The sequence below is a fragment of the Pseudomonas sp. BYT-1 genome, assembly GCF_023611805.1.
Classification (GTDB): domain Bacteria; phylum Pseudomonadota; class Gammaproteobacteria; order Pseudomonadales; family Pseudomonadaceae; genus Aquipseudomonas; species Aquipseudomonas guariconensis.
The window spans coordinates 3148478-3204118 of record NZ_CP072559.1 but is presented as its reverse complement, the minus strand read 5'-3'; the positions used below and the strand labels follow the sequence as shown (position 1 = coordinate 3204118).

At 62.9% G+C, this 55641-nt stretch carries 54 protein-coding genes and 1 riboswitch (2 of these 55 only partly in view); of the genes, 20 read left to right on the top strand and 34 right to left on the bottom strand.

From position 1 onward, the window contains the following. From J5X93_RS14910 to lpxO, 5 genes are all read right to left on the bottom strand, one after another. Positions 1 to 497: the beginning of a glycosyltransferase gene (locus J5X93_RS14910; protein WP_043211663.1), read on the bottom strand. 724 nt of this gene lie to the left of the window's left edge; the window shows 497 of its 1221 coding nt (coding positions 1–497); the start codon lies at positions 495 to 497; its stop codon lies off the left edge, out of view. An 81-nt stretch (positions 498 to 578) separates the two neighbouring features. Then, positions 579 to 2705, bottom strand: coding sequence for a TonB-dependent receptor (locus tag J5X93_RS14905; protein WP_182943082.1), 2127 nt, complete (start codon positions 2703 to 2705; stop codon positions 579 to 581). Between the two features lie 115 nt (positions 2706 to 2820). Then, positions 2821 to 3025: riboswitch (cobalamin riboswitch) on the bottom strand. A 47-nt stretch (positions 3026 to 3072) separates the two neighbouring features. Then, entirely contained in the window at positions 3073 to 3642 is a 570-nt protein-coding gene (locus tag J5X93_RS14900; RefSeq protein ID WP_182943084.1) for a GNAT family N-acetyltransferase, read from the bottom strand. 76 nt (positions 3643 to 3718) lie between these two features. Next, entirely contained in the window at positions 3719 to 4063 is a 345-nt protein-coding gene (locus J5X93_RS14895; protein WP_043211617.1) for a carboxymuconolactone decarboxylase family protein, read from the bottom strand. Between the two features lie 107 nt (positions 4064 to 4170). Further along, positions 4171 to 5070 carry a lipid A hydroxylase LpxO gene (gene lpxO, locus J5X93_RS14890; RefSeq protein WP_043211619.1) on the bottom strand — a complete coding sequence of 300 codons (900 nt, stop codon included), beginning with the start codon at positions 5068 to 5070 and terminating at the stop codon, positions 4171 to 4173. A 170-nt stretch (positions 5071 to 5240) separates the two neighbouring features. Here lpxO and thpR point away from each other — a divergent pair, with 170 nt between their 5' ends. Together thpR and J5X93_RS14880 are read left to right on the top strand one after the other, a co-directional pair. Then, complete coding sequence (gene thpR, locus J5X93_RS14885; RefSeq protein ID WP_182815279.1) at positions 5241 to 5786, top strand: RNA 2',3'-cyclic phosphodiesterase; 546 nt, start codon at positions 5241 to 5243, stop codon at positions 5784 to 5786. 148 nt (positions 5787 to 5934) lie between these two features. Beyond that, on the top strand, positions 5935 to 7134 hold the full coding sequence (locus tag J5X93_RS14880) for a sugar transporter (protein ID WP_070571403.1): 1200 nt from the start codon (positions 5935 to 5937) through the stop codon (positions 7132 to 7134). Between the two features lie 57 nt (positions 7135 to 7191). Here the strand turns inward: J5X93_RS14880 and J5X93_RS14875 are convergent, their stop codons facing one another. Next, positions 7192 to 8088, bottom strand: coding sequence for a LysR family transcriptional regulator (locus J5X93_RS14875; protein WP_043211624.1), 897 nt, complete (start codon positions 8086 to 8088; stop codon positions 7192 to 7194). Positions 8089 to 8191: 103 nt separating this feature from the next. On the opposite strand from J5X93_RS14875, the gene nfsB reads away from it, so the two are divergent. Continuing rightward, on the top strand, positions 8192 to 8845 hold the full coding sequence (gene nfsB / locus J5X93_RS14870; protein WP_043211626.1) for an oxygen-insensitive NAD(P)H nitroreductase: 654 nt from the start codon (positions 8192 to 8194) through the stop codon (positions 8843 to 8845). Positions 8846 to 8854: 9 nt separating this feature from the next. Here nfsB and J5X93_RS14865 read toward each other — a convergent pair whose 3' ends face one another. The 3 genes from J5X93_RS14865 to J5X93_RS14855 all read right to left on the bottom strand — a co-directional run bounded on the left by J5X93_RS14865 (position 8855) and on the right by J5X93_RS14855 (position 12729). Then, the gene (locus tag J5X93_RS14865) at positions 8855 to 10315 is read right to left on the bottom strand and encodes an MFS transporter (RefSeq protein WP_182943086.1); all 1461 of its coding nucleotides are present in this window, start codon (positions 10313 to 10315) and stop codon (positions 8855 to 8857) included. A gap of 147 nt (positions 10316 to 10462) precedes the next feature. Further along, a complete protein-coding gene (locus J5X93_RS14860; protein WP_250033600.1) occupies positions 10463 to 11617 on the bottom strand; it encodes a cysteine desulfurase family protein in 1155 nt (384 codons plus the stop codon). A gap of 185 nt (positions 11618 to 11802) precedes the next feature. Continuing rightward, positions 11803 to 12729, bottom strand: coding sequence for a LysR family transcriptional regulator (locus tag J5X93_RS14855; protein WP_043211632.1), 927 nt, complete (start codon positions 12727 to 12729; stop codon positions 11803 to 11805). A 139-nt stretch (positions 12730 to 12868) separates the two neighbouring features. Between J5X93_RS14855 and J5X93_RS14850 the strand changes: the two genes are divergently transcribed. Further along, positions 12869 to 14098: an acyl-CoA dehydrogenase gene (locus tag J5X93_RS14850; protein ID WP_043211633.1), complete on the top strand. Its 1230-nt coding sequence runs from the start codon at positions 12869 to 12871 to the stop codon at positions 14096 to 14098. 31 nt (positions 14099 to 14129) lie between these two features. Here the strand turns inward: J5X93_RS14850 and J5X93_RS14845 are convergent, their stop codons facing one another. The 4 genes from J5X93_RS14845 to J5X93_RS14830 all read right to left on the bottom strand — a co-directional run bounded on the left by J5X93_RS14845 (position 14130) and on the right by J5X93_RS14830 (position 19341). Next, on the bottom strand, positions 14130 to 15179 hold the full coding sequence (locus tag J5X93_RS14845) for a TerC family protein (RefSeq protein WP_232092090.1): 1050 nt from the start codon (positions 15177 to 15179) through the stop codon (positions 14130 to 14132). Positions 15180 to 15342: 163 nt separating this feature from the next. Further along, complete coding sequence (locus tag J5X93_RS14840; protein ID WP_182943090.1) at positions 15343 to 16650, bottom strand: phosphate ABC transporter substrate-binding/OmpA family protein; 1308 nt, start codon at positions 16648 to 16650, stop codon at positions 15343 to 15345. Between the two features lie 92 nt (positions 16651 to 16742). Continuing rightward, the gene (locus J5X93_RS14835; RefSeq protein ID WP_070571348.1) at positions 16743 to 17348 is read right to left on the bottom strand and encodes a helix-turn-helix domain-containing protein; all 606 of its coding nucleotides are present in this window, start codon (positions 17346 to 17348) and stop codon (positions 16743 to 16745) included. Positions 17349 to 17388: 40 nt separating this feature from the next. Further along, positions 17389 to 19341 (bottom strand): oxidoreductase, encoded by a 1953-nt coding sequence (locus J5X93_RS14830; RefSeq protein WP_102081881.1) that lies wholly within the window; start codon positions 19339 to 19341, stop codon positions 17389 to 17391. Between the two features lie 189 nt (positions 19342 to 19530). Between J5X93_RS14830 and J5X93_RS14825 the strand changes: the two genes are divergently transcribed. Together J5X93_RS14825 and J5X93_RS14820 are read left to right on the top strand one after the other, a co-directional pair. Next, a complete protein-coding gene (locus J5X93_RS14825) occupies positions 19531 to 20574 on the top strand; it encodes an ABC transporter substrate-binding protein (RefSeq protein ID WP_102081882.1) in 1044 nt (347 codons plus the stop codon). 36 nt (positions 20575 to 20610) lie between these two features. Continuing rightward, positions 20611 to 21429 carry a class II aldolase/adducin family protein gene (locus tag J5X93_RS14820; protein ID WP_269475539.1) on the top strand — a complete coding sequence of 273 codons (819 nt, stop codon included), beginning with the start codon at positions 20611 to 20613 and terminating at the stop codon, positions 21427 to 21429. A 92-nt stretch (positions 21430 to 21521) separates the two neighbouring features. On the opposite strand, the gene J5X93_RS14815 is transcribed toward J5X93_RS14820, so the two are convergent. Continuing rightward, positions 21522 to 22919: a purine-cytosine permease family protein gene (locus tag J5X93_RS14815; protein ID WP_182943092.1), complete on the bottom strand. Its 1398-nt coding sequence runs from the start codon at positions 22917 to 22919 to the stop codon at positions 21522 to 21524. A 258-nt stretch (positions 22920 to 23177) separates the two neighbouring features. Between J5X93_RS14815 and J5X93_RS14810 the strand changes: the two genes are divergently transcribed. After that, positions 23178 to 24065: an EamA family transporter gene (locus tag J5X93_RS14810; protein ID WP_043211640.1), complete on the top strand. Its 888-nt coding sequence runs from the start codon at positions 23178 to 23180 to the stop codon at positions 24063 to 24065. A gap of 170 nt (positions 24066 to 24235) precedes the next feature. After that, positions 24236 to 25120: a pirin family protein gene (locus tag J5X93_RS14805; RefSeq protein WP_090346486.1), complete on the top strand. Its 885-nt coding sequence runs from the start codon at positions 24236 to 24238 to the stop codon at positions 25118 to 25120. Positions 25121 to 25147: 27 nt separating this feature from the next. Here the strand turns inward: J5X93_RS14805 and J5X93_RS14800 are convergent, their stop codons facing one another. Then, positions 25148 to 25375, bottom strand: coding sequence for a DUF6555 family protein (locus J5X93_RS14800; protein ID WP_043211645.1), 228 nt, complete (start codon positions 25373 to 25375; stop codon positions 25148 to 25150). Between the two features lie 334 nt (positions 25376 to 25709). Between J5X93_RS14800 and J5X93_RS14795 the strand changes: the two genes are divergently transcribed. Beyond that, complete coding sequence (locus tag J5X93_RS14795) at positions 25710 to 25973, top strand: DUF1652 domain-containing protein (protein WP_043211647.1); 264 nt, start codon at positions 25710 to 25712, stop codon at positions 25971 to 25973. Positions 25974 to 25991: 18 nt separating this feature from the next. Here the strand turns inward: J5X93_RS14795 and J5X93_RS14790 are convergent, their stop codons facing one another. From J5X93_RS14790 to J5X93_RS14765, 6 genes are all read right to left on the bottom strand, one after another. Then, a complete protein-coding gene (locus tag J5X93_RS14790) occupies positions 25992 to 26606 on the bottom strand; it encodes a Yip1 family protein (protein ID WP_043211649.1) in 615 nt (204 codons plus the stop codon). A gap of 88 nt (positions 26607 to 26694) precedes the next feature. Further along, positions 26695 to 26982, bottom strand: a complete 288-nt coding sequence (locus J5X93_RS14785; protein WP_043211651.1) for a hypothetical protein — start codon at positions 26980 to 26982, stop codon at positions 26695 to 26697. 213 nt (positions 26983 to 27195) lie between these two features. Further along, positions 27196 to 27795, bottom strand: a complete 600-nt coding sequence (locus tag J5X93_RS14780; RefSeq protein WP_411268918.1) for an START domain-containing protein — start codon at positions 27793 to 27795, stop codon at positions 27196 to 27198. Between the two features lie 101 nt (positions 27796 to 27896). Then, positions 27897 to 28733, bottom strand: a complete 837-nt coding sequence (locus J5X93_RS14775; protein ID WP_043211653.1) for a bifunctional allantoicase/(S)-ureidoglycine aminohydrolase — start codon at positions 28731 to 28733, stop codon at positions 27897 to 27899. Positions 28734 to 28867: 134 nt separating this feature from the next. Beyond that, complete coding sequence (locus J5X93_RS14770; protein ID WP_043211655.1) at positions 28868 to 30232, bottom strand: LLM class flavin-dependent oxidoreductase; 1365 nt, start codon at positions 30230 to 30232, stop codon at positions 28868 to 28870. A gap of 16 nt (positions 30233 to 30248) precedes the next feature. Further along, positions 30249 to 31229 carry an aliphatic sulfonate ABC transporter substrate-binding protein gene (locus J5X93_RS14765; RefSeq protein WP_043211657.1) on the bottom strand — a complete coding sequence of 327 codons (981 nt, stop codon included), beginning with the start codon at positions 31227 to 31229 and terminating at the stop codon, positions 30249 to 30251. A 206-nt stretch (positions 31230 to 31435) separates the two neighbouring features. On the opposite strand from J5X93_RS14765, the gene J5X93_RS14760 reads away from it, so the two are divergent. Next, a complete protein-coding gene (locus J5X93_RS14760; RefSeq protein ID WP_090346494.1) occupies positions 31436 to 32347 on the top strand; it encodes an NHL repeat-containing protein in 912 nt (303 codons plus the stop codon). On the opposite strand, the gene J5X93_RS14755 is transcribed toward J5X93_RS14760, so the two are convergent. Both J5X93_RS14755 and J5X93_RS14750 read right to left on the bottom strand, forming a co-directional pair. After that, on the bottom strand, positions 32348 to 33232 hold the full coding sequence (locus J5X93_RS14755; RefSeq protein ID WP_182943096.1) for a DMT family transporter: 885 nt from the start codon (positions 33230 to 33232) through the stop codon (positions 32348 to 32350). It lies immediately after the preceding gene. Between the two features lie 169 nt (positions 33233 to 33401). Further along, complete coding sequence (locus J5X93_RS14750; protein WP_043214216.1) at positions 33402 to 34076, bottom strand: class I SAM-dependent methyltransferase; 675 nt, start codon at positions 34074 to 34076, stop codon at positions 33402 to 33404. A gap of 114 nt (positions 34077 to 34190) precedes the next feature. Between J5X93_RS14750 and J5X93_RS14745 the strand changes: the two genes are divergently transcribed. Continuing rightward, entirely contained in the window at positions 34191 to 35078 is an 888-nt protein-coding gene (locus tag J5X93_RS14745; RefSeq protein WP_043214218.1) for a LysR substrate-binding domain-containing protein, read from the top strand. 18 nt (positions 35079 to 35096) lie between these two features. Here the strand turns inward: J5X93_RS14745 and J5X93_RS14740 are convergent, their stop codons facing one another. Then, positions 35097 to 36314 (bottom strand): amidohydrolase family protein, encoded by a 1218-nt coding sequence (locus tag J5X93_RS14740; protein WP_043214220.1) that lies wholly within the window; start codon positions 36312 to 36314, stop codon positions 35097 to 35099. 389 nt (positions 36315 to 36703) lie between these two features. On the opposite strand from J5X93_RS14740, the gene J5X93_RS14735 reads away from it, so the two are divergent. Further along, the gene (locus tag J5X93_RS14735; RefSeq protein ID WP_090346513.1) at positions 36704 to 37864 is read left to right on the top strand and encodes an MFS transporter; all 1161 of its coding nucleotides are present in this window, start codon (positions 36704 to 36706) and stop codon (positions 37862 to 37864) included. 103 nt (positions 37865 to 37967) lie between these two features. Here J5X93_RS14735 and J5X93_RS14730 read toward each other — a convergent pair whose 3' ends face one another. Both J5X93_RS14730 and J5X93_RS14725 read right to left on the bottom strand, forming a co-directional pair. Further along, positions 37968 to 38297, bottom strand: a complete 330-nt coding sequence (locus J5X93_RS14730; RefSeq protein ID WP_043214223.1) for a hypothetical protein — start codon at positions 38295 to 38297, stop codon at positions 37968 to 37970. 74 nt (positions 38298 to 38371) lie between these two features. Further along, the gene (locus J5X93_RS14725; protein ID WP_090346516.1) at positions 38372 to 39187 is read right to left on the bottom strand and encodes a sulfite exporter TauE/SafE family protein; all 816 of its coding nucleotides are present in this window, start codon (positions 39185 to 39187) and stop codon (positions 38372 to 38374) included. A 106-nt stretch (positions 39188 to 39293) separates the two neighbouring features. On the opposite strand from J5X93_RS14725, the gene J5X93_RS14720 reads away from it, so the two are divergent. Further along, positions 39294 to 40064, top strand: a complete 771-nt coding sequence (locus J5X93_RS14720) for an AraC family transcriptional regulator (RefSeq protein ID WP_182943098.1) — start codon at positions 39294 to 39296, stop codon at positions 40062 to 40064. A gap of 135 nt (positions 40065 to 40199) precedes the next feature. Here the strand turns inward: J5X93_RS14720 and J5X93_RS14715 are convergent, their stop codons facing one another. The 7 genes from J5X93_RS14715 to J5X93_RS14685 all read right to left on the bottom strand — a co-directional run bounded on the left by J5X93_RS14715 (position 40200) and on the right by J5X93_RS14685 (position 46793). Beyond that, the gene (locus J5X93_RS14715; protein ID WP_043214227.1) at positions 40200 to 41009 is read right to left on the bottom strand and encodes a gamma-glutamyl-gamma-aminobutyrate hydrolase family protein; all 810 of its coding nucleotides are present in this window, start codon (positions 41007 to 41009) and stop codon (positions 40200 to 40202) included. Between the two features lie 506 nt (positions 41010 to 41515). After that, complete coding sequence (locus J5X93_RS14710; RefSeq protein WP_043214230.1) at positions 41516 to 42301, bottom strand: amino acid ABC transporter ATP-binding protein; 786 nt, start codon at positions 42299 to 42301, stop codon at positions 41516 to 41518. Positions 42302 to 42325: 24 nt separating this feature from the next. Further along, positions 42326 to 43570, bottom strand: a complete 1245-nt coding sequence (locus J5X93_RS14705; RefSeq protein WP_043214232.1) for an NAD(P)/FAD-dependent oxidoreductase — start codon at positions 43568 to 43570, stop codon at positions 42326 to 42328. 16 nt (positions 43571 to 43586) lie between these two features. Then, positions 43587 to 44297, bottom strand: a complete 711-nt coding sequence (locus J5X93_RS14700) for an ABC transporter permease (RefSeq protein ID WP_070571366.1) — start codon at positions 44295 to 44297, stop codon at positions 43587 to 43589. After that, the gene (locus J5X93_RS14695; RefSeq protein WP_043214234.1) at positions 44294 to 45013 is read right to left on the bottom strand and encodes an ABC transporter permease; all 720 of its coding nucleotides are present in this window, start codon (positions 45011 to 45013) and stop codon (positions 44294 to 44296) included. The genes J5X93_RS14700 and J5X93_RS14695 overlap by 4 nt, the downstream gene beginning before the upstream one ends. Positions 45014 to 45141: 128 nt before the next feature. After that, positions 45142 to 45894, bottom strand: coding sequence for a transporter substrate-binding domain-containing protein (locus J5X93_RS14690; protein ID WP_043214235.1), 753 nt, complete (start codon positions 45892 to 45894; stop codon positions 45142 to 45144). Between the two features lie 26 nt (positions 45895 to 45920). Further along, positions 45921 to 46793, bottom strand: a complete 873-nt coding sequence (locus J5X93_RS14685; RefSeq protein WP_182943101.1) for a MurR/RpiR family transcriptional regulator — start codon at positions 46791 to 46793, stop codon at positions 45921 to 45923. 157 nt (positions 46794 to 46950) lie between these two features. Here J5X93_RS14685 and J5X93_RS14680 point away from each other — a divergent pair, with 157 nt between their 5' ends. Further along, complete coding sequence (locus J5X93_RS14680; protein ID WP_102081890.1) at positions 46951 to 47976, top strand: Ldh family oxidoreductase; 1026 nt, start codon at positions 46951 to 46953, stop codon at positions 47974 to 47976. 240 nt (positions 47977 to 48216) lie between these two features. Next, entirely contained in the window at positions 48217 to 49416 is a 1200-nt protein-coding gene (locus tag J5X93_RS14675; RefSeq protein WP_182943103.1) for an amino acid aminotransferase, read from the top strand. Positions 49417 to 49583: 167 nt separating this feature from the next. Here J5X93_RS14675 and J5X93_RS28585 read toward each other — a convergent pair whose 3' ends face one another. Continuing rightward, positions 49584 to 49673: a hypothetical protein gene (locus J5X93_RS28585; protein ID WP_372240754.1), complete on the bottom strand. Its 90-nt coding sequence runs from the start codon at positions 49671 to 49673 to the stop codon at positions 49584 to 49586. 406 nt (positions 49674 to 50079) lie between these two features. Here J5X93_RS28585 and J5X93_RS14665 point away from each other — a divergent pair, with 406 nt between their 5' ends. The 5 genes from J5X93_RS14665 to pabB form a co-directional block, all read left to right on the top strand. Then, complete coding sequence (locus J5X93_RS14665; RefSeq protein WP_182943105.1) at positions 50080 to 51513, top strand: NAD(P)/FAD-dependent oxidoreductase; 1434 nt, start codon at positions 50080 to 50082, stop codon at positions 51511 to 51513. Continuing rightward, positions 51510 to 52364, top strand: coding sequence for a HemK/PrmC family methyltransferase (locus J5X93_RS14660; RefSeq protein ID WP_182943107.1), 855 nt, complete (start codon positions 51510 to 51512; stop codon positions 52362 to 52364). The genes J5X93_RS14665 and J5X93_RS14660 overlap by 4 nt, the downstream gene beginning before the upstream one ends. Before the next feature lie 18 nt (positions 52365 to 52382). After that, positions 52383 to 53636: an aminotransferase class I/II-fold pyridoxal phosphate-dependent enzyme gene (locus tag J5X93_RS14655; RefSeq protein ID WP_182943109.1), complete on the top strand. Its 1254-nt coding sequence runs from the start codon at positions 52383 to 52385 to the stop codon at positions 53634 to 53636. A gap of 66 nt (positions 53637 to 53702) precedes the next feature. After that, positions 53703 to 54032: a chorismate mutase gene (locus J5X93_RS14650; RefSeq protein ID WP_182943111.1), complete on the top strand. Its 330-nt coding sequence runs from the start codon at positions 53703 to 53705 to the stop codon at positions 54030 to 54032. A 2-nt stretch (positions 54033 to 54034) separates the two neighbouring features. Further along, positions 54035 to 55641, top strand: partial view of an aminodeoxychorismate synthase component I gene (gene pabB, locus J5X93_RS14645; RefSeq protein WP_250033597.1) — the 5' portion only. It continues 463 nt past the right edge of the window; only the first 1607 of its 2070 coding nucleotides appear in the window; the start codon lies at positions 54035 to 54037; the stop codon falls past the right edge of the window.

Below are 55641 nucleotides of genomic sequence, written 5' to 3'. Positions count from 1 at the left end.
CGGTAGATCGCGGCCAGCTCACGCTGGGCCAGCGCGCTCGGCGCCATTTGGCGGAACAGCTCGGGGCCGCTGGTGTTGAACAGGCCGCGGAAGTCGTTGGGGTCCAAGCCTTCGATCAGTCGCCGGCGCAGCAATTGGTGGCGGGCCTCGCGCAGGCTTTGCAGGTCTGAGGTTTCCAGCACGCGCAGGGCGTTGGGGCAGTGCCGGGCAACGATGGCGCCGAATTGCTCTTCCATTTCGAATCGGTCGAACAGCACCAGGTCGGGCGCCTGTTCGGTGAGGAGGTGGGCAATGCTTGCGTGGTCGCCGGCGAGGGCCAGCTCGGTGATGCCCAGGGCGCGGAGGTCGGCCTTGTGCTCGGCAGGCTCGGTGGTGCTGGCAAAGGTGATGCGCCAGTTGCGGGCGAGAAAACTCTCGAGGATCTGCATCATGTGACCGCCGACGGCGGAAGAGCGCGGTTCGGGCCAGGCTTGGCCGATGACCAGGACGTGGAGCATGGAGGAGGGCCTTGGGCTGGAAAAGGCGCTATTTAATCATGTCCGGGGGCAGGGGGCCGCAGCGCAGCCCCATGCCAGCCTTCAGAACGTGTAATCCAGCGTCGCAAAATACGAACGCGGTGCCCCCAGCAGCCACTGGTCGCTGGTATAGACGTAGGACGCCGCGTACTCACGGTCGAACAGGTTGTTCACTTGCAAGCCCAGGCGCACATCCGGCAACACCTGCCAGCCCAGATTGGCATCGACCACCGTATAGCCAGGTACGCTGTTCTCATTGGCCGCGCTGTCGTAGCGCTGGTCCACGTAACGCACACCCAGGCCGGCATCGACCTGTTGGCCAAACCCCTTGCTCAGCCACAGGTTGGCCGTGCGACTTGGCACGTTGCCCGGTCTGTTGCCAGCGCGATCCACCACGCCGCTTCCGGTGTTCTCGAGATAGTCATCGAACTTGGCGCGCACCACTGCAGCATTGGCCGAGACCTGCCACTGGTTGGCCAAGGCCAGTTCCACCGTCGCCTCCAGGCCATCGGAGGTCTGTTGGCCCGCTTGCTGTACGCCGTGATTCACGGGGTCGGCAACCAGCAGTTTCTTCTTGACGATGTGGTAGGCCGCCAGCGTCCACTCGCCACGGCCCTCCCAGAACCGTTGCTTGAGGCCCAGCTCGGTCTGCTTGGCTTCGGTCAGGTCGTAGCGTTGCTCCGGGCGCAGGGTCAACAAATCGCCTACGCCATCCTCGCTGGTCGAGTATTGCCCGTACAGAGACAAGTCGTCGTTGACGGCGAACACCAGCCCGGCGCGCCAGTTTCCGCCTGGCAGGCTGCGCTCGCTGCGGGTGTCGTTGACCAGATCGTTACGCTCGATGTGATTCTGGTCACGGCGGATACCAGTCACCAACGACAGGCGCTCGGTCAGCTCGGTGCGGTTCTCGGCGAACAGGGCAAAGGTGTGAGTGGTGGACAATGTCTGTGGGCGTGTCGGCGACAGGCTATGGAACCTGCCAGGGGCGGGATGCCAAGGGTCGAGCGGGTCTGTGATGCCATCGTCGTAGGGCGCGTTGCTGTCGACATTGAAGCGGATCTTGTTGTATTCGGCGCCGACCAGCGTCGTGCTGGCCAGGCCAAACAGATCATGGACGAAGGTCAAGCTCTGGCGGTCGCCGATCTGCTCTTGGTTGTGCTTGATCTCAAGGAAACTGCCGCGCTCCAGCCGGTCTTGATCACCATTCCAGGCATAGGTTTCGGCATTGCGCCAATGCCGGCGGCTTTTGATGTAGTACAGCTGGTTGCTGGCCGATACGCTGTCGCTGAGGGTCCAGTCGGTGTTCAGCCGGGTCCATTCGTCGTGGTAGCGCTGGACGTCGTTTTGGATGTTGTAGTTCTTCTTGCGCAGACTGCTGCGGTAATGCCCCTCGATCAGCGGCGTGCCGTAGTAGTTGGCAGGTTCTGCATCGCCGCGCTCGTGGGCCAGGGTGAAGCTCAGGTCATCGGTGGCGTCGAAACGCAGCGCGGCGCTCAAAGCCAGGCTGCGCGAGTCGGTACGATCGACCCAGCCGTTGCCGGCCTGCTGGTTGACCGTCATCCGGTAGCTCAGACGCTCGCTCAGGCTGCCGCCGCTGTCCAGGCCGAGCTGTTGACGGTCCCAGGAGCCGTAGCCCAAGCGCAGCCGGTTGTGGACGTCGCCGGCGAAAGGTTTTTTCGGAATCACGTTCACCACCGCCCCGGTGGCGCCTTCGCCATACAGGACCGAGGCTGGCCCGCGGAGGATGTCGATGCGCTCGACCATCCACGGATCGACCGGGAAGGTCAGCGTACCGGCGCCGCTGTACAGGCGCGAGCCGTCGAACAGGGTCATCACCGAGCTATGGCCTTCGAAGCCCCGGGCCGAGAGGCCGGTGCCGCCATCGCCGGGGCTGCCGGTGAAGCTGATGCCTGGCGAGCGGGTCACGGCGTCCTGGACGGTGAGGTTGTTACGCCGCTCGATCTGTTCGGCGCTGAGGGTGCTGGTGCTGGCCGGGGTTTGCAGGGCGCTCAGGTTCAGGCGCGATCCGGCATCGGTCGGGGTGGCCAGATCGATGGCCAGCGTGTCGTGGGTGTCGGTGATGGTCGTCGAAGGCAGGGCCAGCACGGGATTGTGCTGTTCATCGGCCACTGCCGGAAGGGCAACGGCCAGGCAGGCCGCCAAGGTATGAAGCGTGTAGGTACGGGACATGTCGTTCCACTGCTGCAGGAATGAATGGATCCCGGTGGAAACAACGCAAAGACAAGCGAACGCGCACGCAAGGGGCGTGCGCGAAGACCGGCCTGCGCCCGCCCACCGCGGGTTTGCCAATGTGAAGTTCCAGGCCGGTCTCCGGGCTTGCGAGGGTCATGAAGCCTTCACCTTCCCATGCAGGCGCACAGTGGTCTGTCGAAGGATTCGCTCGCTTACCGTTGCGGGGGCAGCGCCGGACTTGTCGTAGGGACGACGCACCGGCTTCCCGTTTCACCCTGCGCGCGGCGGCGCAGGACACCTGAAACTGGCACGCATCTGACCATCGATCGGGTGGGCAGTCAATGCGCGGGGGAAAGGCGAGGGCTCAGCGCCCGCGTCGGCGCGAGACCCGCGCCTCGATATTCTTGCGCCCGATCAGCAGCGCGGGCTTTTCCACCACCGGCTCGTCCGCCAGCCATTTGTACATCACCAGGCAGTCCACCAACCCCAGTTGGGCATGGCGGTACGCCTTGGGCAGCCGGCCGACGGTCTCGAAGCCGAGCTTGTGCCACAGCGCCACCGCCACTTCGTTGGTAGCCACCACCGAGTTGAACTGCAGCGCCAGGAAACCTTCCTGGCGGGCCAGCTTCTGTGAGTGTTCGCACATCAATCGGGCCACGCCACGGCCACGAGCGGCCTCGCTGACCATGTAGCCGCAGTTGCCCACATGGCTGCCAGGGCCGGCGGCGTTGGCCTTGAGGTAGTAAGACCCCAGCAACTCGCCGTCCTGCTCGGCCACCAGGGTGTGCAGGGGTAGATCCAGCCACAGCTGGCGGGCCTGCTCGAAGGTCAGTGCGGGGTCGAAGGCGTAGGTCTGGCGGGCCTGGACGATGGCCTGGAAGGTCGGCCAGAAACGGTCGAAGTCTTCCGGGGTCATGGGGCGGATCTGGATCATGGCGGCTCCTGCGGGCTGGACCGCCAAGTCTGGGTGGCTTGGCGCCGCCGCGCAAGGGCGACGACGCCGGTCGGGTTCAACTGCCGGCTTTGCCCACGGCGTCCATGGCGCGGGCCGAATAGACCAGCGCGGCGCCGGCGTTCATCGCCACGGCCACGCCGAGTGCCTCGGCGATCTCTTCACGGGTGGCGCCTTGCTTGACCGCCTGTTGGGAGTGCACGGCGATGCAGCCGTCGCAACGGGTGGTCACGGCGACGGCGAGGGAGATCAGCTCGCGGGTCTTGGCATCGAGGTGGTTGGTCTTGGCACCGGCGCCGCTGGCGGTCATGTAGCCGGCCACGGTGTCCGGAGACAACTGCTTGAGATCGCCGATGCCGGCCATCAACTGCTTACGGTAGGCGTCCCAGTCCATCATGCTCATCGTCTTCACCTTGGGAAGGTTGCGGAGTGGAGCTTTCAGGCTAGTCGAAGTTTTCGGCAAGGGACGGGCTTGTGTCGCGATGGGCCGCGAAGCGGCCCATTGGCATTTCAGATGTAGATGAAGAACAGCACCAAGGCTGCGACCACCGCCCACTTTTCCAGGTAGTAGCGGGTGCGGTTGCGCTTTTTCAGCGCTTTGCCGCGCTCGCGGATCTTGTAGATACGGGTGAACAGGCGGTTGATGCCGCCGGTCTTGTCATTGGCGTCGTTGGGCGCGGCGGCGGCGGCCATGACGTTGCGGCTGAACCAGCGGTTGAAGGCGGTCGCCCAGCGGTACTTGAGCGGGCGCTCGACGTCGCAGAACAGAATGATGCGATTGTGCTCGGTGGTGTTGGCGGCGTAGTGGATGTAAGTCTCGTCGAACACCACCGCTTCGCCGTCGCGCCAAGCGTACTTTTCGCCATCCACATCGATGTAACAGCCGTCGTCGTTCGGCGTGTCCAGGCCCAGGTGGTAGCGATAGGAGCCGGCATACGGATCGCGGTGACGCACGAGCTTGGCGCCTGGCGGCAGGGTGGCGAACATGGCGGCCTTGACCGTGCCGATACCCTGCAGCAGCTCGGTGGTGCGGGGGCACAGCTTCATCGCAGAAGGATGGCTCTCGCCGTACCACTTCAGGTAGAAGCGCTTCCAGCCGGTCTTGAAGAACGAGTTGAAACCGACATCGTCATAGTTGTCGGATTTCTTGATCTCGCCGACGTGCAGTAACTGCTGGGCTTCTTCGCGGATTTCCTGCCAGTGGTCCTTGAGCGGTTGCAGCTCAGGGAAGGCCTCCACCGGCAAGTAGGGCTTGGCCGGGTGTTTGGAGAACAGGTACAGGAAGGCGTTGACCGGCGCCAGGAAACTGGAGTGATCGCCCAGCTGGCGGGTCAACTTGTGGCGAACCCGACCGCGCAGGTGGACATAGGCGATCGAGAGGACGAATAGAAGTACTAATGCAATTTTCATGGACGGCTGCTTGTCAAGATGGCCATGCTTCGTGGCTTGAGCCCGCCAGCATAAACAATCATGCGTCGGCTTTATAGAATTAATCTCACATTGCCAGGCAGACATTCGTACGATAAGCCCCGTTCGTGCCGTGTGCCCCGGCCTAGACCTTTTCCAGGAGGGAATGACCAATGGCATTCGTCGAACGCGACAAGGGCCAGCCCTTCAAGCGCCTGTTCTTCGCTCTGACGGTCAGCGATGCCCAGCGCCGCGCCATTGCCCAATGGCGGCGCGCGCTGGCGCTGCGCAGTGGCAAGCCGGTGCCGGCGCAGAACTTTCACCTGACATTGTTGTTTCTAGGCGATGTGGATGTCGCCCAGGTGCCCGCCCTGTGCGCCGCCGTGGATCAGCTCAAGCGTCCAGAGGCGCCGATACGTCTGGTGCTGGATCGTCTACAAGTGTGGCATCGCGCCAGTGTCTTGGTCCTTGAGCCCCAGCAGACGCCTCCGGCCTTGGGTCAGTTGGTCTACGCCCTGCAACAGGCAGCCTTGCCGTTGGGCGTCGCCGAGCAGACCCGCGAGTACCGGCCACACCTGACGCTGTCCCGCGATTTTCGCGCCCAGGTGCCGGAGTCTCCCACGGCGCCGGAGTTTTTCCTTGCCGCGCGCTCGTTCGTGCTCTACGAGTCGCGCAAGGGCGCCTATTGGCCACTGGCCGAGTGGCCTTTGGAAGGCTGAGGCCAGCACAGGCTTCATGGTTGTGAGACAGGGGCTTGACGCGTACCATGCCGAGCATTCCTTTCAATAACAAACCGCACGGCACTGGCCAGCATCGGCACGTGGCGTGTGGCTTTTCGTCTTGCCTGCGGAGATCAACAACCCATCCATGAACGGACCTACTCCAAGCGTCTTGCCCACCACCGCGCAAAGCGGCAGCTGGCTCAGTGTCATCGCCCTGGCGCTGGCGGCCTTCATCTTCAATACCACCGAGTTCGTACCGGTGGCGCTGCTCAGCGACATTGGCCACAGCTTCGACATGAGCACCGCCCAGGTCGGTCTGATGCTCACCATCTATGCCTGGGTAGTGGCGCTGGCCTCGTTGCCCATGATGCTGATCACCCGCAACATCGAGCGTCGGCGCCTGCTGTTGTTCGTCTTTCTGGTGTTCATCGTCAGCCACCTGTTGTCGTGGCTGTCCCAGAGCTTCGCCATGCTGCTGGTCAGCCGTATCGGCATTGCCCTGTCCCATGCGGTGTTCTGGGCCATCACCGCGTCGCTGGCGGTGCGCGTGGCCCCCCCAGGCCAGCAGGCCAAGGCCCTGGGCCTGTTGGCCACCGGTACCACCTTGGCCATGGTCATGGGCATTCCGCTGGGACGCGTGGTGGGCGAGGCTTTAGGCTGGCGGGTGACCTTCCTCAGCATTGCCGGTGTGGCACTGGCCACCTTGCTGTGCCTGGTGAAGTCGCTGCCGCTGCTGCCGAGCCAGAACTCCGGTTCCCTGCGCAGCCTGCCGATCCTGTTCAAACGCCCGGCACTGGTGATCACCTACCTGCTGGTGACGTTGGTGATCACCGCGCAGTTCACCGCCTACAGCTACATCGAGCCGTTTGCCTTGCACGTGGCGCAGATCGGCGGCGAGCGCACGACGCTGTTGCTGCTGCTGTTCGGTGGGGCCGGGGTGTTCGGGTCGCTGTTGTTCAGCCGCTACAGCGACCGCTTCCCCCATGGGTTCCTGGTGGCGGCCATCGCATCCCTGGCCGCGTGCCTGCTGCTGTTGCTGCCGCTGTCGGGCAATTTCTATGTGTTCGCGGCCTTGAGCATGGTCTGGGGCGTGGCGATCCTGAGCTTCAGCCTGTCGTTGCAATCGAAGACTCTGAAGCTGGCGTCGGACGCCACCGATGTGGCCATGGCGCTGTTCTCGGGGATCTACAACATCGGCATCGGCGGTGGTGCCCTGCTGGGGAGTATCGTCAGCAGCCAACTGGATGTGGCGTACATCGGCGTGGTCGGTGGCAGCGTTGCGGTGGTGGGGCTGGTGCTGGCGGCGGCGAGTACGGCGCGGTTTCGCCAGGCGTTAGGCAAGTAGACGCAGGCGCTCTTGAATCCGGCGGCGAAGCAGACGGTGCTGAGCAGGCTGATCGCATCAAGTGTCGTCGGGCTGCAACGCCGCGAAGCGCTCGCGTAGCCACAGATGCAACTGCGAAACCGCAGGCGACAATTGCTTGCGGTGGGGGCACACCAGAGTCACGGGTGTGGGCTCGCCGGGGTGCTCGGGCATCAGGATTTCCAGCTCGCCCGCCGCCACGTTGGCACTCACATCCAGCCATGACTTATAGACGATCCCTTCGCCTTCCAGGGCCCAGCGCCGCACCACGTCGGCATCGTCGCTGAACAGTGGGCCGCGTACCTGTACGGTGCGGCTGCCCAAGCGCCATTTGTCGTAGACCCGCCCCAGTTGCAAGTAGAGCAGGCAGGCATGCTGCTGGAGCTCTTCGGGCGTGCGCGGACGGCCGTGGCGGGCCAGGTAGTCAGGGGAGGCCACCAGTACCCGACGGTTCCAGGGCGCCAGGGGCAGAGCAATGTAGTTGGCCTCGGCGTTCAGGCCGTAGCGAATAGCCACATCCACCGGATCGCGGGAAAAGTCGGCGACCTGGTCGGAAAGAAAGAACCGCAGGCTCAGTTCTGGGTGTTCGCGGCGAAACGCACTGAGCCAGGGCAGCAGGATGTTGCGCCCAAGGTCCGAAGGCGCCGACACCTGCAGCACGCCACGCAGGCTGCTGTGGGCGCCGTGCAGGTTGTCGCGCCCTTGGCGCAGGGTGTCCAGCACGCTCTGGGCGGTGGGCAGGTACAGCTCGCCCTCGGCGGTCAGGCGCAGGCTGCGGGTGGTTCGGGCGAACAGGCGCACATCCAGCTCGCGCTCCAGGCGCTTGATCGCTGCCGCCACTTGTCCCGGCAGCAGACCCGCTTCATGGGCGGCGGCGGTGAAGCTGCCCAAGGCGCTGCTACGCACGAACAGTTCGAGATCGGTAAGACGCAGCATTTTCACTCCAGCGATGAAAGTGTTGCTGCATTGTGCGGGTTTTTTCTTTTTAACGGGAAAGATAAGATGCGCCACACATCCGTTCTCTTGAGGAGTTGTCCTGATGGATACCGTTGCCCTGGCCAAGCGCCGCTACACCACCAAAGCCTACGATGCCGCACGCCGCATTCCCCAGGCCACTGTCGATGCGCTGCTCGAACAATTGCGCCACAGCCCGTCGTCGGTCAACTCGCAGCCCTGGCACTTCGTCATCGCCGACAGCGCCGAGGGCAAGGCGCGCCTGGCGAAGGCCGCTGATGGGCGTTTTGCCTACAACTCGCCAAAAATCCTCGACGCCTCCCATGTGATCGTGTTCTGCACCCGCACCGACATGACCGAAGCGCACCTGAATGCCTTGCTCGAGCAGGAACAGGCCGATGGACGATTCCGCGACGAGCAGGCCCGTGCCGGGCAGGACGCCAGCCGTCGTGGCTATGTGAATCTGCACCGCTTCGACCAGAAGGATCTGCAGCACTGGATGGAGAAGCAGACCTACCTGGCCTTGGGCACCGCGCTGCTCGGCGCCGCTGCCCATGGCCTGGACGCAACGCCTATCGAAGGGTTCGACAGCAAGGTGCTGGATGCGGAACTGGGCCTGCGCGAGCAGGGTTTCACCAGTGTGGTGGTGCTCGCCCTGGGCTATCGCAGCGAGCAGGACTTCAATGCCGGGCTCAACAAGTCGCGTCTGCCGGCTTCCACGGTGTTCACCTTCCTCTGAGCCGAGGGGCTAGTCGTCAGGCTCCTGTGACAGGGGCCTGGCCACATGCTCCAGCGCGCGGCGTTCGGCGGCGATGCCCCAGCGTGCTTGCACCAGCGCGGCGATGATCATCAGGCTTGCGCCGATCAGGTAGCCGTACAACACGTTGATGCGCTCGCCAGTCTCGATCAATGCACCGAACAACGCGGGTCCGATCAAACCGCCCAGCCCGGTGCCGAAGGCATAGAACACGGCGATGGCCAAGGCACGGATTTCCAGGGGAAAGGTCTCGGACACGGTGAGATAGGCGGAGCTGGCGGCGGCGGAGGCGAAAAAGAAAATCACCATCCAGGCTGCCGTTTGCTCCGTGACATCGAGCAGGCCTTGCTCGAACCCATACCCGCTGATGGCCAGCAGCACACCGGATACCAGGTAAGTGGTGCTGATCATCACCCGCCGGCCCAACACATCGAACAGTCGCCCCAGCAGCAACGGCCCGCAGAAATTGCCCAGGGCGAACGGCAGCACGTACCAGCCGATACGCTCGGACGGCACGCCATAGAAATCGGTGAGCACCAGTGCATAGGTGAAGAAAATCGCGTTGTAGAAAAACGCCTGGGCACTGAGCAACGTCAGGCCGACCAAGGCCCGGCGTCGATGGACGACGAACAGGTTGTGCATGACCTCGCCCAAGGGCGTGTGGTCGCGTGTGCGCAGGCGCAAGGGTGGGGCGTCGAGGGATGGCAGTACGGCGCCACATCCGCGCAGCTGGTGTTCGATGTCGCTGACGATGCGTTCGGCGCGCTCGGGTTGCCCGTGGACCATCAACCAGCGCGGGCTCTCCGGGATCCATAGGCGCATCAGCAGAATCGCCAGGCCCAGCAGCGCACCGATACCGAAGCACAGTCGCCAGCCCAGATCGCCGCCGATCCAGGCCGGATCGAGCAGAATCACCGCGCCGATCGCACCCAAGGCAGCCCCCAGCCAGAAGGTGCCGTTGATCACCAGATCCACCCAGCCGCGATAGCGCGCGGGGGTGAACTCCTGGATGGTCGAGTTGATGGCGGTGTACTCGCCACCGATGCCGGCCCCGGTGAGAAACCGGAACAGTAGAAAACTTGCCAGGTTCCACGAAAACGCCGTGGCCGCTGTAGCGCCGATGTACAGCGCCAGGGTGACGAAGAACAGCCTGCGCCGGCCCAGGCGGTCGGTCAGCCAGCCGAAGAGCAGGGCTCCGAGCACGGCGCCGGCGATGTAGGCGGCGCCAGCCAGACCGATATCGGTGTTGCTCATGTGCAGCACCGGGCTGTCTTTGAGGGCTCCTGACACCGAGCCTGCCAGGGTGACTTCCAGGCCGTCCAGCAACCAGGTGATGCCCAGCGCTATCACCAGCAATGTATGAAAGCGGGTCCAGGGCAGGCGGTCGAGACGGGCGGGAATGTCAGTATGGTAGAGGCGCCCGGTCGAAGAGCAGGGCGAGCGTTGGGTCACCAGAAGGGGCTCCGAGGCTGGCGGTGTGTGCCTGGCAGTGGAGCTCTTTTCAGGGGGCGGAGTTCATTTCAGTTCGCGGGTAAACCCGCCCCAACCTGGTCCGCTGTGCCTGTGGGAGTGGGTTTACCCGCGAACAGGTCGGGACTGTCACCACAAGGCGACAGATGCAGCGTTCAACACCCGCCCGAACACCTCGATGGCCTTGTCCACCTCGGCCTCGCAGGTGAAGCGCCCAAGGCTGATCCGCACGCTGTTGCGTGCCCGGGCTTCGTCCAGACCCAGGCTCAGCAGGACGTGGGAAGCGGCATTGCTCGCCGAGTTGCACGCCGAAGTCGAGGACAGGGCCAGTTCGCTGGCCAATGCCGCGCTGTTGAACCCCTTGGCGTCGATGCACAGGTTCAAGGTATGGGGAATGCGTTGTTGCGGGCAGCCATTGAGGCGCACCCCGGGCAGTGCGAGCAGGCCACGGCGCAGGCGTTCGCTGAGCTGGACGATGCGTTGGTGCTCGCTGTCGCCGGGCCCGCCGGCAAGGGCGAAGGCGCTGCCCATGCCGACGATCTGGTGGGTCGCCAAGGTCCCGGACCGCAGGCCGCGCTCATGGCCGCCGCCGTGCATCTGGGCGCGCAGCACCGGGCGTGCGCGCGGGCCGACGTACAATGCACCGATACCCTTGGGTCCATAGACCTTATGCGCCGAGAACGACATCAGATCGACCGCCTGACGCGCGAGGTCGAGGGCGACCTTGCCCACTGCCTGGGCGGCATCCACGTGCAACAGGGCCCCATGGGCGCGCACGTGTTCGCCGATGGTGGCGAAATCGGTAGGGGTGCCCAGTTCATTGTTCACCGCCATCAGCGACACCAGGCGGGTGTCGTTGCGAAGCGCCGCCTGTACTGCCTGGGGTTGGATCAGCCCGCGTGCATCCGGTGCCAGGCGCGTGACCGTCCAACCGAGACGTTCGAGCTCGGCCACGGTATCGAGCACCGCTTTGTGCTCCAGTTCGCTGGTGATCAGGTGGCCTGGGTGGCCGACGCCTTGGGCAATGCCCTTGAGCGCTAGGTTGTTGGATTCGGTGGCGCCGGAGGTCCAGACCAGGTCGGTCGGGTCTGCGCCTACGCGCTCGGCTACCTGGCGGCGAGCCTGTTCCACGAGCTCGCGGGCGGCCTGGCCATAGACATGGCCGCTGGATGCTGGGTTGCCGAAATGCGCTTGGTGGCCAAGGCAGGTGATCATGGTCTCGATGACGCGGGCATCGACAGGAGTGGTGGCGGCGTAGTCGAAGTAGAGGGGGGCGCTGGGCATGATGGGCGGGTCCGTGCAAGTTGCCGTGAAGTGGCGATCGATGTCCCATCGTACCCAGCGGGCGGAGATGCTTTTTGCCTTGTTGGCCGATTGTGCTCTGGCTTGAGGATCAATTTTTCTCTGGAGTCGATTCGTGTAGGAAAAATTTCTCCAACTAGGGAGCGGGAGGCCTTCCGGGCAGAGCTTCAGGCCGAGAGGGGCTGCTTTTCTTCTTCCGTCGTCACCCGTTCGCACAGGTCGATGATCTGCTCGCGCATCCAGCGGTTGGCCGGGTCCTGGTCGGTGCTTTCGTGCCAGTACAAGTGGGTTTCCAGCGGCGGCACTTCGACCGGCAGCGGCAAGTGGCGCAATTGATGGCGGCGGGCGAAGCGCTCGGGGACGGTCATCACCATGTCGGTCTGTTGCAATACCTGCGAAGCCATCAAGTAATGCTGTGAGCGCAGGGCGATCTTGCGCTGCAGGCCCATTTTGCCCAGGGCCAGGTCCACATAGCCCAGGCCGTTGCGGCGGCTGGAGATGTGGATGTGGGTCAGGGCAAGGTAGCTGTCGAGCGTGAGCTTGCCTTCGATCAGTGGATGGCCGGGGCGCATTGCGCAAACGAAGCGATCTTGCATGAGCTTGACGTGGCGCACCTGCGGGTCGATGTTCAGCGGGGCGTCCACGGCGAAATCCAGGTGACCGGCGGCCAGTTCCTTGGTGGTCTCGCGCCGTTTGCACAGGAAACTTTCGATCACCAGCGCCGGGGCCAGGCGCCGCAGGCGCTGGAACAACGGCGGCAGGATCACCGCCTCGGTGAGGTCGGTCATGCTGATGCGGAAGGTCTTGTTGGCCTGCTGCGGGTTGAAGGTACGGCTTTCCTGCACCGAGGTGCGCAGCAAGGCCAGGGCGTTGCGCACCGGGCCGATGATGTTCTGCGCCATTGGTGTGGGCACCATGCCTTGGGCGGTGCGCACGAACAGCGGGTCGTTGAAGGTTTCGCGCAGGCGCGAGAGGGCGTTGGACACGGCAGGCTGGGTAATGCCGACGATCTGCCCGGCACGGGTCAGGTTGGCTTCGGTGTAGATGGCATCGAAGACGATGAACAGGTTGAGGTCGACCTTGCTGAGGTTCATGGCGCTGCTCTTTATAGGAATTATCGGCCGATCATATATTGCTTATGAATGTTAATACACGCGGAAAATAGACTAGGTGGATAGCGCCTCGGTGCTCTAGGCTCTGGCTCATGTTCTCAAGCCTGTGAAGGTAGCCCTGATGGATTTCGCCTATTCGCCCAAGGTCCAGGCATTGCGTGAGCGTGTCACGGCATTCATGGACGCCTATGTCTACCCAGCGGAGCCGGTGTTCGAACGCCAGGTCGCCGAGGGCGATCGCTGGCAGCCCACCGCAATCATGGAAGAACTCAAGGCCAAGGCCCGCGCCGAAGGCCTGTGGAACCTCTTCTTACCCGAGTCGGAGTACGGCGCAGGCCTGTCCAACCTCGAATACGCCCCCCTGGCCGAGATCATGGGGCGCTCGCTGCTGGGGCCGGAACCGTTCAATTGCTCGGCGCCCGATACCGGCAACATGGAGGTGCTGGTGCGCTATGGCAGCGAGGCGCAGAAGCGCCAATGGCTGGAGCCGTTGCTGCGCGGCGAGATCCGTTCGGCGTTCGCCATGACCGAGCCGGACGTTGCGTCCTCCGACGCCACCAACATGGCCGCCACGGCCGTGCGCGAGGGTGACCAGTGGGTGATCAACGGGCGCAAGTGGTGGACCTCCGGTGCCTGCGACCCGCGCTGCAAAGTGATGATCTTCATGGGCTTGTCCGACCCGCAAGGGCCGCGTCATCAGCAGCACTCGATGATCTTGGTGCCTACCGACACGCCGGGTGTGAAGATCGTCCGCCCGTTGCCGGTGTTCGGTTACGACGATGCGCCCCATGGCCATGCCGAGGTGCTGTTCGAGAACGTACGGGTGCCGTATGAGAATGTGATCCTGGGCGAGGGGCGTGGCTTCGAGATCGCCCAGGGTCGCCTGGGCCCTGGGCGCATCCACCACTGCATGCGCTCAATCGGTATGGCCGAGCGTGCCCTGGAGCTGATGTGCAAGCGCGCCGTCGAGCGCACGGCGTTCGGCAGACCGCTGGCTCGGTTGGGGGGCAATGTCGACAAGATCGCCGATTCGCGCATGGAGATCGACATGGCGCGGCTGCTGACCCTCAAGGCCGCCTACATGATGGACACCGTCGGCAACAAGGTCGCGCGCAGCGAGATCGCCCAGATCAAGGTGGTGGCGCCAAACGTGGCGTTGAAGGTGATCGACCGGGCGATCCAGATCCACGGCGGGGCCGGTGTCAGTGGCGACTTCCCGCTGGCCTACATGTACGCCATGCAGCGCACCCTGCGCCTGGCCGACGGGCCGGACGAAGTGCATCGGGCAGCGGTGGGCAAGTACGAGATCGGCAAGCATGTGCCCAAGGAGCTACTGCGTAGCGGTCACTGAACTGGGGCCGCTTATGCGGCCCCGAGGCGGGTTATGGACCAGATGGGGGAGAACCGGCGCGCTCGTTTTTTTCTGCAAGGTCCGGGTGGTCTCGCGCCGGGTCGTCATGCCGGTCGCGGGTCTTGAACAGTGACAACAGCACCCCGCCGAGCAGCAAGCCGAACGTCACGCCCAGCGACAGCAAGGCGGGCACCTTGCCCACCAGGCCGTGGTAGAAGATCTTGCAGCCGATGAACACCAGCACCAGCGCCAGGGCGTACTTGAGGTAGACGAAGCGGTGCATCAGCGCCGCCAGGGCGAAGTACAGCGAGCGCAGACCAAGGATGGCGAAGATGTTCGAGGTGTAGACGATGAACGGGTCTTGGGTGATGGCGAAGATCGCCGGGACGCTGTCGACGGCGAACACCAGGTCGGCCAACTCGATCAGTACCAGTGCCAGGAACAGCGGCGTCGCATGGCGCACGGCGGTGTGCTGCCCGGGCGGGGTGAGGTGCACGAAGAAGTGTGCGCCGTGGACTTGGTCGGTGACCCGCATGTGCCGACGTACGAAGCGTAGCACCGGGTTGTTGGCAAGGTCAGGGTGGCTTTCCTGCCGAGCCAAAGCCATCTTTACACCCGTGAACAGCAGGAAGGCGCCGAACAGGTAGAGCACCCAGGCAAAGTGCTGCACCAGCGCCGCACCTACGCCGATCATGATCGCCCTCAAGACCACCACGCCGAGAATGCCCCAGAACAGTACCCGGTGCTGGTAACGGCGGGGAATGGCGAAGAAACCGAAGATCATGGCCATGACGAACACGTTGTCCATCGATAGCGATTGCTCGACCAGGAACCCCGTGTAGAACTCCAGCGCCGACTGCGCGCCCAGCTCGTACCAGACCCACGCGCCGAACAACACGCCGACACTGAAATAGCCGGCGTACAGCAGCAGGCTCTCGCGCATTTCGATCTCGCGGTTCTTGCGGTGGAGCACGCCAAGGTCCAGGACCAGCAGGCCGATGACGATAGCGATGAAGACCAGCCACAGCCAGGCGCTGGTGCCGAGGAACGGGGTGGTGAGGAATGTGTGCAGAGCCATCATGAGCCCCTCCTTTAATGTCGACGTTGCATGGCAACAGTGATCCGACATGGCGGCTGGGTAGCCGTCAGAGGGGCCCGGTATCACATAGGCTTGAGCGTAGTCCCGATCAGTGAGCCTGCCGAATGGCGCGCTGTTACATTTCTTTGCGAGGCTGCCCAGTCCTTTAGTACACCCACACTTCCACCCGTCGATTGCGCAGCCGCCCTTGTTCCTGGTCGTTGTCGGCCACAGGCAGTTCGTCGCCCATGCCGGTCACTTCCTTGATTTCCACGCCATCGCGGGCGAGCTCGCGGCGCACCGCCATGGCCCGCAGGCGCGAGAGCAGGGCGGCGCGGCCCTGGGTTTCCTTGGGGTCGCCAAACCCCACCAGTACCACCTGGTGCTGCAGCTTGCCGGCCTGGCGCAGGTAGTCTGCGACCCGGCGTACGTCGCGCAGCGCCTTGTTGTCCAGGTTGGCGCTGCCGGGCTGGAAGCGAAAGTTCACGGTCAGGCGCCGGGCCTCAGCGGTCAGGGTCCGATAGCGTGGCGGCATGTCGGCCTGGGCGGGTACGGGCAGGGCTTTGACCTGCTGGGCCACGAAGCCTTGGCGGGCGACGATGGCCTGCCCGGCGGGGGTTTGGGTGTACTCGGCCAGGGCGACCGCCAAAGGGGCGGCGCGAGCAGGCAGGTAGAAGAACAAGCGGCGCGACAGCGGATAATCCTCGCTGGCGACCAGCGTTGGGGTAGGCAGCATGGCTGGCGCGTCGCCTTCGGCGATGGCCAGCACCTTGGCGCCATGCACGGCGGCCAGGCTGCTGAAACCGATGGCCTGGCGGTCAGCCTTGACCCGCTCGGCCAGCGCTTCGCTGGATTCGAAACGTTGCGCCTGACCGGCCAGCGTCTGCTGGCGTGGCTCCAGCACCAGAGCCTTGAAGGTTTCGAACGTGCCGGAGCGATCGTCACGGGCATACAGACGGATCTCCCCGCCGGGCACGCCGAGCTGTTCCCAGCGTCGTACCTGGCCGCAGAACACTTGGGCCAATTGCGCGGTGGTCAGTTGGGCCAGCGGATTGTCCGGGTGAACGATTACCGCCACTGCGTCCAGTCCGATGACCTGTTCGGCGCCTTTGCCGCGAAGATCGCCTAGTGCCCGAAGACGCCGGGCTTCGTCGTCGGTGATGGGGCGGGACGCGGCCGCCAGGTCCGCTTGGCCATCGCCCAGGGCTGTGAAGCCGGTGCTCGAGCCGTGGGCGGCGATGGTGATGCGCAAAGGCTGGCCCTGGGCATCGAGTGCGTTGATTTCGGTTTCGTTGGCTTGGCGGCTCGGGGTTTGGGTGACCGCAGTGGCACCTTGGGCCGCCAGCAGGCCTTGGATGAGCGCGGGTGTCAGGGCGGCGCCGATGGTATTGGAGCCCTGGATGCGCAGTTGCGCGGGCCCTGCGAGGGCCCACAAGGGGAACAGACAGCACAGCAAGGCGAACAGGCGAGGCATGCCGGAGACCTGTGGCATAAAGATGCGCTGCAGATTACGACAGTGGCGTGACCGGGAGATGACAGGGCGTGAGGCTGAGAAAAGGGGCCCGATCAGAATGTCGGCGGCGTGATCACCCAGATCACCACGGCATCCACTTCTCCGGGATTGCCATAACGATGGGGCTCTTGGCTCGAGAAACTGAAGCTGTCCCCTTCGTTGAGTTGGAAATACCGCTCGCCGACCCACAGCTCGAAGCTACCGGACAGCAAATAGCCGGCTTCCTCGCCCTCGTGGCTGTAGCTCTGCTGGCTGTAGGTGCCCGGGGGAAAGCGCGAATGGAGGATTTCGAGCTGCCGGTTGGGCTGGGGGGTGAGCAACTGATCGACGATACCGTCCTCGTAATGCACGCTCAGGCGGCTGTTGCGCCGCACCACGTAGCCTTGGTCCTCAGGGGCGGTGCTGGCCTCGCTGGCGAAGAACCACTGGATGGTCACGCCCAGGCTGCGGGCAATGTTGAACAGCGCCGGGATCGAGGGATAGGAGAGATTGCGCTCCAGTTGGCTGATGTAGCCGGCGGTCAGTTCGCTTTGCTTGGCCAGCTCGGCGAGGGTCATGCCGCGGCGCTTGCGCAGGCCGCGGATGCGGGTGCCGAGAAACTGCGGGGCCGCGCCGCCGTCTTCGGCGGCGGGCGGCGGCGTCTGGGGTTGCTGGCTCATGCGCGTCGGTCCATCGGGAAAGCCAGAAGTATGACCAGCCTCAGAGCGCCCAGGCAACCGTCAGGCCGTCGTGGATCGCTTCTTCGACGGTGCGCGGTGCCAGGCAGTCGCCGATGCGCCGCACCTGAACCAAACCGGCCAGTTCCTCGGCCAATGTGTCCACCGGTTGATGGCCCAGGCACAGGACCAGGGTGTCGATCTCTTCGAAGATCATCGGTTCGCCACTGGCGGTGTGCAGCAGGTAGACGGTGTTGTCGTCGCAGCCGTACAGCCGGGCATAGGGGGTGATGGGGATGCCCAGGCGGTGCAGCTCGCCGGCCATCTGGTCGCGCACGTACAGCGGCAAGCTCTCGCCACAGTGGGTGCCATTGACTGCCAGCTGCACCTGATGGCCTTCGCGCACCAGGCGCTCGGCGATGCCGGGGCCGATCCAGTCGCTGCGCCAGTCCACCACCAGCACCGAGCGTCCCAGGGTGGCCTGGTTGCGCAGCACCTGCCAGGCATCGACCACCTGCAAGTCGCCACTGCGTTCGAATTCGGGCCAGTACGGGCGGGCGCCGGTGGCGGCGATCACCACATCGGGACGTTCGCGTTCGACCAAGGCCCGGTCGACGCGGGTGTTGCGCACCACGCGCACGCCGGCCAGTTCCATCTCCCGTTGCAGGTTGGTGCTGGCGCCGCCGAACTCGCTGCGACGCGGCAGCAGCTGGGCCAATTGCACCTGGCCACCCAACTGTGGGCCGGCCTCGTACAGGGTCACCTCATGACCGCGCGCCGCTGCGACCGCCGCGGCTTTCATGCCGGCCGGGCCGCCGCCTGCGATCATCACGCGCTTGGGCGCCTGGGTGGGGATGAGCGTGCCGTATTGCAGTTCGCGGCCGGTCTCTGGACGCTGGATGCAAGAAATCGGCAGGCCGCGATGGAAATGGCCGATACAGGCCTGGTTGCAGGCGATGCAGGCGCGCACGTCCTCTACCTGACCACGTTCGGTCTTCGATGGCATCTGCGGGTCGCAGATCAGCGCGCGGGTCATGCCGCAGACGTCGGCCTGACCGCGGGCCAGGATCAACTCGGCCTCCTGGGGCTGGTTGATGCGTCCGGTGACGAACAGCGGGATGTCCAGGCGCGCCTTGAACGTGCCGGCTTCGCGGGCGAGATACGCAGGCTCGATGGCCATGGGCGGAACGATATGCACCGCACCGCCTTGTGAGGCGGAGGTGCCGGCGACGATGTGCAGGTAGTCGATCTCGCCCTGCAGGGCCTGGGCAGCCACCAGGGATTCGTCCTCGGTCAGGCCTTCGGGGTCGCGCTCGTCGGCGCTGATGCGCAGGCCTACGATGAATTGCTCGTCGGTGGCTGCGCGCACGGCGCTCAGCACTTCACGCACAAAGCGCAGGCGTTGCTCGAGGCCGCCGTTGTAGCCGTCGGTGCGGCGATTGACCCGCGGATTGAGGAACTGCGCCGGCAGGTAGCCATGACTGGCTACCACTTCCACGCCGTCGAGCCCGGCCTGATGCAGGCGGTGGGCGGCACTGGCGTAGCCCTGGATGATCTCGTCGATCATCGCCTGGTCCAGCGCCCGAGGCATCACCCGAAAACGCTCGTTGGGCACCGCCGAGGCCGAGTAGGCCACTGCCAGCAGGCCATCGGCGGTTTCCATGATCTCGCGCCCGGGGTGGAACAACTGTGACAGCACGACGGTGCCGTGGGCGTGGCAGGCCTCGGCCAGACGGCGATAGCCGTCGATGCAGGCATCGTCGGTGGCCATCAGCACATGGGAGGTGTAGCGGGCGCTGTCGTGAACCCCCGCCACCTGCAGCACGATCAGGCCGGCGCCGCCTTCGGCGCGGGCGCGCTGGTAGGCAATGAGCTTGTCATTGACCAAGTTGTCGGTGGGCAGGCAGGTGTCATGTCCGGTGGACATGATGCGGTTCTTCAGGCGTTTGCCACGGATCTGCAGCGGTTCGAACAGGTGGGGGAAGGCGGTCGACATGCGCGCAGCTCCGGTCGGTTGTCGTTCTTGTTTTTTCCATGAAAGTGTAGCGCCAGTAAAAAATCAACTTGTTTTTTTACTGGCTGGCGTCTAGCGTTCCCTCGACCCCTCGCTCAGGGGCATCCCTCACAACAACAAGAAAGCGGAGCCTGCGCTGCACCGGCCAGGCACCGGCAGGAGGAACCACCGATGCAAGCATTTCCCCGCAGGACCGGATTGTGCGCAGTGCTTCTGGCCTTGGGCCTGGGCAGTGCGCAGGCGGCGCCGCAGATGGTCGTGGTCGGCTATGGCGGCGCGGGCCAGAAAGCCCAGGACGTGGCGATCTTCCAGCCTTTCAGCGCCCAGGATGGCAGCAAGCTGATCCAGAGCGAGTACAACGGCGAGATGGCCCGGATCCAGGTGATGGCCGATACCGGGAATGTCGATTGGGACGTGGTGCAGATCGAAGGCCCGGACCTCATGCGCGGCTGTGACGAAGGCATCTACGAGCGCCTGGATTGGCAACAGATGGGCCATGCCGCCGAGCTGATCCCGGACGCGGCCCAGGCGTGCGGTTCGGCGGCGCTGGTGTGGAGCGTGGCGATTGCCTATGACCGCGACAAGCTGGCCAAGGCGCCCACGTCCTGGGCGGATTTCTGGGATGTGAAGACGTTTCCCGGCAAGCGCGGGCTGCGCAAACGTGCGGTGTACAACCTGGAGTTCGCGCTACTGGCCGACGGCGTGAAGGTCGAGGACGTCTACAAGGTGCTGTCTACTCCGGCAGGTGTCGAGCGCGCCTTCGCCAAGCTCACCGAACTCAAGCCTTACATCCAATGGTGGGATGCCGGCGCCCAGCCCGCGCAGTGGCTGACAGCAGGCGATGTGGTGATGACCTCCACCTACAGCGGCCGCATCGCCGTCGCTGCCCAGCAGGGCAGTCCGCTGGCGGTGGTGTGGCCGGGTAGTCTGTATGGCATGGATTACTGGGCGATTATCAAGGGCTCCCAGCATGTCGATCAGGCACGGCGTCTGATTGCCTATGCCAACCAGCCAGACACCCAAGTGCGGTATGTGCAGCAGATCCCCTATGGCCCGACCAACACTCAGGCCGCAGCCAGGCTCGATCCTGCGTTGGCCAGCTGGGTGCCGACTTCACCGGAAAACCTAAAGGGCGCGCTGGCGATGAATGTCGAGTTCTGGGTTGACCATGGCGAGGAGCTGGAGCAGCGCTTCAACGCATGGGCCAGCAAGTGAGGTAGATTCAATCCCCAAGGCCGCTTCGCGGCCTTCGTGGGTAAATCGGAGCGCCGAACAGACCTCGGCCTCTCACATTCTCGAACCAGGACAACAACAATGACCCCCTCCGAACGGACCCTGCGCCAGGAACTGGCCGCCTGCTACCGGCTGATCGCGCACTTTCGCATGACCGATCTGATCTTCACCCACATCTCCGTGCGCTTGCCGGGCCCTGAGCATCATTTTCTGATCAACCCCTACGGCCTGCTGTTCGATGAGATCACGGCCTCGAAACTGGTGAAGATCGATTTGCAGGGCAATCCGGTGGAGCCGACGCCCTACCCGGTGAACCCGGCCGGTTTCGTCATCCACAGCGCCATTCACGGCGCCCGCGAGGACGCCCAGTGCGTGTTGCACACCCACACCCGGGCTGGCTGCGCAGTGGCGGCGCTCGAATGCGGCTTGCTGCCGCTCAACCAGATTTCCATGGAGTTCTACGGCCGGGTTGGCTACCACGCCTATGAAGGCATCGCCCTGGACATGGACGAGCAGCAGCGCCTGGTGGCGGACCTGGGCGAGCACTCGGTGATGATCCTGCGCAATCATGGTTTGTTGACCGTCGGCAGCAGCGTGGCCGAGGCCTTCATGCGCATGTACTACCTGGAGAAAGCCTGCGAGATCCAGTTGGCGGCCTTGCAGGCCGGGCAGGTGATCGTGCCGCCGCACGAGGTGTGCGCGCATACCGAGCGCCAGTTCAATGCCCCGGCGCGGCCGTTGAAAGCCGGGGAGTTGTCGGACCCAGACGGCAATGCATTGGCCTGGCAGGCCTTGCTGCGGTTGCTGGAGCGGGTGGCGCCGGATTATCGCGACTGAGACGCCAGCGCCGGCTCCCAGGGTACCGCGTCGTTGAGCCGGCGAAGCCTGCAATGGGCTGCACAGCAGCCCAAGGGACGAAGGCGCCGGTGTCAGCGAGCATCCGGCACGATGATGTGGGCCGGTGCCTGCGCCGCGCGGCCACGGGCGACCCAGTAGTACAGCACGCTCGGCACGACCAGGCCGATCAGCCAGGAGACATCCACGCCGCCTAGGTGGGCGACCATGGGGCCGGTGTACAGCTTGGTGTCGATGAACGGCATCTGCACCAGCACACCGAAGGTGTAGACGATGATCCCAGGCCAGTTCCAGCGGCCATAGCGCCCTTCAGGGTCGGCCAGGGCGGGGATGTCGTAGCGCTCTTTGGTGATGAAGTAGTAATCCACCAGGTTCACCGCGCTCCAGGGCACGAAGAAGGTCAGCAGGAACAGGATGAATGACTTGAACGCGCTCAGGAACGAATGCTGGCCGAGCAGCGCGACCAAGGTCGCGGCACCGACGATAGCCAGGACGAACACCAGGCGCTGCGCTCGGCTGATCTGCAGATGGCCACGGAACCCGCTGATGATGGTGGCGATGCACATGAAGCTGCCATAGGAGTTCAGCGTCGAAATGGTCACCTTGCCGAAGGCGATGCTGAAGTACAGCAGGGCCGCGGTAGTGCCTGCGCCGCCCAGGCCAACGATATAGGCCACTTCGTGTCCGGTGAACTGGCCGCCGGCGATGGCGGCGGCGAACACACCGAGGATCATCGAGGCTTGAGCGCCGATCACCGAACCCAGGCCGGCGGCGAGGAAGGTCTTGACCGGCGAAGTGCTGCTGGGCAGGTAGCGCGAGTAATCCGCCACATACGGGCCGAAGGCGATCTGCCAGGAGGCGGCGAGCGAAACGGCCAGCAGGAACGAGGCCCAGGAGAAATGGCGGTTGTCCATCAACTGGCCGATGTCGGCCAGCATCAGGATGCGGCTGAAGAGGTAGATGAAGGCGATGATCCCCAACACGCTGGCCACGCGCCCGATCCAATGGATCACCCGGTAGCCGGCGAGGGTGGCCAGCACGATCACGCTGGCGAAGATCAGGATGCCGGTGCTGTCGCTGACGCTCATCAATTGGCCGATGGCCTGGCCGGAGAGCACCGTGCCGGTGGCGGTGAAGCCCAGGTACATCAGGCACACCAGCACCATGGGGATGGCCGCGCCATAGACTCCGAACTGCACACGACTGGAAATCATCTGCGGCAGGCCCAGGCGCGGGCCTTGGGCGGCGTGCAACGCCATCACCGTGCCACCGACCAATTGCCCGATCAACAGGCCGATAAGCGACCAGAACACATCACCGCCGAGCACCACGGCCAGGGCGCCGGTCACGATAGCGGTAATCTGCAGGTTGGCTCCCAGCCAGAGTGTGAACTGGCTGTACACGCGTCCATGGCGTTCAGCTTCGGGGATGTAGTCGATCGAGCGCCGTTCGATCACGGGTTTGTTGGACATGGGCACTCCGCGTACTTGTTTTTGTGGGGGGCGGGCGAGCCATCGGCAAAGACTGGCTGTGTCGAGATATGAGCATGTATAGACAAGTTCGGTCAAGTGAAGCTTGACAGGTAACGAGTGGCGGTTCACACGCTTGCCAGACGCTTCGCTTGATCGACTGTTGCGCAAGGTCGGTGCCCAACTGTGCTGGTCGGTGAAAAAAGAATGGCCTTATGCTGTAACGAAATATGTCTAGAACGCCTGAAGAAGGAAGCCGCAATGCCGCTCAAGGACCTGCTGATCGCCCTGGTGGTGATCATCGCCTGGGGAGTCAACTTCGTTGTCATCAAGGTCGGCCTTGATGGCTTGCCGCCCATGTTGCTCGGTGCGTTGCGTTTCGCCCTGGTGGCGTTCCCGGCGATCCTGCTGGTCAAGCGACCGAAGCTTCCCTGGCGCTGGTTGATCGCCTACGGCGCGACCATTTCCCTGGGACAGTTCGCGTTCCTGTTCCAGGCCATGTACAGCGGCATGCCACCGGGGCTGGCCTCGTTGGTGCTGCAATCTCAGGCGTTCTTCACCTTGGGTTTTGCCGCGCTGTTTTTGGGTGAGCGCCTGCGCTTGGCGAGTGTGCTGGGGTTGCTGGTGGCAGCGGGCGGGTTGGTGCTGATCGGCAGCGAAGATGGCAGCCACGTGCCGTTGCTGGCGCTGCTGTTGACCCTGTGCGCGGGGGCCATGTGGGGGATGGGCAATATCATTACCCGGCGCTTTGGCTCGGTGGACCTGGTGGCCTTGGTGATCTGGGGCGGGCTGATCCCGCCGCTGCCGTTTCTGGCGTTGTCCTGGTGGCTCGAAGGTCCGGAGCGCATTGGCCATGCATTGGCCAACCTCGGCTTGAATTCGGTGTTGGCGCTGGCGTACTTGGCCTTCGTCGCCACCATGCTGGGCTATAGCCTCTGGAGCACGCTGTTGTCGCGCCATCCGGCGGGCAAGGTGGCGCCGTTCTCGTTGCTGGTGCCGGTGATTGGCTTGAGTTCGTCGGCCTGGCTGCTGGATGAGCGCTTGAGCGCGGTGCAGGGTTGGGGCGCGTTGCTGGTGATGGCGGGGCTGCTGATCAATGTGTTCGGGCCGCGGCTGGGACAGCGGTTGCGGGCGGCCACGGCACAATGAGTGAGGTCGGCGGTGGCGTGTTGGCGGGTAAGCCCGCTCCGACAACGATGACCGCCAACCCGGTTGCAATTGTTCTGCTGTTGGGACGATCAGGGCCGTTTTTGCTATCTACCGAAGTATTATTCTCATAGGTAGTGTTATACCCAGCTATCTGAGAGAGGAGACTTCTCATGAAAAAGATTCTGGGTGTTCATCGTAGCCCTCACGGCCATTGGGTCGGGGATGGCTTTCCGGTTCGCAGTCTGTTCACCTATGACAATCTGGCCCGTCACATCAGCCCGTTCCTGCTGCTGGACTACGCCGGCCCGCACGACTTCACCCCGACCACCGCGCGCCGCGGTGTCGGCCAGCATCCGCATCGCGGCTTCGAGACGGTGACCATCGTCTACCAGGGCGAGCTGGAGCATCGCGATTCCACCGGCGCCGGTGGCTTGATCGGCCCCGGGGACGTGCAGTGGATGACCGCTGCCAACGGCATCCTGCACGAGGAGTTCCACTCGCCGGCTTTCGCCCGCACTGGCGGCACCCTGGAAATGGTGCAGCTGTGGGTGAACCTTCCTGCCCGGGACAAGCGCGCTGCAGCGGGCTACCAGACGCTGCTGGCCAGTGATATTCCGGTGGTGAAGCTGCTAGACGATGCCGGTACCCTGCGCGTGATTGCCGGTGACTATCAAGGCCACAAAGGCCCGGCTCGGACCTTCACGCCCATGGATGTCTGGGACCTGCGCCTTGCGGCCGGTGCCAGCCTGCAACTGCCCATCGCCCAAGGGCGCAACGCTGCGCTGGTGGTCTTGCGGGGCAATGTGCAGGTCAATGGCGAGCGTGAGACCGGGCCGGCCAGCCTGGTGCTGCTCGAGCGCGATGGTGAGCACGTACAGGTGCAGGCCTTGGAAGACGTGAGCCTGCTGCTGCTCAGCGGCGAACCAATCGATGAGCCTATCGTCGGCTATGGCCCGTTCGTGATGAACAGCCAAGCGGAGATCGCCGAGTCGTTCGACGACTTCCAGGCCGGGCGGTTCGGCCAGATGGCGGGGGAGCAGGGCCCCCAGCATTGAGTCGATGGGCCACAGCGCGGCAGCCGTTCAACCGGTCTGCCGCCACTGTACATCACTGATCCCGTAACGCTCGGCCACCGGCTTGCTGACTTTCTTGATCTTCTCGCGCCCGTAGCGTCCGATGCGGGCCACTCCCGCATCGCAACTGGCCCAGTGCCAGGCCTCGGCGTTGTCCATCCGCTCGGCGCGGATCACGAACGACTTGTGCTGCCCGTGCAGTTCGTAGTCGATCACGAAAAGTTTGGCGTCGATCATCGGTCCCCATCCCTTGCGCAGCCGCGCAGGCTGGCCACGTGCAAGACGTTCCGTGGCCTATCCGTGGGAAACTGTGACTTACTCAAAAGTTTGAAAGAATTCCCCCTTGCCCGACCAGCGGCACAGGCAAGACCGCTCGTCGTAAGCCTGCTTCATTGGATCGAACAGCCAGCGTCAAGCCGGGCTCTTCTTCTAAGGTGCTAGAGGATTCACCGAGCACTCATTGCTCCAGCAAATGAGTGACCGCTTGGACATGCGCAATATCAATTGGCACTGCGCCAATTCAGGGCGTACTCACACACAACAGGCCATCCAGTACAGAGAGGGTCGAACCATGTCGTTGATAGGAGTTTCGCTATTGGAAATGCGCCAGCTGATCGAGCAGGCCTGTCTGCCCGACCGCTGCGAGGTCAGTTGCCCGGACGGCGTCAGCCTGACCATTCGTCTGGGCAATGAACAGGGGCTTGACGATTGCCTGACCGTCACCGGCATTCCCCTGGACAGCCTCAATAGCTGTCGTGATGTCCATGAACTGGTGAACCAGTTGCGCAAGGATCAGCGCCTGGGTCATCCGCACGTGGCCAGGGCCATCGCCTGAAAGGCTCGGCAGACCCGGTCAGCCAAGGCTGGCCGGGCGCACATACTCAGGCATCAGCCCGTTGAACCAGAACAGGATCATCGACACCAGGATGGTCACCAGCAACAGCAGTCCCACACCCCAGACACAGGTTGCGAACAGCAGGGCCTGTTCCTTGCGAAGCCGCAGAAACGTCTGCAAGCCGCCATAGAGCAATACCGTGGCATAGGCCGAGGCTGCCAGCAGGGCCAGCACGGCCAGCCAGCGCATCGGCACCAGGCCCACCACGCCCGCGACGAACCAGGGCGTGGCGCAATAGGCGGCAAAGCCGATGCATTGGTTGAGGGTGGGTTGGGCGTCGAAACCTCGTGACATCCAGCGGATCATCACGCCCATCAACATGACGCCGACCACGGTCGTGGCGTACAGAAGGCCCGCCAACTGCGCAGCGCTGACCAGGCTCAGGCGTACGCGATCCTCCGCGGCCAGGCTCCAGCCGAACGTGGTGGTGCCGATGAACAGGCACACGGCCGGGATCAGCGCCAGTGCCAGCAGGCGTGGCAGGTATTGTTGCGGGTGGGCTTCCTCGGCACGGCGGATGTCCAGCCAGGCGGCACCCGGTTGAGTGAAGAGCTTGAGCAAGGGGCTGTTCATGGCAATCTCCTCGAGGGCAAGCGTGTCCTCTTTTTATGGAGAAGCCCCAGCGCCCAGGGTTCAGGTTATCTGTCGCCCGTTGATCGCTTCACTGCAGCTCAAGCACCAGGTTCATGCCGCCATCGCCGCATTTGGCATGGTCACGCACCACGCCGTGATAGCTGCGTCCGTCCCAGACGAACGCCACGCTGTGGGCGCGGTCGAGTTTTTCCGGCAGCGGTGGGTCGATGTGCAGGCGCAGCGCCGGGCAGCCTTGCAAGTTGAGCGCGGCTAGCTGGACCTGGCATTCCACGCGATGAGCCACCGGGCCGAACAGCGTATCGCGGACGAAGTCCAGCTCCAGGCTGGCGCAGGGAGCGCGGTAGTGGGCCTTCATGGCTGACACAGCGGACGTAGGGACATGACGGGCTCCTGGGAGGATCGCGGAGGTATCTATCATTCGAAACCTCTCCCGGGGTGTTGTTCAAATTATTTCTATTTCATCGAGCGTTTATTTTTGCGCTGTCAGGACGGGGCCTGGTTTGGCGGTGAACCCGCTCCTCAGGGGTTAGGGTGATCCTTGCGGGAGCGGGGTTACCCGCGAATGCTCTTAGGGCTGACGCTCGGCCACGGCCTTCAATGTGCGCAAGGTGACCAGCGGCGCATCCACCACGAACTGATTGGCCAGCCATCCCGGCACGTCGCCCGCCGGGTCGGCCTGCAGTTGATAGCTCACTTCGGTTTCCTTTTCCCCCAACGGGCGCATGGTCCATTCCCCGCGCAGTCGGCGTACGCGGATCAACCCTGGCGCTGCGGGCACCCTACCAGGTTCGGCGCTCAGGTAGCGCACCAGGGTCCCATCGTTCAGGCGCTCGGTGCGCACGCGCAGCACGATGTCCCTGGGGTGGGCCGGCCAGGGCAGGTCGGTGACCAAGTAGACCCAGGTACTGTCGCCCTCGACTTCCAGCAAGCGCATCTCAGCGCAGGCATATAGCCATTTGCAGGCCACCCGCAGGTTCTCCTGCAGGTCAGTGAGGGTACGCACGCTTGCCTTGATGCGGGTCACGCCGCGAAACGCCTGGTAGGGCGAGCCTTCCACAGCGCTCAGATAAACGTCGACGCCATCCTCCTGATGCGCCAGGCGCCAGTCGGCCGCCACCAGCAAGGGGGCTGGCAACAGGAGCAGCAGGGCGAGCAACAGACGATACACCAGGGGCATGGACGCAGGTCCGCAAGCGGTGGGGTGCAAAAAGTATGGACACAAACGACAAGCCCGCCATGAAGGCGGGCTTGTGAGACATCAGCCTGGACTCAACGCTGTGGGTTGAGCGTCAGGTGCACGTGGCGGTTGACGTCCTTGTACAGCAGGTAGCTGAACGGGCCAGGGCCGCCGGCATAGCAGGCTTGCGGGCAGAAGGCACGCAGCCACATGAAGTCACCGGCTTCGACTTCGACCCAGTCCTGGTTCAGGCGATACACCGCCTTGCCTTCCAGCACGTACAGGCCGTGTTCCATGACGTGGGTTTCAGCGAACGGAATCACGCCGCCTGGCTGGAAGGTCACGATGTTGACGTGCATGTCGTGGCGCATGTCGGCCATGTCGACGAAGCGGGTGGTGACCCAGCGGCCTTCGGTGCCCGGCATTTCGATGACGGTGGCGTCCTTGCGGTGGGTGACGAAGGATTCCGGAACAGCCAGGCCTTCGACCTTCTGGTAGTGCTTGCGCAGCCAGTGGAAGGTGACGTTGGACTTGCTGTTGTTGCGCAGACTCCAGTCGGCGCCCGGGGCCAGGAAGGCGTAGCCGCCAGGGACCAGGGTGTGGTGCTTGCCTTCGACGGTGATGTCGATCTCGCCTTCGACCACGAACAGGACCGCTTCGGCGTTCGGGTCCAGCTCAGGACGCTCGCTGCCGCCTTCCGGGGCAACTTCGACGATGTACTGGGAGAAGGTTTCGGCGAAGCCGGTCAGCGGGCGGGCGATGACCCACATGCGCATCTTGTCCCAGAACGGCAGGTGGCTGGTGACGATGTCACGCATCACGCCCTTGGGGATGACGGCATAGGCTTCGGTGAACATGGCACGGTCAGTCAGCAGCTCGGTTTGGCCTGGGTGCCCACCGTGAGGGGCGAAGTACGAATGATTCGACATGGAGAGTCTCGACTTGTTGTTCTTTCCCCGTGCCGTTGAACCGCACCGGCCGGTGCGCCGCAGGGGATGCACGGACAGGATATGAGCCTTTCCGTGGCATCCACAAATTAAATGTTGAAATGTCCGGTATTTATTCAGTGAATGTCGACCAGGCGCCCGGCATGGGCTTCTGGCAGGCGATCGCCCTGGCCGAACAGCTTGTGGCGCAGGGTTCCCTTTTCATAGGCCAAGGGATAGCGGCCGCGGCGTTGCAGCTCGGGTATCAAGAGCTCGACCACATTGGCCAGATCGTCCGGTTGCACCGCGTAGGTGAGGTTGAAACCGTCGATGCCGGTCTGGTCGAGCCAGGTTTCCAGCTGGTCGGCGACTTCTTGCGCCGAGCCCACCAGCACCGGTCCCCGGCCGCCCAGCCCCACGAACTGCGCCGCCTCGCGTACTGTCCAGCGCCGGTCGGGGTCCGCGGCGGTGAAGGCGGCCAGGGCCGCGCGGCCGGCGTCGTTCTCCACATATTCGATGGGCGCGTCGGGCTCCAGGCCTGCGAAGTCTATGCCGGTCCAGCCCGACAGCAGGGCCAGGGCCGCCTCCAGATCGACATGGCGGCGGTAGTCGGCAAAGCGTGCCTGGGCTTGTTCGTGCGTCTGGCCGACGATCAGCAGGGCCTGGGCATAGATGAGCACTTCATCGCGGCCACGCCCGGCGACCTCGCTGGCCTGGCGGATGCCGTCGGCATAGCGGCGCAACACGGTGGGTGTCGGGCCACTGATGAATACGCATTCGGCATGCCGCGCGGCGAACTGCTGGCCGCGCGCCGACGCTCCGGCCTGGAACAGCACCGGGGTACGTTGGGGCGAGGGCTGGCACAGGTGCATGCCAGGCACCTGGAAGTGCTCGCCAGCGTGGCCGATGGGGTGTACGCGCGACGGGTCGATGTAGCGGCCGGTCTCGCGCTCGAGCACCACGGCATCGTCGTCCCAGCTCTTTTCCCAGAGCTTGTAGAGCACCTCGAGGTATTCCTCGGCCAGGTCGTAGCGCTGGTCATGACCCAGTTGCCGGGCCAGGCCCAGGTTGCGTGCGGCGCTGTCCAGGTAACCGGTGACGATGTTCCAGCCGACTCGGCCGTTGCTCAGGTGATCGAGCGTCGACATGCGTCGGGCGAAGGGGTAGGGGTGTTCGTAGGTCAGCGAGAAGGTCACGCCGAAGCCCAGGTGTTCGGTCACCCCGGCCATGGCTGGCACCAGCAGCAAGGGGTCGTTGACCGGGACCTGCACGCCGCCACGCAGGGCTGCGTCCGGCCCGCCTTGGTAGACATCGTAGATGCCCAGCACATCGGCAATGAACAGGGCATCGAACAATCCGCGTTCGAGCAGGCGAGCCAGGTCCGTCCAGTATTCAAGGCGGTTGAAATCCACGCTGGTGTTGCGCGGATGACGCCAGAGGCCCGGTGACTGGTGGCTGGCGGCGTTCATGCTGAAGGCGTTGAAGCGAATCGGGCGCGGCATGCGGAGCTCCTTGGCGTCAGGGCAGGACGGAAGCCGGGTAGACCGCGTCGGCCACCTGTAGCTTGCGCGGAATCAGGCCCAGGCTCTGGAAGGTGTCGGCCAGCTTCTGCTGCTCGGCGACAATCTGTGGGGTAATGGCCACGGCGTTGTAGTTGCGCCGTTCACTGGCCACCTCCAGTACGTCGGCACCGATGCCCAACTGCGGCGCCAGCAGGTTGGCGACCTCGGCAGGCTTGGCATTGGCCCACTGGCTGACCTTGGCCAGTTCGTTGAAGAAGGTCTTGAGCAGGTCGCGGTGCTGGTCGGCGAAAGCGGCGGTGGAGAGGTAGAACGTCCGGTTGTTGGAAAGCCCGCTGCCATCACGCAGGTTTTTCAGGCCCGGTTGCCGTTCGGCTGCGGCCAGGAACGGGTCCCACAGGGTGACAGCCTGCACGCTGCCCGACTGCAGGGCGGCCACGGCGTCGGCGGCGTTGTTGACGTAGGCGGGGGTGATGTCCTTGTAGCTCAGGCCTGCCTGCTCCAAGGCCACGGCCAGCAGGTACTGGGCGTTCCAGCCACGGCCGGTGGCCACGCGCTTGCCCTTGAGGTCTTCGACACGGGCAATGTGGTCTTGCTCGCGCACCACCAGCCCGATGCCGCGGGGGTAGGGTTGTTCGGCTGCCAGGTACACCACCGGTTTGCCGGCCGCCTGGGCGAACACCGACGGTGCGTCGGCAGCGTGGCCCAGGTCGATGGCGCCTGTACTCAGGGCTTCGAGCAACTGTGGCCCGGCGGCGAATTCGTGCCAGGTGACTTTCACGCCTTGCGGCGCCAGCGCTTTTTCCAGGGCGCCGCTGCCTTTGAGGATGTTGATGCTGTTGAACTTCTGGTAGCCGATGCGCAAGGTCTTGGCGTCTTCAGCCAAGGCGTTGGACCAAGGCAGCAAGGCGCTGGCGACACTGGCCAGCAGGCCGCCAAGCAGCAGGCGGCGAAGGGGAGAGAAGGCACGGGCGGGCACGGGAAGATCTCCTGGAAAGGCTTGGGTGGGGTGTTCTCCAGCCTAAGGAGGCGCGCGAGGGCTTTCAATTTTTTAATTCCATTTAGTTAGAATGTTTTGTTCTTTATATATCGTTTTGTTTTTCATAGACGGCCGGCCGCGTAGGGCTGACAACATTTTTTTCACATCCTCTTGCTAGGATTTCGCCTCTTCCAAGGAGACGATCAATGGCACGAGCCCTACGCGTACGCGCTGTGAAAGTGTTGCTGGCCGGCACCGCCGGCGTGCTTGCCAGCGCGCTGGGGTTCTTTGCCTGGCAGAGTTTTTACCCCGTCCAGGCCGCCGATGGCTGGGGTGTTCAGGTACTTCACCGCTCGGTGGACAAGGCCGCGTCGCTGCTGCCCCAGGCCGACGGCAGTCTGTTGGTGAGCCGCGAGCTGGACGATGGCCGTGGCAGCATCCTGAAGATCACCGCCGAAGGCGATCGGGTCGTCATGATCGAGGGCTTGTCCAAGCCTGATGGCATGGTGGCTGCACAAGGCGGTTGGGTGTTCAGCCAGGAGGGCGGCAGAGCACCGGTCAGCCTTGCTCGGGATGGCCAGGTGACCCATCTGTTCGATGGCGAAAGCGTGCAGGGTTTGTGGAACGACGGCGATTACCTCTATGCCATCGAAGACCGCAAAGGCAATGGCCGCTTGATGCGCTACGACTGGCACAGCGGTCAGCTCGACATCCTGCGTTCAGGCCTGACCGAAACCGAGGGCCTGACCCGCTGCAGCGATGGCCGCCTGCTTTACACCGAAAAGGGCGCCGGGCAAATCCGTGCGCTGAGCGAGGATGGCCAGGACCCGGTGGTGGCCAGCGGCCTGCGCAACCCCACCTTCCTGCTCTGCGACCAGCGTGGCCTATGGATCAGCGAAGATTCCACCCACCGCGCACGGTTGTTGCGCATCGACGCCCAGGGGCAGCGTCACACGGTGCTGACCTTCCTCAAGGCGCCCCAGGCCATCGTTCCCGACGGCAAGGGTGGCTACCTGCTCGCCGAAGGCGGGCGAGACCGGGTGCTGCGCCTGACGCCACCGATCGATACCAACACCGCCCAGGCGCAGGATGTGGCACCGGACGTGCCAGGGGCCTGATCAGCTGGGCAGGCGCTTGCCGCGCCCCGGCAGCAAGCCGAGCACCAGCATGCAGCCCAGCAGGATCACCCCACCGCCCACGATCTGCAGAAGGCTCAGGGCTTCGCCGAGGAACAGCGCGCCGATCAGCACGGCCACCAAGGTCACCACGAACTCCACGCTGATGGTACGGGTGGCACCGATGCGCGCGACCAGGCCGAAGTACAGCACGTAAGTAGTGGCGCTCATCACCGCGCCGCTGATGGCCAGCAGCAGCCAGTCGCTGGCCTGGGGCACGGTGGGTACAGGCACCACCCACAACAAGGGCAATGTCAACAGGCCGCCAGCGAGAAAGGCGCCGCCGGTGACCGTCCACGGGTCCTGGCCGCGCAGGCGCAGGCTCGCATAGTTGCTGCCGAACGCAGCGCACAGACAGCCAAAGACCGAAGCGATGCAGCCGTGGATGAAGTCTTCGGTCACGGCCTGCGCCGGGAACCCCACCAGCATGACGATGCCAAGTACGCCCAACAGCAGGCCAGCCAGGCCCTGGGGGGTGATTTTCTCGAGGCCCCAGACGCGACCGATGATCATCGAGAACAGCGGAATGGTCGCCACCAGAATCGCCGACATGGCGGTGCCGATTCGCGGTGTAGCGTAGGAAAGACCGATCAGTTGCCCGGCCACCGTGGTGGCGCCCACGACTAGCAGCGGCTTGAGCAAGGGGCGCAGGCGCAGCGCCCGCCCCAGCAGCGCCGCCAGTACGGCCAGCGTGCCGCCGGCGATCAGCGAGCGCAGGCTGACCGCGCCGACCCAGCCGAAGGCATGCACGACCTTGAGCACCACCAGAAAGGACATCCCCCAGGTGATGGCCAGGAACGAATAGGCGGCAAGGTCGCGCGGTTGCATGGGGCAGGGTCCGTCCGGGAGAGGAAGGCAGGCTAGCGGGTGGGCGCGAAGGGGAGCAAGGGGGCGGGGTGTGGTTGGCGCGTCTGGTGTGAATCCTGTCGCAACCAAGCGGCTGTTCAGGGATCCAGTTGGGGGCGGGACAGGCCCAGGTTTACTCGCGAAAAGGGCACTACAAGACTTGGCGTTGGGCAACCAGCAACAGCGACTGCGGTACCGGGCTTTGCGGGTGCTGCGGCTCCTGCAGGCTGACCAGGCGCAACCCGGCCATGTCCAGGGCATTCAACCAACTGGCGAGGGTGCGGAAGTACCAAGGCATCGGGGCCCACTGCCCGGCAAATCCGGCGAACGTTTCTTCGCGCCATCCATCCTGGTAATCGCCATTGGCCATCGTCCAGGGATGCAGGGTCTGGATCACCATTGCGCCGTCTGGGGCGAGCAGGGCGCGCATGGCGTCGAGCAGCGGAATGATGTCCTGATGCAGCAAGGCGAAGTTGGCGCACACCAGGTCGTACTCCTGGCCGACGTCTACCTGCCTTTGCGCCAACTGCTCGTAGGTCGCCTGGTATACACGGCTCGCCCCGGCAGCCTGCGCGGCCTGAACCAGCGTCTCGTCACCATCCACGCCCGTCACCTCGATCCCGCGCTCGGCCAAGGCGCGCAACAACCAGCCCTCGCCACAGCCCAGGTCCAGCACGCGCTCAGGCTGGCGGCCCAGCACCGCGAGCAGGATGGCCTGGTCGGTGACTTGCCGCCGACTTTCGATGGCACCGCTGCGCACGGCGGCTATCCAGGCTTGGGCGTTGTGCTGCCAGCTTTGCAGCAGTGAAGCGTCAGGTGTGGGCATCGGGCGTGTCCGCTGAGGGGTCAAGCACAAGGATAGGCCGGATCGCGCCACCCAAGGCGCAGGGCTTCTGGCATGATGCTCGGACTGCGTGTATTCGAAAGATGAATCTTGCCTATGACAGACAGTGCGAAACCCAATAGATCGATCTATGACCTGGATCTGCTACGGGCCGTGGTGATGGTGGCCGATTGCGGCAGTTTCACCACAGCCGCTGCCAGGCTTCACTCTACCCAGTCGACAGTCAGCCAGAAGGTGCGGCGGTTGGAGGAAATGGTCGGGCATCAGTTGCTCGATCGCAGCAACCGGGAAGTGCATCCGACCGATGCCGGCGAGATGCTGTTGGGTTATGCGCGGCATTTGCTGGCCGTGAGCAACCAGCTGAGCGAGGCGCTATCCGGCGGCGTGACGGTGACCGTGCGCATCGGCTTGCCGGACGATTTTGTCGCCGGCAAGACGATGGCGTCGCTGGCGGCGTTCAATCGCAAGCATCCCAAAGTGAAGCTCGAGATCACCGGCGGCCTGAGCCGAGACCTGATGGGCAGCTACGACCGTGGCGAGCTGGACCTGGTGCTGGTCAAGCAACGCCGTCACAGCCGTGAGGCCAATGCCTGCCAGCCGGAACGCATCGAATGGATCGACAGCGCGCAGTACCCGTGCTTTGCCCAGGACCCGATCCCCTTGGTGACCTTCCCGCCGCGGGGCCTGTATCGAGACGACATGATCAGCGCGGTCGAGGCCATGGGGCGTAGCTGGCGCATCGGGTTTACCAGCTCGAGCCTGGCCGGTATCCAGGCGGCGGTGGCCAATGGGCTGGGGGTCAGTCTGCTGCCGTCCCGGGTGGTCACGCCTGGGCATCGGGTCTTGGGCGCCGAGGAGGGTTTCAAGCCGATCAAGGTGTTCGAGGCGGCGATCTTCTACCGGCCCACGGCCGACCCGATGGTCAAGGCGCTGGCGGACATCCTGATCGGCATCCTGCGTGACGAAGCACCTGAACCGGCCTGATTCCGTCCAGGGGCCGACTCAGCGGCGCATCTCACGACTGAACTGAGCAGCCTTGAGCTGCAAGATGGCGGGCCCGCCCCAGAACGCCCCATGGCGCACGATCAGTCGCTCGTGCAGCGCCGCCGCCACCGCTGCCGCCGCGTTCGGTGCCTTGAACAACAAGAAGCTCGCCTCGTTGCCCACCTTCAGGCCGTAGTCGGTCTTGCCCATCACGGCGGCGCTGGCCTCGGTGGCCATGTCCAGCGCAACCCGCAACTCCTCGTCGGTATTGAACCCAGAGCGATAGCTGACCAGCATCGCGCGCTGCAGCATGTCGCCGTTGCCATAGGGCCACCAGGCATCCTGGATGTTGTCGTTGCCGGTGAACACCCGCACCCCCCCTGCACGCAGGCGCAAGACCGGCGGAAAGGCATGCTCGCCAGGCGCATTGGTCATGATCGAGACACCTGCGTGGGCCAGTACCTGCGCGGTTCGGTCAACCACCTGCTCGGACACATCTCCCAACCCATACGCATGGCTGACCGCAACCAGGCCCTGCATGCCCAGGGCGCGGGTGCGTGCAGCGATGCGTTCGAGCTGGGCAATGCAAATCTCGCCCGGTTCATGGAGGTGGATATCGGCCTTCACCCCATGGCGCTCCGCGATGCCGAAGATTATGTCCAGCTGTGCTTCGGCATCGCCGTCCAGCGTCGTCGGGTCGATGCCGCCGACCACTTGTACACCCTCACGCACGGCAGCTTCCAGGATTTCGGCGGTACCGGGGCAGGACACCACGCCCGCCTGGGGAAAGGCCACCAGTTCGATGTCGATCAGGTCCTTCCAGTTATCCCGTGCTTGGAGAATGGCGTTCAGATGGCTCAGCCCAGTCGTGGCATCCACGTCCACGTGGCAGCGCATGGCGAGCGTGCCATAGGTGGCGGCCTGGCGGATCAGGGCATCGGCACGGTCGAGGATCGGTGGGGCGCTGGCCAGTTCGCGTTTTTCCACCGCCAGGCGCTCGCGCAGGGTGGCGACGTTCTGGTGCGGTCGCCAGCGGTCGCCAACGAAGCTCTTGTCCAGGTGGATGTGGCCATCGACGAAGCCGGGCAGGGCCAGCAGGCCTTCCAGGTCGATGGTCTCGGCTGCGGCGACGGCGGCGCGCTGTGGACCGATGTGGGTGATACGTCCGTTCTTCACGGCGATGTTCAGGGGCAGGCCATCTGCGTCGATGGCGTTGATGAACTCACGGTCGTTCATGGCTGGCCTTTTATCATCGGGGCCGGTTCGACGAAGCGCACGGTGGCGGGCGATGGCCCCTGGGTTAGATGTAGCGACACACGGTAGGGAATCTCCAGGGGCCTCACAAATTAAATATCGGCATCGATTGCAGTGCGTTTCTGGATACAGGCAAGCGGTATCGGCGTGCATTAAAAAGCCCACTGGAGTCGATTCCGATATTTAACTTTCAAAGGCCTCAGGCAAGGCCCAGGATTGCATCCCAGAGCGGTCAAGCCACCGCTCACCTGGGTCTGCGGGGCGTCTATCGCGGCGTATTGGGCCCAGTCACCCAAACAATAAAAACAAACGCTGTGGGCAGGGTCACCTGATCTAACGGGTGATGCTGTGCAGCGTGTCAGGGTCCATTCATGATCAAAGACTCCAAGCTACTGCGTGCTTCCCTCATCTTCATCGCCTGCACTTCATTCATCGTCTGCGGTGTACAACCAATCTTCATGGGGTTGGTCACCGAACAACTGAACTTGTCGCTCGATCAACAGGGCTGGGTCGTCTCGGTAGAGATGATCGGCATGACCCTGGGCACATTGCTGTGCCCGATCGTGATGAAACGCCAGGGTGGGCGCAGCCTCTGTCTGTGGGTGGGGTTGCTGTGCGTGGCGCTGAGCATGGCCACGGCCTTTGCGCCGAGCAACGGCACGCTGCTGCTGGTACGCCTGGCGGCGGGCACGTGCGCCGGGTTGATCTATGCCTATGCGGTGTCCACGTTGGGTCGTTTGCCCAACCAGGACCGCTCGTTCGGCCTGATGCTGTTGCTGCAGACGCCTGAGTACTCGTTGTTTTCCGCCGCCTTGCCCCTGCTTGCGGCCCAGAGCGGCACGGTGACGGCGCTGTGTTCCTTTGGCCTGTGGTACCTGCTGATTTGCGGCGCGAGCCTTGCGCTGCCACGCAAGCCCGCGGCGCTGATCGGTAGCGGCGAGGGGACGTGCGCCCAGGGCGGTTCGTCGCGCATGGGGCGCAGCGCGCTGGTGGGCATGCTGTTCATGCAGATCGCCATCTATTGCGTGTGGGGCTTCATCGACCAATTGGCGCGTGACCAGGGCATCGACGGTGTCGATATCGGCTGGGCGTTTGGCCTTTCTGCGATCGGCGGCTTGCCGGGGGCGGGGCTGCCTAGCCTGTTGGGCGCGCGGGTCAACCGGCAGCTGATGATCGCCGTGGGCCTGGTGGCGATCTTCGTGTCGATCGCCATGCTGACGGGACACACCCGCACCCCGATGCAGTTATTCGTGGCGCTGCTGTTGATTAACTTCGGCTGGGTATTGTCGTTGTCGTACTACATGGCGTTGATCACTACCAATGACCCGACCGGAAAACTCACGCCCCTGGTGAGCATCACCCTGATGGGCGCGGCGGCGGTGACCCCAGCCCTGATCGCCTTGCTGGTGGAGGGATCGAATCAGCAGTTGATCTTCCTGTTGGGCACCAGCGCGCTGGTGATCGCGTTTGCGGTGACGTGCCTGGGTGGCCGCTCGAAGAGGGCTGGGGAGCGGTTGTCGGCTTCAGCTTGAGCCGCTCCCACAGGGACTGCGCCTCGATCTCAAGTCTGCTCAGTCCCTATGTATGTAAACAAAAACGTTAAATTAATCGCATAACCTACTGATATATAACGTATTAACGTTTTGCGATCGCATGCTGTACGCATTGCTCGTAGTACGTCTGCCTGATCGCCGCGGGCTTGAGCCGGGACTGGCTGTTGTAGGTCTGCTCGGTGATGCCGAAGGCGGTCATGCGCATCCAGGGCTTGGGGAATTTGCGCGTCTGCAACTTCTTACGCGTGGCATACAGCGTGACGCCGGAAAGCTTGGCCTGCTGCGCATCGGCGGCGATTTGCGAACCCCAGTGGCATACCTGACGATCGTTCTGGTTCAGGGCCTTGGCTTGGGCTGCGAAGGCGGCCGTGGCCATCACACAGCCGGCGATCGTTGCTAGAAATACCCGCATGATGCTGTCCTAAGCTTATGAAGGAAAAGGGAGTTTGCCTTCACTTCTCAGGGCTGGGGGCCAGCAATTTGCCGTCAGCTGCGCACCAGAAGCATCGTCAGCAACACGCCGCCCAGCAATAGCAGGTAGGCGCGGGCATGGAGCGTATCGTTGATGCGTCCGACCAACGGTGCAGCCAGTGCCATCCCCAGCCAGGCGCCCGCCACCAAGGCTGTCGCGGCATACAGATTGACCAGGCCCAGATAGCCCACCCCCAGCGTCAGTTGCGCCTGAGGCAACAGGGCGTAGGTCAGCGTGGCCACCAATGCCATGGGCAACGACAGCGGATTGGCCATGGCCGTGGCGGTCAGCATGCTCGCGCCGCGTCGGCGCATCAACGGTACGGTCATGACGCTGCCACCAACACCCAACAACGCCGCCACCGCACCAATCGGCACGCCGATCAGGGTCGAGTGCCCTGGGCCCAACGGGGGACGCTGCGAGCGGGTCTTCGCGACGAAGCCTGGGCGAAACCAGCCATCGAGCAGGCTTGCCAGCACGTAGGCGACGAACAGCCAGCGCAGCCAGTCGCTGTCCAGCCAGAGCGCGGCGATGGCGCCGAGCAGGGCGCCAAGACCGATGCCCGGCACCAGCAGGCGCACCAGTGCCCAGTCCAGGCTCCCGGCGCGATGATGACGCCAGCTGGCCAGGGCACTGCTGACGATCATCACCGCGGCGGAAGTGGCTACGGCGATCTGCATCGCATGCTGACTGACCACGGAGCCCGCCTCATGACTGGCCAGCAGCAGCGCATAGAGCAAGGGCACCGCGAAGAACCCGCCGCCAAAGCCGAACAACAACGTGGTGACGCCTGCGCACAGGCCGAACGCGACGAGCAACGCGTAGAACATGCAACGCCCTCCAGAGCGGATTGAAGGCTGCACGATAATGGGCCTCGGTCTGGCCGGCTTGCGCGCGTTGGCCAATAATCGTTGTTTTTCGGCCAAGGCGATCGGCATGCGCAACATTCCTTTGCACACCGTGGACGCAACGCCCCGCCCCGTGCTTGCCATCGGCACCGACTACCCGCCCGGCACGCTGCTGGCGGCGCACAGCCATCGACGGGCGCAGTTTCTCTACGGCATGAGCGGTTTGATGGATGTGCTGACCGATGACGGCGCCTGGGTAGTTCCGCCCTACAACGGCGTCTGGATACCGCCCGGTAAGCGCCATCAGGTGCGTATGCGGGGTGTCAGCACACGCAGCCTCTACATCGAACCCGAAGCGGTGCCCAGGCCGGGTGAGCAATGCGAGGCCTTGCTGGTCAGCCCCTTGCTCCACGAACTGCTGCTGGCCAGTGCCGATGTCCCGGCGTTGTACGACACCCAGGGGCGCGATGGCTTGCTGGTTGCCTTGATGCTTGCTGAACTGAGCCGTGCCCGGCCATTGCCACTGTTTGCGCCGATTCCGCAGGAGCCACGCGTTGCGCAGTTGTGCCTGGCGTTTCTGGCTCAACCGGATATCCGCGTCACGCCACAGGATTGGGCGCATCGGCTCAATTGGAGCCTTCGTACCTTCACCCGGCGCTTTCGAACGCTCACGGGGTTGTCGTTCGCCCAGTGGCGACAGCAGGCATGCCTGATGGCGGCGGTGACGCGTCTGGCGGCGGGGGAGTCGGTGACACGGGTGGCGCTGGATTTGGGCTACGAGAGCCCGAGTGCGTTTTCCAGCATGTATAGACGGATGATGGGGGAGGCACCGTCGGCACTACGGCACACGGCGGTGTGAGGCAAAAAACGATCGCGGAGACAGGCACAAGCCAGCCGCCCGCTTCCACGGGAAGTGTTCTGGGACCAGCAGAGGGTGACCGGGGAAGCGGGGGCGACATTGCGCCGCCCCGCGATCAAAACTAACGAAGAAGAATCAGGCAGCCTGGTTGCGCTTGCCCTGGGATTTGCGCACCTGGGTGCGGCAGGCGTCGCCGAAGGCTTCGAAGATCTTGATCGAGTCAGGGTTCTTCGCGGCTTGCCATTCCGGGTGCCACTGCACGGCGAACAGGAACGGCGAGATGCTCGGGGCGTGGATCGCTTCGACCAGGCCGTCTTCAGCGTGGGCGATCGGCTCGATGCCTTTGCCCAGCTTGTTCAGGCCTTGACCATGCAGGGAGTTGACGCGGATCTCGTCGGTGCCGAGCTTCTCGCGCAGCCAGCTGCCTGGTTGGACCTTGACGCTGTGCACGGCCTGGTACTGGACCTCGACCGGATCTTCCGGATTCTCCCGGTGATCGTTGAAGCCTGGCTCGGCGTAGACCTTCTGGTAGATGTCACCGCCCAGGGCCACGTTGATTTCCTGCATCCCACGGCAGATACCGAAGATCGGCAGGCCACGGGCGATGGCCATTTTCACCAGAGGAATGTCGAACAGGTCGCGATCTTTGTCCTGGGCCTTGCCCGGGGTCTGGTTTTCCTGGCCGTAGAGGGCCGGGTCGATGTTGCTGCCCGCGCCGGTCAGGTAGACGCCGTCGGCCATGTCCAGGTAGGTCTCGAGGTCTTCGACGCCACAGCAGGTGGGCACGAGGACCGGGACGCAACCGGCGAATTCGACCAGCGGAGTGATGTATTTGTGGGTCATGACCTGATAGTCATGGCCTTTGCGCTCTTGGCTGCCCATGGTCATCAGGACGACGGGTTTGCGCAGGGAGGGTTGCTTGTTGCCAATGTTGCTGTTGGACATATGTCACCTTGGGACAGGTTCATCCTGTCGTTGTTGTGCAGGCGCACGGGCTCGGCCTTGAGTACGTCCTGAAACCCCGAGCACTGCCGGCTCGCCTGGCAGGCGATTCCGGTCGGGGCTTGTTCATAGCTTGCCAGAGCCGTTCGATATGTCAAACGAGTGGCGAGGGGTGAAGGCGCCGTTTTTCGGGGGGTTGAGGGCTTGGAGCCCTGCGGTGACAAGGGTTTGGCGGTGGGTTAGGTCAATAATATTTAACGATGCAGTTGGGTCTTTGCATGGGTGCAATGAGTGCCGGCGGGTACAGGAGTTTGGTGGTTTGCAATACCCGCACGAGGGGGCCTTCCCGTTCCCATCTCACTAAAAACCAGCCAGCTCCATCCGGACGCCAAAAACGCGGCGGGAGCAGGTTTACCCACGAATACGACGGTGCATTCACTATCGCATTGGCGGGTGAAACCCGCTCCCACAGGGGCGGTGCTTATCCAGAGAGGGAGCGCTGATGCGCGCTAGTGCAGGATTTGTTTGAGGAACGCTTGTGCCCGCTGGGTTTTCGGGTGGTTGAAGAACACCTCCGGTGGGCTGTCCTCGATGATCTGCCCGCCTTCCAGGAACAGTACGCGCTCGGCCACCTGACGGGCGAAGCCCATTTCATGGGTGACGCAGAGCATGGTCATGCCGGTACCGGCCAGTTGCACCAGCACATCCAGCACTTCGGCGACCATCTCCGGGTCCAGCGCCGAGGTGGGTTCGTCGAACAGCATGATGCGCGGCTTCATGCACAGCGCCCGTGCGATGGCCACCCGCTGCTGCTGGCCGCCGGACAGCTGGCTGGGGTACTTGTGCGCCTGGCTCTCGATGCCGACCTTGCTCAGGTACATGCGCGCCCGTTCCTCGGCGTCCTTGCGCGACAGACCGCGTACGCTGGTGGGGGCGAGCAGGCAGTTGTCCAGCACGCTCATGTGCGGGAACAGATTGAAGTGCTGGAACACCATGCCGATCTCGCTGCGCACCTGGGCGGCCTGGCGGCTGGTGGCGGCCAGGTCCGTGCCGGCTACGTGGATGCTGCCCTGTTCGGCGATCTCCAGACGGTTGATGCAGCGAATCAAAGTCGACTTGCCCGAGCCTGAGGGGCCGCAGAGTACGATGCGCTCGCCTTCGCGGACCTGCAAGTTGATGTCGTGCAGCACATGGAAGGCGCCGTAGTGCTTGTTCAGGCCCTCGATGCGGATCAGCACTGGGCGCGCGTCGGGTTCGGGGGTGACACTGGCAAGGCTCAGAGAGGCGGCGGTCATCTTGTTGTTCTCCCGCGTGGATGTTTAGTCGAAGCGTGCGGCGCTGTAAGGCGACGGGTCGGTGAAAGGCGCCTGGCCTGTGACCAGTTCGGCCAGCAGGCGGCCAGTGACCGGGCCCAGGGTCAGGCCGTGGTGGGCGTGGCCGAAGTTGAACCACAGGTTCTTATGCCGTGGCGCCGGGCCAATCACCGGACGCATGTCCGGCAGGCAGGGGCGCCGGCCGAGCCACGGACGGTCGTCCAGGCGCTCGCCCAGGGCCGGGAACAGCTTGCGAGCCAGGGCTTCGCAGCGCCCCAGCTGGATCTCGTTGCCGGGGGCATCGTGGGCGGCGAACTCGATCCCGGTGGTCAGGCGTACGCCACGCGCCATCGGAGCCAGAACGTAGCCACCTTGGGTGTCGCAGACCGCGTGGGCCAGTTCGGCGCCGTCCCGGGTGCTGTAATGCATGTGATAACCGCGCTTGATCGCCAGCGGGAAGCGATAGCCCAGGGGCTCGAACAGGTCGGCCGACTGCGGACCCAGGCAGGCCACCACCTCGTCGGCAATGACCGGGCCGCGGCGGCTGTTCACCTGCCACTGGGTGCCGACCTGACGCAGGCTGCGGGCATCGCCATGGATGAACTGCCCGCCGCGCTGGATGAACAGGGCGGCATAGCCGCGCGTCAGGCCGCCGGGGTTGTTGACGGTCTTCGGGTCCAGCCAGTGAATGCCGCCAATCACATCACCTTCGAGCTGATGCTCCCGGGCTTGCAGTTGGTCGCGTTCGAGAATCTCGTACTTCAGGTTGTAGCGGGCAAGGCCCTGCAGGTCGGCCTTGGCCTGGGCGAACAGGGCAGGGTCGCGGTAGACCTCGATCCAGCCCTTGGCCTGCACCAGTGCGCCAAGGCCTGCGGCGTCGATCAGGGCGTCGTGCTCTTCGACGCAGCGTTGCACCAGCGGCAGCATGTCGGCGGCGGCACTGGCCAGGCGGCCCGGCGCGGACTGCTGCCAATAGCGCAGCAGCCAGGGGGCGGCCTTGGGCAGGTGCAGGAAGCTGTAGCGCACGTCGGGTTGGCGGTTAAGTCCGTAGCGCAGCAAGGCGCCCAGGTTGCGAGGAAACGCGTAGGGGATGACGCTGGAGCGTTCGATCAACCCGGCGTTGCCATGGCTGGTGCCGCTGCCCGGCTCGTCGCGGTCGATCAGGATGACCTGGCGGCCTCGGGCCTGAAGGTGCAGGGCGGTACTGACGCCGACGATACCGGCGCCCAGAACGATGGTTTGGCAATGCATGGAGCGTATCCTTCGGTCAGTTCAGGTGGCGGCCCAGGCGGGCTTCCAGGTGTTTCAGGGCGCGGCGGACGATCTCCACGATCACCAGGTAGAGCACTGCGGCCCACAGGTAGATCTGGAAGTCGAAGCTGCGCGAGAACGCCAGCTTGGTCACGCCCATCAAGTCGTAGATGGTCACCAGCGAGGCGATGGCGCTGGCCTTGATCATCAGGATCAGTTCGTTGCCCAACGGGCCGATGGCCACCAGTAGCGATTGCGGCAGGATGACCTTGAAGAAGGTGGTCGAGCGCTTGAGGCTCAAGGCCCGCGCCGCTTCGTATTGGCCGGGGGCCACGGCCATCAGGCTGCCGCGGAAGATCTCCGCCTGATAGGCGGCGGTGTTCAAGGTGAAGGCCAGCAGCGTGCAGTACCAGGCTTCGCGGAAGAACCACCACAGGCCCATGTCCTGCCAGAAGCCCTTGAGCGAGCCCAGGCCGTAGTACAGCAAGAACAGCTGCGCGAGCAGGGGCGAGCCGCGGAAGAAGTACACGTAGCCCGCCGACAGGCGCTGCAGCACGCGGCTTTGGGACATGCGCGCCAGCGCCAGTAGCAGCCCGAGCACCGCGCCCAGGCTGAAGGAGATCGCCACCAGCTTGGCGGTCACCAGCAAGCCGTCGATGAAGCGCGCGCCGTAGCGTTCGAGCAGGTCGGGGTCGAGCACCATGGCCAGCAGTTGTTCGAAGCTCATGCCCGGGCTCCTTGCAGGTGACGGTTGCAGCGTCGTTCGATGAAGGCAAAGACCCGCCCCGACAGTGCCGAGAACAGCAGGTAGCCCAGGCAGGCGACGCCATAGAAGAACATCGGTTCCTTGGTGACACTGACCGCCAGGTTGGTCTGGCGCATCAGGTCGACCAGCGAGATGGTCGACACCAGCGAGGTGTCCTTGAGCAGGGACAGCCAGTTGTTCGACAGCCCAGGCAGGGCGATGCGGGTCAGTTGTGGCAGCACCACCTTGAAGAATCCGGTGCGTTTGCTCAGGCCCAGGGCCGAACAGGCCTCCAGCTGGCCTTTGGGCAGCGTCTTGAAGGCGGCCAGCCAGATTTCGCTGGAAAACGCGGCGAACACCAGGCTGAAGGCGATCATCGCGGCGAGGAAGGTGTTGATCAGCACCTCGCCTTCATAGCCCATCGCCGCCAGCAGCTTCTGTGCGGCGATCTGGCAGCCGTAATAGATGATCAGCAGTGTCAACAGCTCCGGCAGGCCGCGAAACACCGTGGAGAAACTGGTGGCCCAGGCGCGTGCAGCGCGCTTGCGCGAGCGCGCGGCGAGGGCCACGAGCAGGCCCAAGGGCAGACCGATGGGCAGGCAGGCCAGGGCCAGCGACAGGGTCACCAGGGCGCCGGCGAGCAGCGCCTGACCCCAGCCACCGCTGGCGAACGACAGCAAAGACAGTTGATCGAGCATGGAGGAGACTCCTCAGCGACATCGATATCGAAAGGCAACAGCGATCCTGTGGGAGCGGGCTTGCCCGCCAATACGTCGGTGAGTCCACTGCCGTATCCGCAGGTAAACCCGCTCCCGCAGGCGTCAGGTCAGTTGTAGATGTCGAAGGCGAAGTACTTGCTGGCGATCTTTTGGTAGGTGCCGTTGGCGACGATCTCGGCCAGCGCCTTGTTTAGACGCTCGCGCAGGGCGTCGTCGTCCTTGCGTACGGCGATGGCGGCGTCGGCCTTGGTGCCGTTGACGTCACCCAGGACCTTGCAGCAGTCCTGGCCGTTCTTGTTCATCCACTCGTGCAGCGGGAACTTGTCGGCGATCACTCCGTCCAGGCGGCCGGCGGCCAAGTCGGCGTTGGCTTCGTCCATGGTCGGGTAGAGCTTCACGTCGGCGCCGGCCTTGGCGTAGACGTCTTCGGCGTAGATGGCCTGGGTGGAGGACGACTGGGCCCCGACGGTGTAGCCCTTGAAGTCGGCCTGGGCGTCCTTGATCGGGCTGTCCTTGGCCACGGCGACGGTCAACGGGGTGCGGTAGTAGTGGTTGGTAAAGGCGATCTTCTTGCGTCGCTCCTCGGTGTCGATCATCGAGGCGACCACAGCATCGTATTTGCGGGCCATCAGGGCCGGGATGATGCCTTCCCAGTCCTGCGCCACCAGGGTGCATTCGACTTTCATCTGCGCGCACAGGGCGTTGGTGATGTCGATGTCGAAGCCATGCAGCTTGTTATCGGCATCGACATAGTTGAAGGGCGGATAGGCGCCCTCGGTCGCGAAGCGCAGGGTCTCGGCGCTGGCCGCGCCAGTCAGCAACAGGGCGCACACACCCACCACGGACAGGGTCTTTTTCATCTAACACCTCTGGACTTTCACTCTTGCTATTGTTGTTTTCCCGTTGGCCACGAGGTGTAGCCGACGAATGCGTTATGTAGAGCGGCAGTTGCTTCCAAGCGTCTTTCAACATCAGGTCCCAGCTTCCTGCAGACCTCGTTGACCATCAGGTGCACCCACGACAGCATTGCCGAGGTGGACTCCCAGAAGAGGTTGAATTCGGTGGGGATGCGGAACACCTCGTCGGCGTTGGCATCGGCCCAATCACAGAAGGTGTCGGTCACCAGGGTGACCGGAATGCCCGCTTCGCGTGCTTTGCTGCACAGCAGCAGGGCATGGCGGGAGTAACGGCGCGCCTCGAACACCACCAGGGCACTGTCCTGGGCAGGGCCCAGCAGCACGTCGCCGAAATGCCCGGCGCTGCCATCGACCAGCTGTACGCCATCACGCAGGTATTGCAGCAAATGGCTCATGCACATGGCCACGCCGCGCTCGGTCTGGAAACCTGCGATGAACACGCGGTGCTTGCTCGCCAGGCGCTGGGCGACCTGCTGCCAGGCCTGGCCGCGGCGGTACTCATGCACGCGCACCAATGCAGCGATTTCAAGGTCAAGACTGCCGGAGCTCTCGCTGTCGTCCTCGCCTTGGCGATACTCTTGCAGGCGATCTCCCACTAGCCAAGGGCCGTCCCCCAGGTCGTTCTGCAGGTCTTGCTTGAGCGCCTTGAGGTGGGCATAACCCAGGGAGCGACAGAAACGCCCGACACTGGATTCGCTGACGCCAAGCTTGGTCGCGATGCTGGCCGACGTCTGGAACGGCAACTCGTGCAGGTTGGCGAGCATGTAGCTGGCGATCTTGCGGCCCGAGGCTGCGGCGCTTTGCAGGCTGCTCTCGAGGCGTTGCTTGATCGGTTGGCTCATGGTCGACTCCGGGATGGGTGAGGCTTGCGATAGAAAATGGATGTTTTCTGTCATCAAGTCAACAATTGACAGATAGCTGTCATTCGCGGGATAAGTTTTGCCATTGCTTGCGCTGTAGCCATTCCACGTCCAAGAAGTACAAGAACAGGAGCTCCAGATGTCCGCACCTTCCGTAAGCCCCGTCGTGCGCGTGCCTTTCGCCGAGCTGCAGGCGTTGTTGCAACGCATCCTGCAGCGTCATGGTTGTGCCGAGCCGGTCGCCGCGGCGCTGGCTTACAACTGCGCCAGCGCCCAGCGCGATGGCGCCCACAGCCACGGGGTATTTCGTATTCCCGGTTATGTCTCGACCTTGGCCAGTGGCTGGGTCAACGGGCGCGCCGAGCCGCAGGTGAGCGATCTGGCCCCTGGCTATGTGCGGGTCGACGCCGGTGGCGGTTTCGCCCAGCCGGCGCTGGCCGCAGCGCGGCCTTTGCTGGTGGAAAAGGCGCGCAAGGCTGGCATCGCGGTACTGGCGATCCACAACTCGCATCACTTCGCAGCGCTCTGGCCGGACGTGGAACCGTTCGCCGACGAGGGGCTGGTGGCCTTGAGCGTGGTCAACAGCATGACTTGCGTGGTGCCCCATGGCGCACGCAAGCCTCTGTTTGGCACCAACCCGATCGCCTTTGCCGCGCCTTGCGCCGGGCACGATCCGATCGTCTTCGACATGGCCACCAGCGCCATGGCCCATGGTGATGTACAGATCGCCGCGCGGGCCGGCGAGCAACTGCCGCCGGGCATGGGTGTGGATGCCCAGGGTCAGCCGACCTGCGACCCCAAGGCGATTCTCGAAGGTGGCGCACTGCTGCCGTTTGGCGGGCATAAGGGCTCGGCGCTGTCGATGATGGTCGAATTGCTGGCAGCGGCCTTGACCGGTGGGCATTTCTCCTGGGAGTTCGACTGGTCCGGGCATCCGGGGGCGAAGACGCCTTGGACTGGGCAATTGATCATCGTCATCGACCCGACCAAGGCCGAAGGGCAACGCTTTGCCCAGCGCAGCCGAGCGCTGGTCGATCACATGCAGGAAGCGGGGCTGACCCGCATGCCAGGGGAACGGCGCTACCGTGAGCGCGAGGTGGCGCAGCGTGAAGGGGTGGCGCTGACCGAGCAGGAGCTGCAGGGGCTCAAGGCTTTGGCGGACTGAACGCGCCCGGGCCGGCCTTCGCGGATACAACCGCTGCTTTCACAGGGCTTGCGCAAGCCCCTGTGGGAGCGGGTTTAACCGCAAAAGGGGCAGCGCTGATGCCGAGTCAAAGGTGCGGCCCAGGGCTCCGTGCAAGGCTGCATTGAACACCTTGCACATCAGTGATGTTCCTCACGCCTCACTGAGGGTATTCTCGGGGCAGCATTTCCCGAACTGTCCTGATCCAAGGAGCTGTGCGCTGTGTTCAAACATGTCGATGCCTATGCCGGCGACCCGATTCTCTCGCTGATGGAGACCTTCAAGGCCGACCCCCGTGCCGACAAGGTCAACCTGAGTATCGGCCTGTACTACGATGAAGCCGGCGTGGTGCCGCAACTGGGGGCAGTGGGCGAGGTGGAAAAACGCCTGGCCGACCAGCCCCACGAAGCCTCGCTGTACCTGCCGATGGAAGGCTTGGGCAGCTATCGCCAGGCGATTCAGGCGCTGCTGTTCGGTGCCGATCATCCGGCCGTGACCGGCGGGCGCGTGGCCACCGTGCAGACCGTCGGCGGCTCCGGCGCCCTGAAAGTCGGCGCCGACTTCCTCAAGCGCTACTTCCCGCAGTCCGAGGTCTGGGTGAGCAACCCGACCTGGGATAACCACCGCGCGATCTTCGAAGGTGCGGGCTTCAAGGTCCACACCTACCCGTACTTCGACCCGACCACCCGTGGCGTGGACTTCGCCGGCATGCTGGCGTGCCTGCAAGGCCTGGCGCCCAACAGCATCGTCCTGCTGCACCCGTGCTGCCACAACCCCACCGGCGTCGACCTGAACCAGAACCAGTGGCAGCAAGTGGTGGAAGTGGTCAAGGCGCGTCAGCTGATTCCGTTCCTCGATATCGCCTACCAGGGCTTCGGCGAAGGCTTGGTGGAAGACGCCTACGCGATCCGCGAAATGGCCCGTGCCGGCGTGCCGTGCCTGGTCAGCAACTCCTTCTCCAAGATCTTCTCGCTGTACGGCGAGCGGGTAGGGGGGCTGTCGGTGGTCTGCGATGACGAAGCCACCACCGCAAGCGTGCTGGGCCAGCTCAAGGCCACCGTGCGCCGCAACTACTCCAGCCCGCCCTGCCATGGCGCGCAACTGGTGGCCGGCGTGCTGGGCGATGCCGAGCTCAACGCCCAATGGGTGGCTGAGGTCGAGGTGATGCGCAAGCGTATCCTCGACATGCGCCAGGGTCTGGTCGACCTGCTGGGCGAATTGCTGCCGGGCCAGGACTTCCAATTCTTCCTGCGCCAGCGCGGCATGTTCAGCTACACCGGTTTCAGCGTCGCCCAAGTGCGTCGCCTGCGTGACGAGTTCGGCGTCTACCTGATCGACAGTGGTCGGGTGTGCATGTCCGGCCTGCGTCCGGCTAACCTGCGTCGGGTGGCCGAGGCGTTTGCGGCTGTGCAGCAGGGTTGAGACCCTGAAGGGCACCTGCTTGGTGTCCGGTAGGCTGTTCGCCTGAAACAAGGGGCCTTCACGTCAGGCCCCTAGTTCATTCACCTCACCGTCGTTGTTCCGATGGAACCTACTCAGCCGGGCAGCTCCCGCTCGTTGCTCCTGCTCATATAGGGCTCGTCGTTTTACTACACGGTGCGGTCGGTGGTGATGCTCACGGCGAAGTCCTCGTTGAAGCGGCTGCCGTTGGACGAGAACCAAGGGACGCGCCAGCCCATACGCCGGCGAACATAGGATGCCCGATACCGCCGCCATCGACACATCGCGGTGCGCCCAGTGCAGGTTGGCACAATCTCATAAGGTTAATTTGCGTTGTTAGCAATGCAGCCCACGCTTCCAATTCATGGGGGCGGAAGATTTTTAAGTTTTCTATTTTTAGAAAAGTATTTTGAATTTTATTGAATGTGGCGCAAGTGCTTTTCAAGTATTTTGAGCGTTATTGCACGTAATGTTTAGTTGGTAATTCGATGTGTGGGATGTCGCCTGCTAGGTAATGGGAAGATTCGCTAGTTGCGCTCCGGTGTCTGGCGCCTATCATGAAATGGCGTAATTAATTCGAAGGCTTATTGGGGCGTATTCTTCCGATAAGTTTCGAACTCGCCATTTTCCTTGATGGGGCAAAATATGGTGTATGACGTCATAGTTGTAGGGGCGGGAGCTATCGGTGGCTCTATTGCCTATGAACTCTCTACGCGGGGTCTAAATGTGTGCAGGGTCGGCGAGACCGACCGGGTGAATGCTGCATCCAAAGCCGCCGGAGCAATGAATGGGTGTTTTGGCGAGGTGACCAGCGGCCTTCTTGCCAGCGAATATGGACGCCTCAAACTGCGCATGGATCGCCAAGCGCAAGATCTCTGGCCCGCGTGGGCGGAGCGTTTGGCCCGCTCAGCGGGAAATAACCAGCCCTTGTTCACTGCCATTGGCACTCATGTTCTGCTTAACAGTGCAGGGATGGACGAGGTCGACTCCGTCAATTACGAAGTCATTGAACACACCCTTCAGGAGCATGAGGAGCCTTACGAGTCCATCGAGCCCAGTGCCCTGGCGTGGCTTAGCCCCAACCATCTGGTACGCCCACTGCGTGGTTTGTTCATCCCGAACGAACACTCAGTAAACGCCCACCTGCTACTGGAAAAGCTGGATGTCGCATTGCTGGCTGAGGGCGGTACCTTGAGGCGCGAAAACGCCAGGCGAGTGTTGGCCGAAGGTGGGGCCGCCGCTGGAGTCGAACTCAGCAATGGTGAGGTTCTGCGTGGGGAAAAAGTCGTGGTGGCCGCCGGCGTACAATCGTTGGAGTTGCTTAGGGATTTTGATCATTTTGTAAAAAAGATACCGCCGTTGTTCAGTGGATACGGTGTTTCCATTTTGGTGAAGCTGCCTGACCATCTATCCCTACCGGACTCAGTGATACGTACACCTAATCGTGCCTTCGCTTGTGGCTTGCACTGCGTACCCCGAGGCGACGGCGTATTGTACCTAGGGGCTACCAACATTCTTTCCGAAAGGCCGAAGCAACAGGCATTGGTTTCAGACGTTCAGTTCCTGCTCGATTGTGCTGTGGATCAATTGAACCTTGACTTGCATGATGCCGAAATCATATCCATCCAGATTGGGAACCGACCGATTCCTGCCGATGGCTTTCCGTTAATTGGTGAGTGCGGAATGGAGGGTTTGTGGCTGGCGACGGGTACCTATCGTGATGGATTGCACCAATCCCCATTGTTGGCAAGTTACATCGCGGACTACCTCACAGGCGTGCCTAACACCGGCCTGGATTTGAGTGCGTTTAGCCCCGTCCGTGCCCCCCTGGCAGGCCTGGCCCGTGAAGAGACCGTCAAGGAAACGGTCAAACAAATGTTTGCCACCGGCTATGAATATCGCTGGAACGTAAAGCCTTACTGGCTGCCACTGCTCGACAAAGCGTTGTCGGGTAATTATCAGAAGCTAATTTCTGACTTACACCCATCCTACACGCCACCGCCGGAATTGGTTGCGTTTTCTTATCTTTATGAGTCCATGCGGGTAAAACTTTCTCGGTACTATGAGGAATGGTCATGATCCTGGATGAACTAGAGCAGCAAGCAGTGGCTCGTGCGCGGCAGTTGCTTAAGGAGGCAAATGTTTGGGATCTGGATGATGACTTAAATTGTCTGGTCGACCGTTTTCTCATACGTGCCAATAGAAAACGCGCGCTTGATGAGTTCATGGTAGCTGTCAGTGAGCGATGCAATCGTGTCCCCTTGGGACATATTGTCGGGGGGGTGGTGTTTGATGAGTTGCCGCTGGTGGTCGGCAGCGGTGTGTTCATCCCTCGAACCCATAGCACGGTTATCCATAAGTGGCTGAGCGGTGGGCAAGTGGGCAGGGGCGCCCACGTTCTGGACTTGTGTGCCGGAAGCGGCGCGATTGGCTTGGCAATCGCTCGACGCAGGCCCGATTTGGTAGTCACTTGCGTGGAATTTGACGAGGTCGCTCTTCAGTACCTGAATCGCAACGTTGCCCGCATGGCGGTAAAAGGCATAAAGGTCCAAGCCCTGCAGGCAGACATTCGCGATAAATCGGCCTTTTCCCCATTCACCCGTCGGGTAGGACTGATTGTGGCCAACCCACCTTACGTCCCCGAAGGCCTTGAATTGTTGCCAGAGTGGAGCAGTCATCACCCGCAAGCATCGGTCTATTCAGGGGGGGATGGCCTTGACCTCATACGGCAAATTATCAGTTTGGCTGTTGATTTGCTGACGCCTCAAGGGTGGCTGGTCATCGAACATGGTGAGGATCAAGGCCAAGCCGTACGTCAGTTATTTGAGCAACACAGCCTAACGGAGGTTCGGACCATTGTGGATCAGTCAGTGTCCGATAGCACCGGCAGTTCAGTCATGTCCGTTGGTCGTTGGTCCACTGATTTTTGAACAAAGGGAGTTGGGGCAATGGGTACGGATATCGGGCGGGATTGGATGACAATCCGTCGTGACAATACCACTGGCGCACTAGTCACTGCATATGAAGAGGGCCTGACAGGTTTTACCGTTGCCAGCCGGGAGGGCAAACGTGTCACATTACAAGGCGGCGACACGTTCACCGAGTTTGTGTCGTGTTCCTACCTCGGTCTTGAAACTCATCCAGCCTTGATAGAAGCGGCACGTCAAGCCATGGTGGTCGGGGGATTGCATTTATCCTCGTCCCGCAGTGCCATGCGACCGATCTACCTTCCGCAGCTCGAATCTTTGCTAGGTTCCATTTATCAAGGTTGCGGGGTCAGTGTCTTTACTTCGACCAGCAGCGTGCACCTTGGCGTTTTACCCCTGCTTGGCAGCGGCTCATTAAAAGGCTATCCGATTCAGCGGCGCGTGCACTGGCTACTCGACAAGACAGCCCATGCCTCTATGCAGGTGCTTCGAGGGGTTCTCCAGCAGTTCGGTGAAGTTTCCCGGGTGCAGTCTACCGACCCGGAGTCAATGAGGGCTGCGTTGAAACGCTGTATCGAGCGTCAGGAAACCCCGATCTTGTTAATCGACGGAATCGGTTCGATGAGTGGTTTGGTGCCGATAGCAGAGCTCTCTTGCCAGTTGGAACAGGCCGGTGGCTATCTTTATGTGGATGATGCCCATGGCATCTCCATTACCGGCCGGCATGGTGCTGGCTATGCCTTTGACTCGGTAGCACATGTATTGCCGTCAAACATGGTGCTGGCTGGCTCAATGTCCAAAGCGTTTGGTGGGGCCGGCGGGTTTGTTGTGCTGGCCAATCAACGTGATATTGAATCAATACAGACCCTCGCCAACCCACTGATATTTGGCCACTCGATCATGTTGCCCATGCTGGCGGCAAATGTTGCTGCGGCAAAGATCCACCTCAGCGAAGAGATCGCTGTGTTGCAACAGCGCCTGTGGAAAAACGTGCGTCTTTTTGATGTTGTCACCGGTAATCGCATGCTCAATGCGGGTATCCAGTCGCCCGTCAGGGGCGCGCTTTTCGAAACGGAAGAGACGGGTATAAAAGCGGCCAGAATCCTGCGCGCCAACGGCGTGCTGCTATTTCCAGTGTTCTATCCAATCATCGCCAAAGGCAAAGCGATGCTGCGTTTCGCGATATCTGCCGACCACGGTGAAAGCGACATCCGTCAATTAGGAAACGCCTTGAACGAGATCATACAAGCAGGTCTGTGGCCGTCAGGTGATTGAGCAAGTTTCTCAGGGCTGACGATCAAAGGACTGCTATTTCGTGGCGCATTAATAGGGGATTTGAGAATGACAAAACAGGGACGGTTTTCTCCACCCGATACATCAGCTATTTTGCAAACACAGCGTGATCAGTTGGACTCGATCAACAGTCAGATGGTTGATCTATTGAGCGAGCGTATGCGGGTTTGCATGGATATTGCGGAACTCAAGGCTGTGCATGGTATTCCGATGATGCAGCCACAGCGCATTTCCCAGATTCTCGGCCATCTCAAGGAGCAGTCATTGCAGGTCGGCTTGAATTCTGCGTATGTCGAGTCAATTTTCAAGCTTATTATCGAGGAGACGTGTGTACAGGAAGCCCGGCTGATCAGTCAACGCCTGATTCAGGGAAATTAGTCATGAAGATATTGCTGATTGATAACTTTGACTCGTTTACTCAAAATATTGCCCAGTACTTATATGAGTTGACTGGGGTGTGTGTTGATGTGGTGACCAATACAGTCCCCTATAGGGAACTGAACATTGAAAACTACGATGCCGTGGTGCTTTCGCCTGGTCCTGGGCATCCGGGCTCTAGCCTGGATTTCGGTGTGTGTGGCGATGTCATTCTCCAATCGCCGGTCCCCCTGCTTGGGATTTGCCTGGGGCATCAAGGAATTGTGCAATTCCTCGGCGGGACGGTCACTCACGCCCCTAAGCCTGTACATGGTTACCGCAGCCGTATCACCCATATAGGGACAGGACTGTTCCGTGATCTGCCGGAACAGTTCGACGTGGTCCGTTACCACTCATTGGCGTGCACGCACTTGCCAGACGAATTGCACTGCACCGCGTGGACGGATGATGGAGTGATCATGGCAATTGAGCACATCAATCGACCGGTCTGGGGGGTGCAGTTCCATCCTGAGTCCATCGACTCCGAGTATGGACATGCGTTACTTGGTAATTTTGTGCGAATGGCGCTGGAGTACAACAGCATTCATCATTTGCATTCGGGGAGCGGCGTTAGGCGCCAGTCAGCAAAAGACGCCTTTTTCTCTGTCGGTGGCGTGTCGAATATGCAGTTGGTGTATCGAGAGTATCCCGGGACCTTCACACCACTGGCTTTGTTTTCGCAGTGCTATGCCACTGACCGGTATGCTTTCTGGCTCGACAGCGAACACTCGGAAAGACCCAACGCCCGATACTCCATCATGGGCAGCGGCCAGGCTCAGGGAGCCATCCGTCTTGAGTACAGCGTTAACCATGAGCGCCTTACCCTGGAGGGCCCCAAAGGGCGTCTTCAGGTAGAAGGCGATTGTTTCACGTTGATCGACCAGATCATCGAATCGGTGCAATTGACAATGCCACAGGACCTGCCATTTACCTTCAAGGGTGGTTTCGTAGGATACCTGGGTTATGAGTTGAAAGCATTGGTGGGCGGACGCAAAGCCTATTGTTCGGAGTATCCTGACGCCAGCTTCATTTTCGCACCGCATTTCTTCGTCTTCGACCACCACTGCCAAAAACTGTACGAGTGTCTAATCGGGGAAGTTGGCCAACGGCTCGAATGGCCGCGATTGCCCCCAGCTTTGTTGCCTGAGGAGCGGATTGCAAGTGAACATCAGCCGTTCGTGCCAGGGGCAGTGAATGAACTCGAGCTGCTCCTTGAAGATGATCCACAGGATTATATCCGTAAGATCGAGCGGTCGCTGCAATACATTATTGATGGTGAATCCTATGAAATATGTCTGACCAATCGGGCCAGGATGGCTTATCACGGTGCACCGCTCAATGCTTACCAGAGGATGCGCGAGGCGAGCCCCGTACCCTATGGCGCGTACTTGATGTTTGACCAGTTCTCGATATTAAGCGCCTCACCTGAAACCTTCCTCAGTATTGACGACAGCGGTCTGATTGAGTCCCGGCCAATCAAGGGAACGCGCGCACGAGGCAACGACGTCGATGAGGATCTACGATTGCGCGAAGATTTGGCTGTCTCAGCCAAGGATCGCGCTGAAAACCT

Excerpts from the sequence above, each read along its gene's own strand:
- lpxO (WP_043211619.1), bottom strand. The coding sequence starts at position 5,070 with ATGAAAATTGCATTAGTACTTCTATTCGTCCTCTCGATCGCCTATGTC.
- J5X93_RS14855 (WP_043211632.1), bottom strand. The coding sequence starts at position 12,729 with ATGAACCTCAGCAAGGTCGACCTCAACCTGTTCATCGTCTTCGATGCC.
- J5X93_RS14725 (WP_090346516.1), bottom strand. The coding sequence starts at position 39,187 with ATGTTCTACGCGTTGCTCGTCGCGTTCGGCCTGTGCGCAGGCGTCACC.
- J5X93_RS14715 (WP_043214227.1), bottom strand. The coding sequence starts at position 41,009 with ATGTCCAACAGCAACATTGGCAACAAGCAACCCTCCCTGCGCAAACCC.
- J5X93_RS14705 (WP_043214232.1), bottom strand. The coding sequence starts at position 43,570 with ATGCATTGCCAAACCATCGTTCTGGGCGCCGGTATCGTCGGCGTCAGT.
- J5X93_RS14720 (WP_182943098.1), top strand. The coding sequence starts at position 39,294 with ATGCGCAACATTCCTTTGCACACCGTGGACGCAACGCCCCGCCCCGTG.
- J5X93_RS14760 (WP_090346494.1), top strand. The coding sequence starts at position 31,436 with ATGGCACGAGCCCTACGCGTACGCGCTGTGAAAGTGTTGCTGGCCGGC.
- J5X93_RS14740 (WP_043214220.1), bottom strand. The coding sequence starts at position 36,314 with ATGAACGACCGTGAGTTCATCAACGCCATCGACGCAGATGGCCTGCCC.
- J5X93_RS14650 (WP_182943111.1), top strand. The coding sequence starts at position 53,703 with ATGACAAAACAGGGACGGTTTTCTCCACCCGATACATCAGCTATTTTG.
- J5X93_RS14835 (WP_070571348.1), bottom strand. The coding sequence starts at position 17,348 with ATGAGCCAGCAACCCCAGACGCCGCCGCCCGCCGCCGAAGACGGCGGC.
- J5X93_RS14790 (WP_043211649.1), bottom strand. The coding sequence starts at position 26,606 with ATGAACAGCCCCTTGCTCAAGCTCTTCACTCAACCGGGTGCCGCCTGG.
- J5X93_RS14795 (WP_043211647.1), top strand. The coding sequence starts at position 25,710 with ATGTCGTTGATAGGAGTTTCGCTATTGGAAATGCGCCAGCTGATCGAG.
- J5X93_RS14860 (WP_250033600.1), bottom strand. The coding sequence starts at position 11,617 with ATGCCCAGCGCCCCCCTCTACTTCGACTACGCCGCCACCACTCCTGTC.
- J5X93_RS14755 (WP_182943096.1), bottom strand. The coding sequence starts at position 33,232 with ATGCAACCGCGCGACCTTGCCGCCTATTCGTTCCTGGCCATCACCTGG.
- J5X93_RS14845 (WP_232092090.1), bottom strand. The coding sequence starts at position 15,179 with ATGATGGCTCTGCACACATTCCTCACCACCCCGTTCCTCGGCACCAGC.
- J5X93_RS14730 (WP_043214223.1), bottom strand. The coding sequence starts at position 38,297 with ATGCGGGTATTTCTAGCAACGATCGCCGGCTGTGTGATGGCCACGGCC.
- J5X93_RS14785 (WP_043211651.1), bottom strand. The coding sequence starts at position 26,982 with ATGAAGGCCCACTACCGCGCTCCCTGCGCCAGCCTGGAGCTGGACTTC.
- J5X93_RS14900 (WP_182943084.1), bottom strand. The coding sequence starts at position 3,642 with ATGATCCAGATCCGCCCCATGACCCCGGAAGACTTCGACCGTTTCTGG.
- thpR (WP_182815279.1), top strand. The coding sequence starts at position 5,241 with ATGGCATTCGTCGAACGCGACAAGGGCCAGCCCTTCAAGCGCCTGTTC.
- J5X93_RS14665 (WP_182943105.1), top strand. The coding sequence starts at position 50,080 with ATGGTGTATGACGTCATAGTTGTAGGGGCGGGAGCTATCGGTGGCTCT.
- J5X93_RS14690 (WP_043214235.1), bottom strand. The coding sequence starts at position 45,894 with ATGAAAAAGACCCTGTCCGTGGTGGGTGTGTGCGCCCTGTTGCTGACT.
- J5X93_RS14810 (WP_043211640.1), top strand. The coding sequence starts at position 23,178 with ATGCCGCTCAAGGACCTGCTGATCGCCCTGGTGGTGATCATCGCCTGG.
- J5X93_RS14770 (WP_043211655.1), bottom strand. The coding sequence starts at position 30,232 with ATGCCGCGCCCGATTCGCTTCAACGCCTTCAGCATGAACGCCGCCAGC.
- J5X93_RS14895 (WP_043211617.1), bottom strand. The coding sequence starts at position 4,063 with ATGAGCATGATGGACTGGGACGCCTACCGTAAGCAGTTGATGGCCGGC.
- J5X93_RS28585 (WP_372240754.1), bottom strand. The coding sequence starts at position 49,673 with ATGGGCTGGCGCGTCCCTTGGTTCTCGTCCAACGGCAGCCGCTTCAAC.
- J5X93_RS14850 (WP_043211633.1), top strand. The coding sequence starts at position 12,869 with ATGGATTTCGCCTATTCGCCCAAGGTCCAGGCATTGCGTGAGCGTGTC.
- J5X93_RS14815 (WP_182943092.1), bottom strand. The coding sequence starts at position 22,919 with ATGTCCAACAAACCCGTGATCGAACGGCGCTCGATCGACTACATCCCC.
- J5X93_RS14830 (WP_102081881.1), bottom strand. The coding sequence starts at position 19,341 with ATGTCGACCGCCTTCCCCCACCTGTTCGAACCGCTGCAGATCCGTGGC.
- J5X93_RS14840 (WP_182943090.1), bottom strand. The coding sequence starts at position 16,650 with ATGCCTCGCCTGTTCGCCTTGCTGTGCTGTCTGTTCCCCTTGTGGGCC.
- J5X93_RS14805 (WP_090346486.1), top strand. The coding sequence starts at position 24,236 with ATGAAAAAGATTCTGGGTGTTCATCGTAGCCCTCACGGCCATTGGGTC.
- J5X93_RS14880 (WP_070571403.1), top strand. The coding sequence starts at position 5,935 with ATGAACGGACCTACTCCAAGCGTCTTGCCCACCACCGCGCAAAGCGGC.
- J5X93_RS14680 (WP_102081890.1), top strand. The coding sequence starts at position 46,951 with ATGTCCGCACCTTCCGTAAGCCCCGTCGTGCGCGTGCCTTTCGCCGAG.
- J5X93_RS14660 (WP_182943107.1), top strand. The coding sequence starts at position 51,510 with ATGATCCTGGATGAACTAGAGCAGCAAGCAGTGGCTCGTGCGCGGCAG.
- J5X93_RS14750 (WP_043214216.1), bottom strand. The coding sequence starts at position 34,076 with ATGCCCACACCTGACGCTTCACTGCTGCAAAGCTGGCAGCACAACGCC.
- J5X93_RS14695 (WP_043214234.1), bottom strand. The coding sequence starts at position 45,013 with ATGCTCGATCAACTGTCTTTGCTGTCGTTCGCCAGCGGTGGCTGGGGT.
- J5X93_RS14700 (WP_070571366.1), bottom strand. The coding sequence starts at position 44,297 with ATGAGCTTCGAACAACTGCTGGCCATGGTGCTCGACCCCGACCTGCTC.
- J5X93_RS14735 (WP_090346513.1), top strand. The coding sequence starts at position 36,704 with ATGATCAAAGACTCCAAGCTACTGCGTGCTTCCCTCATCTTCATCGCC.
- nfsB (WP_043211626.1), top strand. The coding sequence starts at position 8,192 with ATGGATACCGTTGCCCTGGCCAAGCGCCGCTACACCACCAAAGCCTAC.
- J5X93_RS14710 (WP_043214230.1), bottom strand. The coding sequence starts at position 42,301 with ATGACCGCCGCCTCTCTGAGCCTTGCCAGTGTCACCCCCGAACCCGAC.
- J5X93_RS14655 (WP_182943109.1), top strand. The coding sequence starts at position 52,383 with ATGGGTACGGATATCGGGCGGGATTGGATGACAATCCGTCGTGACAAT.
- J5X93_RS14745 (WP_043214218.1), top strand. The coding sequence starts at position 34,191 with ATGACAGACAGTGCGAAACCCAATAGATCGATCTATGACCTGGATCTG.
- J5X93_RS14875 (WP_043211624.1), bottom strand. The coding sequence starts at position 8,088 with ATGCTGCGTCTTACCGATCTCGAACTGTTCGTGCGTAGCAGCGCCTTG.
- J5X93_RS14775 (WP_043211653.1), bottom strand. The coding sequence starts at position 28,733 with ATGTCGAATCATTCGTACTTCGCCCCTCACGGTGGGCACCCAGGCCAA.
- J5X93_RS14905 (WP_182943082.1), bottom strand. The coding sequence starts at position 2,705 with ATGTCCCGTACCTACACGCTTCATACCTTGGCGGCCTGCCTGGCCGTT.
- J5X93_RS14825 (WP_102081882.1), top strand. The coding sequence starts at position 19,531 with ATGCAAGCATTTCCCCGCAGGACCGGATTGTGCGCAGTGCTTCTGGCC.
- J5X93_RS14685 (WP_182943101.1), bottom strand. The coding sequence starts at position 46,793 with ATGAGCCAACCGATCAAGCAACGCCTCGAGAGCAGCCTGCAAAGCGCC.
- J5X93_RS14800 (WP_043211645.1), bottom strand. The coding sequence starts at position 25,375 with ATGATCGACGCCAAACTTTTCGTGATCGACTACGAACTGCACGGGCAG.